Origin of the sequence: Pantoea sp. 22096, assembly GCF_052045955.1 — a bacterium.
In the GTDB taxonomy this organism is placed as follows: domain Bacteria; phylum Pseudomonadota; class Gammaproteobacteria; order Enterobacterales; family Enterobacteriaceae; genus Pantoea; species Pantoea alfalfae.
On the sequence record NZ_JBQEPW010000008.1, the window covers coordinates 1 to 57,671 of the forward strand.

Sequence of the window (57,671 nt, forward strand, 5' to 3'; positions counted from 1 at the left end):
GTCTTTTCAGACAGGTTTCTTAAATATGGTCGGCGAGAGAGGATGACTCTGCTCTGCGAGCAGCGCCCTTCGGGCCGTTGCTGAAGCAACGTTGTCTCGCTACGCTCGGCTCAAACCTCCTCTGTCGGTTCTCATCCTCTTTTCTTCAGATGAAAAAAACCTGTCTTTTCAGACAGGTTTCTTAAATATGGTCGGCGAGAGAGGATGACTCTGCTCTGCGAGCAGCGCCCTTCGGGCCGTTGCTGAAGCAACGTTGTCTCGCTACGCTCGGCTCAAACCTCCTTCGGAGGTTCTCATCCTCTTTTCTTCAGACGAAAAAAAACCTGTCTTTTCAGACAGGTTTCTTAAATATGGTCGGCGAGAGAGGATTCGAACCTCCGACCCACTGGTCCCAAACCAGTTGCGCTACCAAGCTGCGCTACTCGCCGATGGGGGCGCATGTTACTGCTACCCCCGATCAGCGTCAACCGCTTTTTATGCTTTTGACGTCAATCGCCTGGAAAGCACGCGGTTGCCGGAAATCAATCGCCGGCATGTCCCTTTCAGGCCACTATTACAGCGCTTTAGCCTGACTTTTAGCCGGTGCCTGACACCAGTTGTTAGCCGGGTTAATGCCGCCATCTGGCGAGGTATAACCCAGACAGCCCAGAATGGTATCGAACAACTCAACGTGACGATGGGTCCGGCCCACACGTTGCTGCGCCTGCAGGCGTTCGAAGTTACTGCGGTTCTGACTGTCTTCCAGATACTTATCTGACGCCCAGACCATCATCGGTACGCGGAACTGCTCCGGCGGGGCCATCTCACGCGGCGTGCCATGCAGATGCATATTCTCGCTGATCGACTCACCGTGGTCGGCAGCATAGAAAACGATCGCCTTCTTATCACGCAGTTGATCCAGCACGCTATCCAGCATGCTATCGACATAGAGCACTGAGTTGTCATAAGCGTTGATCAGCTGCGCTTTACTGCAGGTCTCGTCGACGCCCATACACTCTGGCTGATACTTCGCGAAGCTGCGCGGATAACGCTGTGAATAAAGATAGTGTGAACCTTTGGTGTGCAACACCACCAGATGCTTACCTTTCGGGAAACGATCCAGTGACGCTTTCATCTCCGGCACCAGCAGCATGTCGTCTACCGATTTACCCTGATTACGCTTTTCTGAACCAATCTGCTCACGGAAGGCAAAGTTGTTGGCATTGATGTTGTCGTAGAACCAGACTTCGCTCTGCATCGCAAACAGCTCAGAGGTGAAGCCCAGCTCTTTCATCACCGCAAACACATTCTGCTCTTTCAGCGTGCGGCCAGGGTTATCCATGGTGCCGCCTTCGCGCACGAACATGCAGCGCAGCGACAGCTTAGTCGCGGTATCACAGGACTCGCCGCGGAACGCGACCAGATTCTTCTCTTTCGACAGCTTAGGCGTCGTGTCGCGCTCATAACCCAGCATCCCCATGTGATCCCAGCGGGTGGTTTCGCCAATCACAAACACCACATAGGTGTCATCCAGGCCGGCAGGCGCAACGTAGGTAAACTTCTTCGCCGGATCCAGCAGTTCCTCGCTTTGCAGCGACTCATCCACGCGAGTCCAGGCAAACAGACCTACAGCCGCCAGCCAGTTAGAAGGCAGATACGAGTGGGCGACCACACCGCCGTAGCTCGGCAGATCGATGTTAGTAATCTCTTCATTATGCTTCTGCAGCTTGTCGAAATAACGGATCGGCAGCCAGACCAGAGCTACACAGAGCAGCATAATCAGGGTCGGTTTCAGGCGCTGTCCTGGCGTACGCAGCTGCTCGTTCAGCGTCATGCTCAGCCTGTTGCGCCAGATCATCAGCAGCGGCAGCGCGCTGACCAGCACCATCCACAGGATGAAATGGTAGCCAACCACTTCTTTAGAAAGATCGGTATCGGTCGTCATCACCGACGCCACAATACCGTAGCCAATCACGACGTTAAAAAACGCCATGTAATAGGCGGCGGCAACAGATATCAGAACAATCAGCGTGGCCAGCACGCGATAAAACCACTTTCCGCCTAGCGACAGCAGACGCATCAGGAAGAACGTCAGTAGCACAATAGCAACCACCTCGGTAACGGCAGTGAGCCAGTTCGTTACCGTGGATTGCCTGAGAAAACCGTCAAAACGACGATAGAAAATCGGTAAGTTCAGCAAAATACCGAGGTAGAGCGCCAGCAATAGCGATAACTTCTGCTGGGTCAGGGTTTTAATATAATTCATGAAAAAAGGGGTTTCTCCGGTGTGAAGCGCTTGACCAAATCTTTTATGTGACTGCCAAAACCCGGCAGAGTTCGCTGAATAAGCGGACCGGACAAGATGAAGGAAAATTCTGAACGGATTTACTGGCTATAACGCAAGGTGGCTCAGTAAAACATGGCCGCGTTTGATAGACCAGAAAATAATCTTTGTCGACCTGATTAGCACATTTTTTGTACACGGCTGACAGTAGCTGTTGGCTGACTGACGCAGAAAACAGCAGGAGAGAGGATGTAAAAAAATGCGGGCCTGATGGTGTCAGGCCCGCAGTACGCTTAGCGAATGATGTTCAGCGTGACGTCGATATTGTTGCGGGTAGCGTTTGAATAAGGACAAACGATATGCGCCGCATCAACCAGCTTCTGTGCTTCTGCTTCATCCATCTCTGGCAGATGGATGTTCAGCGTGGCTTCGATACCAAAGCCGTCAGGGATCGGACCGATACCGACTTCACCTTCAATCCACGCATCTTTTGGCATTGCGATTTTGTCGCGGCCTGCAACAAACTTCATCGCGCCCAGGAAGCAGGCAGAGTAGCCTGCAGCAAATAGCTGCTCAGGGTTAGTCACTTCGCCGCCTGCACCGCCCATCTCTTTTGGCACGCCCAGTTTAACGTCCAGTACACCGTCAGAAGAGGTTGCGCGACCATCACGACCACCGGTTGCTTTGGCTTTGGCGCGGTAAACCACTTGTTCTAAAGACATGACATTTCTCCGTTACGCTATTTAATCGCCTGCTACTTATTTAACTGTAAGCAGGCGGTGAGGTTCAACGGATGCAGCGCATCCGTCGGCAATACTTATCGTGATCGATTCAGGTTATCTCGCAACCCATCCAGCTGTAATTTCAGCGCCAGCAGAGCGTCATCATCACAGGCTGTGGCACACTTAACCGCTTCAGGAATGGCTTCAGCCCTGGCCCGTAACGCCTGTCCAGCGTCGGTCAGCGTCACCGCAACCTGGCGTTCATCCTGACGGGTTCGCTGCCGGTTAATCAGGCCTGCACTTTCCAGCCGCTTCAGAAGTGGCGTTAATGTTGCAGAGTCTAAAAAAAGCTGCTCGCCAATCTCTGACACCGTGACATCATCTTTCTGCCACAACACCAGCATGACCAGATATTGAGGATAGGTGATGTCGAGCTGGCTCAGCAACTGACGATAGACTTTATTCATCGCCAGGTTGGCAGAATAAAGCGCAAAGCAGAGGTGCTGATCGACCAACAGTGGCATCGTTTTCACTTTTTTGTCATCTTGATCACAGTTCATGGTTAATAATATAGATAGCGCGCTAGATAATTGCAAGCAAACTTTTTGTCAGGGGGAAAGGCATGCAGGATTCACTGGAAGAACAGGCGCGTCGCTTCGCCACCGAGGCACATGCCAGTGCCGGACAGCGCCGCAAATATACCGATGAGCCTTATATTGTTCATCCGGCAGCGGTGGTGGAACTGGTGCGCAGCGTCAGCCATGACGATGCGTTGTTAGCGGCGGCCTGGCTGCACGATACCGTGGAAGATACCGCAACCACACAGAGCGATATCGAAACCCACTTTGGTACGCGCGTGGCAAGCCTGGTAGAAATGCTGACCAACAGCGCACCCGCTGGGGCAAAAAATCGGACGGCCCGTAAACTGGCGCACTTCCGCCATACAGCCAGCGCCAGTCCTGAGGCACAAACCATCAAACTGGCTGACATCATCGATAACACCCGCGCGATTGTGCGGTTTGATCCCGACTTTGCGCGGGTCTACCTGGTTGAAAAGCAAATACAGATTGCGTTGCTGAAGCAGGGAGATGCGCAGTTATGGCAGCAGGCTTCAATGATTATTGAAAGCGGACTCGCACAGTTGCGGGAGCCGCCCTATAGCGTGCCGGAGAGCTGGTTTGCCAGACAGGCGGCTAAATACAGCGAATTACGCTAATAAAAAACCCGCCAGCGGCGGGTTCTTTTCGTGATATCAGTTTATTCAAGCAACTGCCGTCCCAGATAGGGATTGGCATGTAATAACTTCATCAATTTCTGCGCCGTCGCGGAAGGACGGGTACGCCGGGCTTCCCAGCTTTTCACGGAAGAAACGCTCACGCCCATTACTTTTGCAAACTCATCAACCTGCATGCCGGTCATTTCACGCAGACGCTGCGGCTCTGGCTGGGCGGGTTGCTGACGCTGAATAAGTAACTCGGCGGCGCGATCATCACGTGTCAAAACAATCTGCTCAAGGCTGCTGAGCAATTCAAACATCGGGTCTTTTAATTCCATAGAGAACTCCTTAAAAACTCGCTATGAAGCACGTGAAAGTAGAGAGGTACGAGCCTGAAGTCAGGACTCTGAAACCGGGCCTGTTTCAGGCTGGATCCCGCAAGGGTTTATTTTTGTTATGAGAGAAACCATTACGGGACACAGCCTGCGGTGCACTGCTTTAAAGATGTCAGATCAATGCAACAAATGCCGGGAGACTAAGTATGGATAGAGACCTGACTATTTGCCGCGCAATTTATAATTATTTTTTTCACTATGGTTTGCCGGAAAAGTTCCAGCACCTCTAACCCGCTGAGGCAGTTGAATTTTGTGCCTTCGGTGTGGGCAAAAAAATCAAATGGTGTTTGCTATTTATGTGGATGCCATCAAGCTTTTTGCTGGCATATTCTCATTTCTGTGAGGCAATACACCTCTTCAGGTAGTGAGTGCAAAATATACGCCAATGGTTTACTTCCTGAACACATATATTCACTGTTCTTATTAAATTAAGAATAGTCCTGGTTGAGGCCTGAATCCTGGCGCGCGGCGGCTCACAGTGCGGTGCAGGGAAATCTTTTATTCTGAACGTCCCGATATCGTCAGATAAATCAGCAGTCACCCTAACGAAACGGCTGACGCCTCATAACGGTGCAGCTGGCGGCTAAAAGCGAGCCCTTTGCGCGCTAAACGTGCAGCTGTTAATTAATCGCGTACTGACGACGGAAAAATTCACTCGTGAACTCTTTAAGGAAAAGCGATGCGTGAAACAGATTTTAACGTCGGATACCCTTCTCATCGTGTACCGATGATGGGTCGTAATGCCGTTGCAACCTCGCAACCGCTGGCGGCACAGGCGGGTTTACGTATGCTGCAACAGGGTGGTAACGCTGTGGATGCGGCTATCGCCACTGCCATCGCCTTAACCGTGCTGGAGCCAACCGGAAACGGCATCGGCAGCGATGCGTTTGCCATTGTCTGGGACGGCAGCGCGCTGCATGGCTTAAACGCCTCAGGCCGATCGCCAGCCGCGTGGCATCCCGAACGCTTTGCCAGTTTTAGTGCGATGCCTGAAACCGGCTGGGAATCCGTCACTGTGCCAGGGGCCGTCTCGGCGTGGGTGACGCTGGCGCAGCGCTTCGGCACCTTACCGCTGACCACCCTGGCGCAACCGGCAATTGACTATGCGCGCGACGGCTTTCCGGTTTCACCGCTGATTGGTCAGCTGTGGCAGCGCGGCTATGACAAGCTGCGGGATCAACCTGGCTTCAGCGACTGCTTTGCGCCGCAGGGTCGTCCGCCTCGTGCTGGCGAGCTATTCCGCAACCCGGCGCAGGCCCGCACCCTGCAGGAAATCGCTGAGACCAGGGGCGAAAGCTTTTACCGCGGCGCACTGGCGCAAAAGATGACAGCCTTCGCCCGTGAACATAACGCGGCGCTGACGCTGGAGGATTTGAAAAACCATCGCGCCGACTGGGTGACCCTGCTCTCGCGTCCGTTTGCCGGGGGATCGGTGCAGGAGCTGCCGCCGAATGGTCAGGGGATTGCGACCTTAATTGCGCTCGGCATTCTGGAAGCGTGGGAGATCAATCGTTATGAACCTGATTCACCGCAGTGGCTGCATCTTTCTATTGAGGCGATGAAACTGGCACTGGTTGATCTGGACCGTTATGTCACCGACGAGGATCACCTCGAATTTCCGGCTGAGTTACTGCTGAGCAAAGAGTACATCCGCCAGCGGGCAGCATTAATCGACCCTGATAAAGCAGGAGATTTCCGCTTTGGATCACCGCAGCAAAGCGGCACGGTGTATGTCGCGGCAGCGGATGCCAGCGGCATGATGGTCTCTTTCATCCAGTCCAATTACATGGGCTTTGGATCCGGCGTGGTCGTACCCGATACCGGCATCAGCCTGCAGAATCGTGGCGCGGGCTTTTCACTCGACCCGGAGCATCCCAACGTTGTGGCGGGCGGTAAGCGGCCGTTTCATACCATCATTCCAGCCTTTGCGCGGGATCAGCAGGGCCAGCCGATGATGGCGTTTGGCGTGATGGGCGGCCCGATGCAGGCGCAGGGACACGTTCAGCTGGCGCTGCGGATTATGCTGCATCGGCAGAATCCACAGGCCGCAATTGATGCGCCGCGCTGGCGCGTGGTACAGGGACGCGAGGTAGTGTTCGAATCCACTCTCGATCGCAATACCCTGAGCACCCTGCGCCGTATGGGGCACAATGTGGTGCTGGAAGATCCCCTGAGCAATTACAATTTTGGTGGCGCGCAGGCAATCGTACGCGATCCGCAGGGCTTCTATATCGCCGCCAGCGAGAGTCGCAAAGATGGTCAGGCGGTGGTGTTTTAAGGCCACGCCAGGCCGCTACATGCCTCTTTAATCGTCACGCCTAAGCCAGCGATGGCAGGGATCATAGTGCGTTCTGACGTGCAGATAATCCCGTTCTTTAACCGGTGTTTCAGAAAGCATCTGTTTCACAGGTTGTTTCACATTGTGCCGTGACGCGGGTTTGTTCTATTCTTTAGGCCATTCTTACCTGGACATCCGACAGTATCACCGACAGGAGTTGAACCCATGGTTTCAGGACTTACACGCCTTATGGCACGCGGCGGCATGATGCTCGCTGGCGCGCTGATTGTGCTGCAACTCACCGCGTGCGGTGATAAAGAAGGCGAGCAGCGCAAAGCATTTATCGATTTCCTCCAGAACACCGTCATGCGCAGCGGCGAACATCTGCCCAGCCTCAGCGAGAACCAGAAGCAGAGCTTTGGCAACTTCGCCAGCGATTACGCCATCATGTATGGCTTCTCGCAGCAGGCGAACAAAGCCGTTGAGCAGGGTATGCGTCCGGTGGTGGATGAACTTTCGGCCATTCGCGTTCCGCAGGATTATCTGAGCCGTCGTGATTCCCTGCGTCAGGCGAACAGCGCACTGGTGATCGTTACCCAGCAGATTGAAAGTGCAAAAATGCAGGCGGACAGCAGCAAAGCGGCCCTGAAGCAGCCGGATGACCTGAAAAAAGTCTATGACACCGCCTACAACAAAGTGGTGACGGTGCCCGCCAATCAGCTGATTCCGCTGCTGCCAAAACTCCAGGCGCTGAGCCAGGGTGCCGTACAGACTGGCGATTTCCTGCAAACGCAGGGAAACCGTGTCAGCTTCAATGATGGCGGCGTGCAGTTCCCGACGCAGGATCAGGCTTCACAATATAACGCGCTGATGAGCACCTTATCAGCCAATGCACAGGCGCTTCCTCAGGCCCAGGCCGCCGTCCAGGGTGGTCTGCAGTAAAATCCTTTAACGGGCAGGCGTCATTCGTCTGCCCGCCTCATTCCCCTTTTCATCACCCTTACTGTTAACTGGATAATGAAGTGTGATCTGGCGCATTTTCGACCAAAAATAGTTTGTGATCTAAGTCACATTTATATAACAAACACCCTGCAGCTAAGTGTGATTCATCTCACAGATAACCTGCCCGCCCGACCAAAATCCAGGCAAAACAGGCCTTAACTCCGATAAAATTGTGATCACAGTCACGCAAATCACCCCTGTCACCACCCTTAATCCGTGATGTAGATCACACTTGCTCCATGCGCTACGCAGCGTCAAATTCGCGTGATAGAGTCCGCGTGCATACAGTAATACCACCGGCTGTGAGTCGGGGTGGCTAAACAAAAACAAGCGCGCTCTCCTATTGCAGCGCGTCTCAATAAGGGGTGGGTTTATGTCCTCATCAGTGAAGGTCAAAGTACAGAGCTTTGGTCGCTTTCTGAGTAATATGGTGATGCCGAACATCGGGGCGTTTATCGCCTGGGGTATCATCACTGCACTGTTTATTCCAACTGGCTGGATCCCTAACGAAACGCTGGCCAAACTGGTTGGCCCGATGATCACCTACCTGCTGCCTCTGCTGATCGGTTTTACCGGTGGGCGTCTGGTAGGCGGCGATCGCGGTGGCGTGGTCGGCGCGATTACGACCATGGGTGTGATTGTCGGTGCGGATATGCCGATGTTCCTCGGTGCGATGATTGCCGGTCCGCTGGGCGGCTGGGCTATTAAGTCGTTTGACCGGGCGATTGACGGCAAAATCAAAAGCGGCTTCGAGATGCTGGTTAACAACTTCTCGGCCGGTATTATCGGGATGATTCTGGCACTGCTGGCGTTCCTGGCGATTGGTCCGCTGGTTGAAGGTCTGTCACACATTCTCGCCGCGGGCGTGAATCTGATGGTGCAGAACAACCTGCTGCCACTGACGTCCATCTTCGTGGAACCGGCAAAAATCCTGTTCCTGAACAACGCCATTAACCACGGTATCTTCTCACCGCTGGGCATCCAGCAGGCGAGCGAAGCGGGCAAGTCGATCTTCTTCCTGATCGAAGCCAACCCGGGTCCGGGTATGGGCGTGCTGATGGCCTACATGTTCTTTGGCCGTGGCAGTGCTAAACAGTCTGCGGGCGGTGCAGCAATTATCCACTTCCTCGGCGGCATCCATGAAATCTACTTCCCGTATGTGCTGATGGCCCCTCGCCTGCTGCTGGCGGTTATCCTGGGCGGTATGACCGGCGTCTTCACGCTGACCGTGCTGAACGGTGGCCTGGTCTCTCCTGCCTCACCGGGTTCTATCCTGGCCGTGCTGGCAATGACACCAAAAGGTGCTTACTTCGCGAACATCGCGGCTATTGCTGCAGCCTTCGCCGTTTCCTTCGTGGTGTCCGCTATCCTGCTGAAAACCAGCAAAGTCAAAGAAGATGACGATATTGAAGCCGCGACCCAGCGCATGCATGAGATGAAAGCGCAGTCTAAAGGCCAGAGCACAGCGGGCGGCGCCGTCGCCAGCGATGCCATGAGCGTCGAGCTGCATCACGTGCGCAAAATCATCGTTGCCTGTGACGCCGGTATGGGTTCCAGCGCCATGGGTGCGGGCGTGCTGCGCAAGAAAGTGCAGGATGCCGGTCTGAGCAATGTGTCGGTAACCAACACCGCGATCAACGCCCTGCCGGGTGATGTCGATCTCGTGATTACGCATCGTGACCTGACTGAACGCGCGATTCGCCAGGCGCCACATGCGCAGCATATCTCGCTGAATAACTTCCTCGACAGCGCGCTCTACAGCACCCTGACCGAACGTCTGTTGGCGGCTAACCGCAGCGATGTGCATCGTGAAACGGTGAACACCGCGCTCTCAGACAGCTACGATGAGGGCAATGCGCACCTGTTTAAACTGGGCGCAGATAATGTCTTCCTCGGTCTGACCGCCAGCAACAAAGAGCAGGCGATTCGCTTTGCCGGCGAACAGCTGGTGAAGGGCGGTTACGTTGAACCTGAATATATTGATGCGATGCTGGCGCGTGAAAAACTGACGCCGACCTATCTGGGTGAGTCAATCGCAGTGCCACACGGCACGGTTGAAGCGAAAGATCGCGTGCTGAAAACCGGCGTGGTGTTCTGTCAGTATCCGGCAGGTGTCCTGTTCGGCGAAGAGCCGGACGATGTGGCGCGACTGGTGATTGGTATTGCCGCTCGTAACAACGAGCACATCCAGGTGATTACCAGCCTGACCAACGCGCTGGATGATGACAGTGTGATTGAGAAGCTGGCTAACACCACCAGCGTGCAGGAAGTGCTGGATCTGCTGTCAGGCAAGCCTGTAATCGCGTAATTTATAGCAATTATTTTCCCTGGGGCGGTCATGCCCGTCCCGATTTCCTGGGGCGGGTTTGCCCGCCCCATCGTCATTTGATATGGGTCAAAAATTATGAAAGCGTTACATTTCGGAGCAGGAAACATTGGTCGCGGCTTTATCGGCAAATTACTGGCTGATGCAGGTATCGAACTGGTTTTTGCTGATGTGAATCAGACGGTGCTGGATGCACTGAACGCGCGTCATGAGTATCCCGTTCATGTAGTTGGCGAGCAGGCCAAAGTGGAAACCGTTAAAGGCGTCAGTGCGGTAAACAGCACCAGCGATGAGATCATCACCCTGGTTTCAGAGGTCGATCTGGTCACCACCGCGGTGGGTCCGCAGATTCTGGAGCGTATTGCCGGCAGTGTGGCTAAAGGGCTGGCAAAACGCAGCGACAACGGCAACACCCATCCGTTAAATATTATCGCCTGCGAAAATATGGTACGCGGCACCAGCCAGCTGAAACAGCACGTACTGAAAGCATTGCCAGAGCAGTATCACGCCTGGCTGGAGCAGCATGTCGGCTTTGTGGATTCCGCTGTCGATCGCATCGTGCCCCCGTCTGAAGCAGGCAGCACCGATCCGCTGGAAGTGACCGTTGAGACCTTCAGCGAATGGATCGTCGATAAAACTCAGTTTAAAGGCGACCTGCCGACCATTCCGGGCATGGAGCTGACTGATAATCTGATGGCCTTTGTTGAGCGTAAACTCTTTACCCTGAACACCGGTCACGCCATTACCGCCTACCTCGGCCAGCTGGCCGGTCATCAGACCATTCGTGACGCCATCCTCGACGAAAAAATCCGGGCCGTGGTGAAAGGCGCAATGGAAGAGAGCGGCGCGGTGCTGATTAAGCGTTACGGTTTCGATGCGGAGAAACATGCGGCCTACATCCGGAAGATTCTGGGTCGATTTGAAAATCCGTATCTGAAAGATGATGTGGAGCGCGTGGGCCGTCAGCCGCTGCGTAAACTCAGCGCAGGCGATCGCCTGATCAAGCCGACGCTGGGCACGCTGGAATATGGTTTACCGCACACCAGCCTGGTGCAGGGCATTGCCGCCGCGATGCACTATCGCAGCGATCAGGACCCACAGGCGCAGGAACTGGCCACACTGCTGGCCGAAAAAGGCCCACAGACGACGCTGGCTGAGATTTCAGGGCTGGATGCCGATAGCGAAGTGGTGGCTTCTGTGGTGAGCGCCTGGCACGCTATGGCATAATGCGCGCGTGTTAGTGATGCAAGCCGGGCGCAGTTCGCCTGCTCCCGACGGCGGTATTAAACCCATGCAGGCAATAATGGAAGAGAAGCAGGCTTTTGAGAACCGGGTGCTTGAGCGCCTGAACGCCGGTCGTTCGGTGAGAAGCTTTCTGATCGCCGCCGTTGAGCTATTGGCTGAAGCCGTCAATCTGCTGGTGCTGCAGGTATTTCGTAAAGATGACTATGCAGTGAAATATGCGGTAGAACCGCTGCTGCTGGGCGATGGTCCTTTGGGCGAACTCTCGGTTCGCCTGAAGCTGATTTACGGACTTGGCGTGATCAGCCGACACGAATATGAAGATGGTGAACTGCTGCTGGCACTACGCGAAGAGCTGAATCACGACAGCGGCGATTATCGTTTCACCGACGATGAGATCCTCGGCCCGTTTGGTGAACTGCACTGTGTGACCGCCTGGCCACCTGCGCCGGTGTTTCACACCGACGATGCTGAGCTGCGCAGCATGCAGCAGCAGCGCTATCTGCAGATGGTGCGTTCCACCATGGTCCTGTCGCTCACCGAGCTGATCGCCCGCATCAGTATGAAGCAGGCGTTTAAAAAGTCCGGTAGCTAATCCTGTCAGGCGTCATCACGACGCCTTTTTCGTCTTAACCTGGCCGGGAATATACGTCAGATTTGGTGTATCCTTGGCCTGTTTTCCTCAACGAGTTGTTGTCATGAAAGAGCAAGAAAAGAACGAAATCAAACTTCTCAGCGATAAGCTGGACGCACTGAACCGCAAAGAGCCGCAGTTACTGGAATCAGGTGATGTCGAGAAACTGGGCGCGTTGCTGAAAGAGAAAGAAGCGCTGGTCATTGAGATTGAGCGTCTGCGCGGTCAGCGGGTTGAAAAACTGAGTGCCGAAGCGCAGAAGCTGCAGAAAATGGGCTTCAGCCGCGAAATTACCAAAAAAGAGCAGGCAAATCTGGGTGCGCTGAAGAAAAGCGTGCGCGGCCTGGTGGTGGTGCATCCAATGACCGCGCTGGGACGTGAGATGGGTCTGAAAGCGATGACGGGCTTCGCTAAAACCGCATTCTGACGGGTCGATCAGGCAGCTGCCTGATCGACATCGGCTTTGCGTTCGCCGGCGGCGGCATAAACCTGCTCCGCCAGCGCATCCAGCAGTTCATAACGGCGGCGATACTCTGCCCGCTTCTTACTGGCAATTTCCTCCAGCGTTTTACGCGGCAGACTCAGCGGCAGCGTAAACATCCCATCCCTGCGCGCTTCACCACTCAGCGACAGCCAGAATTCACTGTAGCTGGCAAAGAACTTATCCCCTTTGCTGTGGCGATAACGCAGGCTGCGGAATACATGCGTCTCATCGCCTACCGCCTGAATACTTTCCACGCCGCACTGTTTCGCCACAATAAATACCGCTTCCATTAACAGGCGTTTCGGGAAGAGACCGTGAGCCGCTTTGGTCGCCTCGCGGATCATCTCATTATTAATATGTTTTCGCGGCCCCTGTAATCCGCCAATTAATAAGGTGCGTTGGTTATTCTCGTTGATAATCGAAAAAGAAAGTGAAGCAATAATCTCGTCGTTATAACGTAATACCATCGTCACTTCCCCTTCACGATCAAAATAACCGGAACTGCAGGAGAGTAAAAAGGCCTCACCATTTTTTCCGGTCAGCGCGGCCAGCGGATTATCTGAAGCGCTCTGCAGCAGCTGACGCAGCATAGGATTTTCGAGATTGTTCATGAGCGTGTAGTGGTCGAGAATCGCCTGCGCACGCGCAGCAATGCTCATACCTGAACGCAGATAGGGCCGGTGCAGCTTGGCTGGCAGCAATCCCTGGGTACTCATCAGCAAAGGAAGTTGCGGCAGATGCGACAGCGCATCCAGATAATGCAGCGTGGTCAGCGGCGATATCAAGGTTCTTAACACAAATTTCAGACGGAAACGTTTACTGTTCCAGAGTTTATCCGGAATGTATTTGCCACTGATTAACTGGAAAAAAAGTGAAGCAGAGGATTCGGTCGTATTTTCGTGAGTAGTTATAATTGACATAGTCAGCGACACACAGTGAGTTAAGCAGGAATGTCACCGAACATAACATAGCCAATATCAACGAAAAGTTAATGTGGAATAACATTAAAACCGATAACTGACGATTTTCATTTCCTTTTGGCAATGCACAAAATAAGGACAAAAAAAACCGGCGAAATAGATTTCACCGGTTTATCTTCATTACGTTTACGTTTGGTTAACTTATTTAGCAGACGCGAAGCGGGCTGCCGCTTCGTCCCAGTTAACCACGTTCCAGAACGCTTTGATGTAGTCAGGGCGCTTGTTCTGATATTTCAGATAGTAAGCGTGCTCCCATACATCCAGACCGATGATCGGGAAGCCAGAAACGCCGGCAACCGCTTCGCCCATCAGTGGGTTGTCCTGGTTTGCGGTTGAAACCACAGCCAGTTTGTCGCCTTTCTTAACCAGCCATGCCCAGCCAGAACCGAAACGGGTGGCGGCAGCTTTCTCGAACTCTTCCTGGAATTTTTCCACGCTACCAAAATCTTTCTCGATAGCCGCTTTCAGGTCGCCCTGCAGCGTGGTGCCGGTTTTCAGGCCTTTCCAGAACAGGCTGTGGTTAGCGTGGCCGCCTGCGTTGTTACGCAGTGGGCCTTTTTTGTCTGCTGGCAGCTGATCCAGTTTGGTGATCAGCTCTTCTACCGGCAGATTAGCAAATTCAGTACCTTCCAGCGCCGCGTTCGCGTTGTTCACGTAGGTCTGGTGGTGTTTAGTGTGATGGATCTCCATCGTCTGCTTGTCGAAATGCGGTTCCAGTGCGTCGTATGCGTAAGGCAGGGATGGCAGTGAATAACTCATGTTCTTCCTCTCCATTTAGTGTGAGCAGCACGACGAATTCGGGGCGTGCCGCGTAAGCAGTCGAATCATTATAGTTAAATTCATGTAGCGTAAAAGGGTAATCAATGCCCTATTAACCATAAGGATTTGAGAAATCCGGCAAAAGCAACCCGTTGTTTTTACAGCATGCTGCTGCTGGCTCTCCCTTTTTTGCCCCATCTGACAGGGCGCGCGGCAGGCCTGAGCCAGACTGCAAGCGGGCATGCATTCCACCCGGACGCCGCATCTGCCCTGCCCTGCGCGTTACTGACCCAGCTCGCGCAGGGAGTTGTCGAGTGCACCAGCCAGCCAGTCGATGTCGCTTTCCTGGAAAGCCAATGGCGGACGCAGTTTCAGTACATTCCCATACGGGCCAGCGACCGAGGTCAGCACACGATGTTCACGCAGCTTCTCGATCAGGTTCAGCGCCAGGGTTTTGTCCGGCGTTTTGCTGTGACGATCGGTGACCAGTTCGAAGCCGATAAACAGCCCGGCACCGCGCACATCGCCCACGCACTCATAGCGATCCATCAGGGTCCGCAACTCCGCCAGCAGCTTCGCGCCGACCACGCGGCTGTGTTCCTGTAATCCCTCTTCGGTGATCACGTTCAGAACAGCCTGCGCCGCCGCCATCGCAACCGGATTGCCACCAAAGGTATTGAAATAGGGAATCGAGTCACTGAAGGCGGCCAGCACCTCGCTTTTTGCCAGCAGCCCGGACACCGGAATGCCATTGCCCATCGGCTTGCCGGTAGTAATCACATCAGGCACCACATCATGGCGGCCAAAGCCCCAGAAGGCGTCGCCGGTACGGCCAAAGCCAGGCTGCACTTCATCGGCAATAAAGATGCCGCCATTGGCATGCACCACCCCGACCGCTTTTTTCAGGAAGCCACGCGGATTGGGCAGAACTCCGTCGGAGGAGAAGATCGAGTCCGCCAGGAAACCGGCAAATTTAATGCCGTGCGCCGTCATATCATCAATCTGCTGCTGAATCTGATCAGCGAACCAGTCGCCCAGGTCCGGCGCATCCACACGATACGCATCCGGTGGCATCACCAGCCGCGTGGTAGGCGACAGCGGCTGTCCACTGCCCAGCGCCGGAGAAGCGCCGGAGGTCAGCTCGCTGGTACCGTGATAGGCCTCTTTACTGACGATAATTCCGGTACCGCCGCTGAAAGCACGCGCCACGCGGATAGCAAGGTCATTGGCTTCAGAGCCGGTGCACATATACATCGCGCGATCGATCGCCGCAGGCGTGGTCGCCAGCAGCGCTTCGCTGTAGTCGAGAATATTTTCATGCAGGTAACGGGTGTGGGTGTTCAGCATTTTCATCTGCTGCGTCACCGCTTCAATCACGGCCGGATGGCAATGGCCGATGCTCGCCACATTGTTGTAGACGTCGAGATATTTATCGCCCGCCGCATCCCACAGATATTGCCCTTCACCCCGCACCAGATGAACCGGTTTGCGATAGAACAGGCGATAGGATTCGCCAAGCACTTTGCTGCGTTTATCGGTCAGTTTGCGCGTCTCGCTGTCGAGCGCATCGGCATGTTCGGCGCGGAAACTGTTGGTATCCATAATGGTGGAACGCGTGGCCATAATGACTCCCGTGACAAGGATGAAGGAGGAAGAGCTGACCCCTGTATCATGCCTGCCTGAATCTAAAATGCAACCAAATACACAAACGCAATAAAATACACATGACGCAGGCCGATCCCCGCGCTAAGCTTGCTCCTGATTCAGACGGCATCTTTCGCGTCATTGGCGTATCATCCGTCCCCTTCGCGCTTTATAAGGAAACCTCTATGCTGCAGGAAACGCGCCTTCATCGCATCCGCGCCTTACTGACCCGGCTTAATCAGGTCAGTACCGAGCGCATTATCAGGGAGCTGGGGGTGTCTCGCGAAACCGCGCGCCGCGATATTATTGAGCTGGAAGCGCAGGGTCTGGCGCGCCGTGTTCACGGTGGCCTGGTGGCGATTGAAACGGCGGCTGAACCGCCGCTGACACAACGCCGCAGCACGCAGACCCGCGAGAAGCACGCCATCGCCCGCGCCGCTGCGCAGTTGCTGCAGCCGGGACAGACACTGTTTCTGGATGCGGGCACCACCACCACCCTGCTGGCAGAGGAACTCCACGCCCTTTCCGGCCTGACGATCGTCACCAATAGCCTGCAGGCTGCGCTGGCGCTGAGCGCCGGAGAAGAAGATCAGCCGCTGAATAATCAGATTATTTTGCTGGGCGGGATGATGACAGCGGGTGCGCACCAGACGCGCGGCGAAATCACCGTGGGTGAGATCATCCGCTATCGCGCCGACGTCGCGCTGCTGTCACCGGTCGGCATTGAGGCGAATCGCGGTGCCAGCAGTTTTCATCCGCACGAAGCGGCTATTGCCAGAGCGATGGTGCAGCAATCTGCAGCCTGCTATCTGCTGGCCGATCACACCAAACTGGGCGTGGTCAGCCGCACGGTTTACGCGCCGCCGCAGACGATCACCATGCTGATTACCGATAGCGGCGGCGATAACGGTGCCGCCCTTGAGGCACTGCAGCAGACGTTGCCAGAGGTGATGGTCGTTTAACGCAGTCGCTGAGGATGGCTGTAGACCGTGGCGCGGCCAGGTTTACTGAACCCGACCAGCGTCAGATTGCAGCGCTCAGCCACCTCAACCGCCAGACGGGTAGCGGCTGAAACCGCGAACAGGATCTCGACGCCGCACATGGCGGACTTCTGCACCATTTCATAGCTGGCGCGGCTGGAGACCAGCACCGCGCCCGGCCCCCACTCTGCCTGACTGCGATAGCCCAGCAGCTTATCCAGCGCCACATGGCGACCCACATCTTCACAGCCACCGGCCAGCTGACCGTCGGGCTGGATCCACGCGGCCGCATGGGTGCAGCCGGTTTTCTGTCCGACAGGCTGATAATCTTTCAGCTGACCCAGCGCCCGATCCAGCTGGTCCAGCGCGAAGGTCTGGGTAAATGGCAACGGAGAGAGCGGCTTGCCAATCTGGTCCAGCTGTTCAACGCCACACACACCGCAGCCGGTCCGGCCCGCCAGCGCGCGACGCTGCGCTTTCAGCGCCATAAAGCGACGGCTGGACAGCTCGATCTGAACCTCAATGCCGTCACAGCCCGGCACGATGTCCATGCCGAAAATGTCGCCCGGCGCGTCGATAATGCCCTCTGACAGCGAAAAACCCAGCGCAAACGCCTCCAGATCTTTGGGCGTGGTCATCATCACCACGTGTGAGATGCCGTTATAGACCAGCGCCACCGGCACTTCGTCCGCCAGCCAGTCATCCTGTGCATCGGTCAGGTCTTTACGCTGCCACACCTGCGTCCTGCTGACGCCGGCCTGAATTGTTAAATCTTCGCCTGAGTCAGGCTGGATAGCTTTCAAAAAGTATGACCTGTTGTTAATAAATTATGTAATTCAGTGCCCGGGTCGGCAGAGCACTGACGCGCTCTGATTCTGCCTTTTAGCCCCTGACAGCGCAAATAAACAGCGGGGCAATTCATGCGGTTTTATCCCCCGAAAGGCGTAGCCACGCCTGCTGGCGGGCATAATGCGAATAGTTCTCTTTTACGCGTTAACATCGGTAAGCATAAAACAACAGTAATTATCTGCGCCGTCTGAAAATCTGCTTGCAGCACAAATACACCACCGAGGATTTTTAACAAAATTTAGAAAAAGAATTACTAATGACTAACGTGTTGACCCTGGTCAACTTACAGTCAACCAGGACTGCTATTTTGCAAGGCTTCGCAATGGAGCCAATAAAGAAGAACGATAACATGCAGATTAACAGACGGAGTTTTTTCAAAATCTGTGCTGGCGGGCTGGCAGGCACCAGCGCGGCATTACTCGGTTTTGCCCCCACCACAGCCTTAGCCAGCATCAGAGAGTTCAAACTCATTCGCGCCAGAGAGACACGTAATAACTGCACCTACTGTTCAGTCGGCTGCGGCATGCTGATTTACAGCCTGGGTGATGGCGCAAAAAATGCCCGTGCCTCGATTTACCATATCGAAGGCGACCCTGACCATCCGGTCAGTCGTGGATCGCTCTGTCCGAAAGGCGCAGGCGTGCTCGACTTTATTCACAGCGAACAGCGCCTGAAATACCCGGAGTACCGCGCACCGGGTTCCGATAAATGGCAGCGCATCAGCTGGGATGAAGCGTTTGACCGCATTGCCCGCCTGATGAAGCAGGATCGCGATGCTCATTTCCAGACGACCAACGCCGCTGGCGTGACGGTAAATCGCTGGCCGACCATGTCGATGCTCTGCTCCTCCGCCGCCAGTAATGAAACCGGCCTGCTCGATCAGAAGTTTGCCCGCGCGCTGGGTATTCTGGCGCTGGAAAACCAGGCGCGCCTGTGCCACGGCCCGACCGTGGCGGCTCTGGCCCCGAGCTTTGGTCGTGGTGCAATGACCAATAACTGGAACGACATCAAAAACGCCAATGTGGTGATGATCATGGGCGGCAACCCCGCCGAGGCGCATCCGGTTGGCTTTAAATGGGTGATTGAAGCCAAAACCCATAACAATGCGCAGGTCATCGTGGTCGATCCGCGCTTTAACCGCTCTGCGGCGGTCGCTGACTTCTATGCCCCCCTGCGTGCAGGCAGCGACGTGGTGTTCCTGATGGGGGTGATCAACTATCTGCTGCAGCACAATCAGATTCAACAGGAGTATGTTCGCGCCTTCACCAATGCCGCCCTGATTGTCAGCGAAGGCTTCAGCTTTAGCGACGGATTATTCAGCGGCTACGATGCGGAAACCCGTCAGTACGATCGCCAGAGCTGGCACTATGAGCTGGATGAAAACGGCCATGCGCGACGCGATGAGAGCTTCAGCCATCCACGCTGTGTACTGAACCTGCTGAAAACCCACGCCAGCCGTTACACCCCGGAAATGGTGACGCGGATGTGCGGCACTTCGCAGGACGCCTTTATTACGGTGTGCAGGCAGCTCGCCTCCACCTGCGTGCCTAATCGCACCGCAACCATCCTCTATGCGCTGGGCTGGACCCACCACACCAACGGTTCGCAGATTATCCGCACGGCGGCGATGATCCAGTTGCTGTTGGGCAACATTGGTATGCCGGGTGGCGGTATTAACGCGCTGCGCGGTCACTCCAACGTTCAGGGCTACACCGATCTCGGCCTGCTGGCGCAGAGTCTGCCGGGCTATCTGCCACTGCCCTCCGAGAAGATGACCACGCTGGCGACTTACCTGCAACAGGCTACGCCGGTGGCGACGTTGCCGGACCAGGTCAACTACTGGCAGAACACCGACAAGTTTTTCGTCAGCCTGATGAAGAGTTTCTACGGCGATAATGCCACGGCGGAAAATCAGTGGGGCTACAACTGGTTGCCGAAGTGGGACAAGGCCTATGACTGCATGGCGCAGGCGGAGATGATGGAACAGGGCGCGCTGAACGGCTGTCTGATTCAGGGCTTCAACCTGCTGGCCGCCTTCCCGGACAAAAATAAAGCGGTCCGGGCACTGTCCCGCCTCAAATATATGGTGGTGATCGATCCGCTTCGCACGGAAACCGCCAGTTTCTGGCAGCATCACGACGCGTTCAACGATGTCGATCCGTCGGCCATCCAGACCGAAGTGTTCCGCCTGCCCTCCTCCTGCTTCGCGGAAGAGTCGGGTTCGGTGGCGAACTCGTCGCGCTGGCTGCAGTGGCACTGGGCAGCAGCCGAGCCGCCAGCGGAAGCGCTGCACGACGGCAAAATCCTCGGCAACCTGTTTATGCGTCTGCGCGCGCTCTACCGCCTGGAAGGTGGAGTAGCCCCTGAGCCGCTGATGGCGATGCGCTGGGACTACCGCGACCCATTCAATCCTGAGCCGGAAGAGGTGGCGCAGGAGAACAACGGTCAGGCACTGGCCGACATTTATGACGCCAGCGGCAAGCTGCTGCTGAAAAAAGGCCAGCAGCTAAACGGCTTCTCTGAGCTGCGTAACGACGGCACCACCGCCAGCGCCTGCTGGATCTACAGCGGCAGCTGGACGCCGGAGGGTAACCAGATGGCCCGACGCGACAACGCCGATCCGTCGGGACTGGGGGCGGTCTCAGGCTGGGCCTGGGCCTGGCCCGCTAACCGCCGCATTCTCTATAACCGCGCCTCCGCTGATGCGCAGGGAAAAGCCTGGGATCCGCAGCGCCGTCTGATTGAGTGGGATGGCGCACGCTGGCACGGCATCGACGTACCCGATTACCCGGTAACGCTGTCGCCGCAGAAGCAGGCCGGTCCGTTTATCATGCAGCCCGATGGTCTCGGCCACCTGTTTGCACTCGATAAAATGGCCGATGGCCCGTTCCCGGAACACTACGAACCGATGGAAAGCCCGCTCGCCGACAATCCCCTGCATCCGCAGCAGCGACACAGTCCGGTGGTTCGTCTGTTCAGCAGCGACGCCACGCAGCTGGGCGAGGCCGCCGACTATCCCTGCGTCGCCACCACCTACTCCATCACCGAGCTGTTCCGCCACTGGACCAAACATGCCCTGCTGAATGCGATTGCGCAGCCGGAGCAGTTTGTCGAGATCGGCACCGAGCTGGCTGAGGAGAAAGGCATTCAGGCCGGAGACACCGTTAAGGTCACATCACGTCGCGGCTATATCAAAGCTAAAGCGGTGGTGACGCGTCGTCTGCAGCGTCTGATGATTGACGGCAAGCCGGTTGATACCGTGGGCATTCCCTGCCACTGGGGCTTTGAAGGCACCACGCGTAAAGGCTTCCTCGCCAATACGCTGACGCCTTCGGTTGGCGATGCCAACTCGCAGACCCCGGAGTACAAGGGATTTTTAGTGAAAGTGGAAAAAGCGTAACGGCAGATGACTATGGCTTATCAATCACAAGATATTATCCGTCGCTCTGCGACCAATGGTTTTACCCCGCCGCCGCAGGCGCGCGATCACAAGATCGAAGTGGCGAAACTTATCGACGTCACCACCTGTATCGGCTGCAAAGGCTGTCAGGTCGCCTGTTCCGAGTGGAATGACATCCGCGATGAAGTCGGCCACAACATCGGGGTTTATGACAATCCTGTCGATCTGACCGCCAAATCGTGGACGGTGATGCGCTTTTCGGAAGTCGAAGAGAACGGCAGGCTGGCCTGGCTGATTCGCAAAGATGGCTGCATGCACTGCGCCGATCCCGGCTGCCTCAAAGCCTGTCCGTCGGCAGGCGCCATCATTCAGTATGCCAACGGCATCGTCGATTTTCAGTCGGAGCAGTGCATTGGCTGCGGCTACTGCATCGCAGGCTGTCCGTTCAACGTGCCACGACTCAATAAAGAAGATAACCGCGCCTATAAATGCACGCTGTGTGTGGATCGCGTCAGTGTCGGCCAGGAACCTGCCTGTGTGAAGACCTGTCCGACCGGTGCCATTCATTTCGGCAGTAAAAGCGACATGCTGACGCTGGCGGAGGAACGCGTGGCGGAGCTGAAGTCACGCGGGTTTGCGCAGGCGGGCCTCTACAACCCGGAAGGCGTGGGTGGCACCCACGTGATGTATGTGCTGCATCATGCTGATAAGCCTCAGCTCTATCATGGGCTGCCTGCTAATCCGGGCATCAGCCCGACTGTGACCTTCTGGAAGGGGATCTGGAAACCGCTGGCAGCGGTCGGTTTTGCCGCCACGTTTGCCGCCTCAATCTTCCACTATGTTGGCGTTGGCCCGAATCGCGTCACTGAAGAGCATGACGACAATGACGATCAGCCTGAGGAGCATCAATAATGAAAAAGCCCGATCATCTGGTGCGCTATCGCGCACCTGAACGCATCAATCACTGGATCGTCGCGATTTGCTTTGTCATGGCTGCGTTAAGCGGATTAGGGTTTTTCTTTCCGTCGTTTAACTGGCTGATGCAGATCTTTGGCACGCCACAACTGGCGCGTATTCTGCATCCTTTTGTTGGCGTGGTGATGTTTGCCGCTTTTATGCTGATGTTTTTACGTTACTGGAAACACAATCTGATCAATCGCGATGACCTCTACTGGGCCAGAAATATTCACCGGATTGCGCTGAACGAAGAGGTCGGCGATACCGGTAAATATAACTTTGGTCAGAAGTGTGTGTTCTGGGCTGCTATCATCAGCTTAGTATTGCTGCTTGCCAGTGGCATTGTGATCTGGCGACCCTACTTTGCTGATGCCTTTGCCATTCCGCTGATCCGTCTGGCGCTGGTTGTGCATTCGGTGTCAGCGGTTGCGCTGATCATCGTCATTATGGTGCATATTTATGCTGCATTGTGGGTCAAAGGCACACTGACCGCGATGGTGGAAGGCTGGGTCAGCTCGGAATGGGCCAGACAGCATCATCCTCGCTGGTATCGTGAGCAGCGTAATCCGCCAATAAAACAGGAAAAACGCCCCTGATGAGTATTCGCATAATCCCGCAGGACCAGCTGGAGAAAAGCGAAAAGACAACGGCGGAGATGATTCCGCCGTTACTTTTTCCACGGCTGAAAAATTTATACAGCCGTCGTGCCGCGCGACTGCGCGACCTGGCGGCGAAAAACCCACTTGGCGATTATCTGCGCTTTGCGGCGATGATCGCTGAAGCGCAGGAGATTGTGCTGTATGACCATCCGCTGCACATCGACCTGCATACCCGACTGACGCAGGGTGCCAGCGAGGGCAAGCCGCCACTGAACATTCACACTCTGCCGCGCGATGCGCACTGGCAACGGCTGCTGCACTCGCTGATTGCCGAGCTGAAGCCGGAGATGAGTGGTCAGGCGCTGGCGGTGCTGGAGAATCTGGAAAAGGCGTCCGCCACCGAGCTGGAGACGCTGGCCAGCGCGCTGTTTACCGGCGACTATGCGCTGGTCAGCAGCGATAAAGCGCCCTTTATCTGGGCGGCGCTTTCGCTCTACTGGGCGCAGATGGCGGCCCTGATCCCAGGCAAAGCACGCGCTGAGATGGGCGATCAGCGTCAGTTCTGTCCGGTCTGTGCCAGTATGCCGGTCGCCAGCGTGGTGCATATGGGCAGTCATGAAGGCGCGCGCTATCTGCACTGCAATCTGTGCGAAAGTGAGTGGCATGTGGTACGCAGCAAATGTACTCAGTGCGAACAGTCCCGTGATCTGCACTACTGGTCGCTCGACAGCGAGCATGCGGCGGTAAAGGCGGAGAGTTGTGGCGACTGCGGCACCTACCTGAAGATGCTTTATCAGGAGAGAGATCCGGCGATTGAACCGGTGGCCGATGACCTGGCATCGCTGATACTGGATGCCAGAATGGAGCAGGAAGGCTTCGCGCGCAGTAGTCTCAATCCCTTTATGTTTCCTGGCGAATAGTCACTGAATCCGGAGAACCCGATGAAACTGATTGGCAGCTACACCAGCCCGTTTGTGCGTAAGATTTCGATTATCATGCTGGAAAAAGGCATTACGTTTGAATTCGTTAACGCATCGCCTTACAGCGATGACAGCCACGTGCCGCACTACAATCCGCTGGGCAAAGTCCCGGCGCTGGTTGCTGACGATAAGCAAATCTGGTTCGACTCCAGCATCATCGCCGAATTTCTGGAACTGCGCGGCGTGGAGCCTGCTCTGCTACCTGCCGATCCGCTTGAATCGCTTAACATCCGTCAGCTGGAGAAGCTGGCGGATGGCGTCAGCGATGCCGCGCTGGTGATCGTGCGCGAGCAAATGCGTCCGGGGGATTTGCAGTCGGAAGAGGTGCTATTGCGCAATCGTGAAAAAATTCAGCGCAGCCTCGATATGCTGGAAGCAAAGGCCGCGGAGGGCAAATGGCTTAACAACGGCCAGCTTAATCTGGCGGATATCGCCACTGGCTGCATGATCGGCTACCTCAATTTCCGCCGCGTAGTGCCGAACTGGTGTGTCGAACGACCGGCGCTGGTGAAGCTGGCGGAAACGCTGTTTGAGCGCGAGAGCTTTGCAAGGACGACGCCGCCTGCGGCGTGATGGGTGCGGCGGCTTGCAGGTGATGGGGTTAACGAGATTCGGTTTTGGGGCTAATTGTCTAATCCAGCTCTGAAGCGTGCCGTTCTGTCTGACGACGTCCTTATGCCTGACAATCTGATGCTGGATGAACAGGCTAACTATCTTTGATAGCGGCCTGATATTTTCCGGGATGTATGAAGTACCCGCAGGATGCGAACGCCATCTGTTTCGGCAACATAGATGATGATGAACGGAAAGCGTGGCACCAGCAGTTTATATTGTTTTTCTGTACCGACTTTTTTCCGGCCCGTGGGTTTTCGCTAAGCAGACTGGCCATACGGGTAAACTTATCGTCTGTTGCACTGCCTACCAGCAGGCCAGCCTCACGATACAGATAACGAAATATCGTCTCCCTGTCTGCCTGCGCCTTTTTTTCCCATTGAACGGCTGATATCACAACGTTCCCCGCGCAGCCTGCGCTTTCAGTTCTTCCATGCGGGCATTCATTTCATCGTTACTGATGAACTCACTTTCACCGGCATCATAACGACTGAATGCCGCCGTGATTTGCTCTTCCAGCCATGCATCATGTTGGCCATCCTGATATTGCCGCTCTTCGGCAGCCAGCTCTTCCGCTCGCTGACGCATAACCTCTGTCAGCGTCATCTTCTTGCGCTCTGCTGCCCGCATCGCCAGTCGTTTAACGTCGTCATCAATCCTGAAGTGGATAGTGCTCATAGCCTGACTCTCGCGTGGTGTCGTTTGTGGTGTCATCGTGCCTGTCATCCCTTTCTCTGTCATCTCCATTTCACTCTTATGCGATGCCGGAAATCGCCACACCCATATGAACAAAGGGCCGGCTGCAGATGCTGAAGAGGGTATTGGGAAGAGGATGTAAACGAAATAGTAAACGAAAAAAACAATCCGTTTTTCAGAGACGACTCGCAGTTTATTACTTAGCTTTCAGCGAGTTTACAAAGCGGGCGGTGTATATTTGAACAGGAGAAAACAGAAAGGAAGAACGTAACGAGAGATTTTTAGCGCGAGCTGAAGGTGGTGGAACACCAACAGCCCGCTGACCACAACTAACTGAACAGGAGTTAATTATGGCTAGAGCTGATTCTACGTCAGAACCCGCTGTACCCCAAGCACGCAAAAGCATCGTCGGATATCGCCCCAACGGCGGCAGACCGAATCCATTACCCCAACTCACCATCAAGGGACGCTGGCTGAAACAGTTAGGATTTATTAAAGGCCAGCCGGTCAGCATCATCGCCGAACAGGGCCAGCTGATTATCCGCATAATGCACCTCACGGAGGAGAACACATGAACATCACTTTTATTCCTGAGCCAGTCCCGGAACTGGCCATCCCGGGTGGCGAGCTGGCTGCGTTCGGACTTACTACCGATCCGATTAACGCTGCGTGATAATACGCTGTCGGTAACAACCGTGACTGAAGAAGCGGAGCGGAGTGGACAGCACTGTGCGAAGCCAATCTCCAGGGGCAGGATTCAGGGGCGGACTGGGTGCGGGAGAATGGCGAGGTGATTATCGGCGGTGACTGGCTGACCGGGTTTGGTATCACGGATGCGGAACAGGTCGAAATTGTCGCAGCAGCAGATGTGTTGCGGCTGCAGCGGCGGTAAGAGGAGATTCAGGGCTTAAAGCAAAAATCCCGGCCAGTTGGCCGGGATTCATAGTCAGTTAAGATATTTTTAGTTCTTCCGTCGCTTCGGCTATTATTTGTAAAAAACTACTTAAGCTAAACTTCATTTTATCCTGTTCAGCCAATACCCTAGCATCCGAAAAAAACTCAATCTCAATATTATCAGGCCCTTTATCTTTGTTTAATTGGCAAAGTATTTGATCCTTATAAGAGATCTCGGCTGTAATTTCTTCATATTTAGAATCACTGAAGAAGGTTATTTCAAAGTCATTATTCATATTTTCATCTCGGATTTTTAGGATCTAAGAAACCAGAAAATGAACCATCTGAGTTATAGCGCACCCCTCTTCCATCAGGAAGCCTGTACTCTACACCTCCTCTGGAAAGATCTGTTTTTATAGTATTAGTACTATTCAAAACTTCGTTTACAAACTTATTTGCAGCTTCGCTTTTTTGAGCTGGGTTACCTTTTAATGGTTCAAAAACACCGCCAGGCCTGCCAGCATGTTTCTCCCATGCTCTGGCCGCTGCGGATAGACCCTGTTCGTTAATTGGCTTGTTGGCTGAAGAAACAAGATCATCTTTCTTGAAACGATCAAAATTATTGTTCTGGCTACTTTCATTGTTCCGCGCATTCTCCTCATCCTGCGGTTCCCATCCACCCGGCGCTCCCGATCCTGCACCGCCCAGCTCAGCTTTCTCCGCATCCGTCAGATCCTTCGCCACATTCGGATCGCGGGAGTTTGCAGCTTCGTCACGCGCTTCAACGATTGAAGGGCCATCAGTGATCGGCAGCGTATCCGCTTCAGTTCCTGACCCTTTCAGAGCCTTATCCAGTTCTGATGCAATGTTGTTATTCGCATCCTGAACAACTTTATCTCCCGGACTCGTCGGCAGTCCCGGAACAGGCACTGGCATGTACCTTGGCAGTAAAAGGTTGTTATTTTCCAGCGACGTTTTCCCCGCCTGAGCCCCCGCCACAACATCCGTCGTGCTGTCACCCACAACGCCGCCAGCCAGACCCGCCGCTAACGTTCCCAGCGCACTTATCGTCTGTCGCTGCTCCTCAGACAGGTCTTCACGTTTAACGCCCGGATACATCTGCTGCGCGATGTACTCGCCCATCACCGCGCCCGATGCGCCCGCCAGCGCCGCGTTGCCCGCCGCGTACGAGGTTACCGCACCCAGCACCGCGTGCGCCATCAGGTTCGCCTGGACATTAACCTTACCGTTCGCGTCCGTCGTCAGTTCATGTATCTTTTCCGCCAGGTACGGTGCCGACGCGCCGCTTATCGCCTGCGCCACGTTCCCGCCCGACAGGCCCTGCACCGCCGCCGTCACTGCGCTGATGCCCTGCTGCAGCGACGAACCCGTGCCGAACGGCTTCATCGCGTTGTCATACGCCCGCTGCGATATATCGGCTTCCGTATAAGGGTTACCGCTTGCCGCCAGCTGCTCACGCGCCGCCTGAAGAGCAGCCGGATCCTGCTGCGCCTTCAGGCCCGCTATCTGGCCCTGCGTCCGGGCGATATCCCCCGCCTGAGCCCCGATTTCCCCGATAAGCTGCGCCGCCTTCAGCCGGTTCTGCTCCTTCTCCTTGTCGAAGATGACGTCCAGCCCCGGATTCGCGTTCGCTACGTCGCGGCTGAGGTCCGCCACGTTCTGCTTCTGCTTCGACGGGTCGCGGATGACGATAGTGCCTTCGCTCACCGCCGCCTTCGTGGTGGAGTCCGCGCTGCCGCTGTCGTTCAGCCCCGCCAGCATGCCGGTGTCGAGCTTATTCAGGCTGGCATCTGCCGTACTCGCGATGACCGCGCCGTTCAGCTGCGTATGCTCACCCACCGTCACGTCAAAGCCGCCCTTAACGTATTACATCCGCTGTCCCAGCATCAATCTCAGGGGCTACTGGCTGGAAGAGACGGGGTTTGAGACCGTGCAGCCGGTTAAGGTTATGGTTGAGCGCGAACAGTTGATCATCCGGCTGGCTGAGGTGTGATTGGTGGGTAAAAGGATCCCGGCTTTGTGGCCGGGATTTATGATTAACGCTTGGCTAGTTTGTTGCTAATAAAAACACCAAAGCTGAGCATTATTCCAAGTATTGAGCCAGTTGTCGCTGACCCCTTAACATCTTCTAATGAGAAGAGTAGATTACCACCGACAAATAAATAAGCACTCAGGCGGAGAATGAATGTCGCCGAGATGCAAAATAAAATCATAACAACAACACTGATTAATAAACTTATCAGTAGTTTCATTAGTTGGCGTCTCCATTCGATTTTATTTGATCCTGTAGGATATTCCCTGACTTCTCAGAAACGTAAGAAGCCCCAACGTTACCTGCTGCACTTGGATATTTGCTCGGCAGCATTTCCTTCGATATCCCCAGTTGTCCTTTGACTTCGGTATATTTCAGTAGGTCAGGATTGAACTTTGGATCCCAGCCACCAGTGATCCATTTACCAGCGGCATTTGTCCCTGAAGAGATCAATTTACCGGCTCCATAACCTAATGCCGATCCTGCACCATTAGTTATCGCACCAGTTAGCGGATCATCGCCATTGATTTGATTCGTTAAGGCTCCTCCGACAGCGTTCCAGATCACTGTACCGGTCAGGCCATTTCCAATGGTGATAACGTTTGTCCAGCCAGCGACAACAGAGTTAATCGGGTTCACCGTGCCATCTTCAGCGTACTGAGCGCCTGCATTAACCCCTGCACCCAGTGCCCACATTGCCTGCGCTGGAGCTGTTAAAGATGCCACGCCGCCAGTTGCCAGCGCTCCCGCAATCGCTTTATTCACCGCCTCGCCGCGCTGGCAGCTAACTGAAGAAGGATCGGCTGCACAGGACATCACGTCTTTACCCTGCTTCTGCACGAACTTTTTCTGTCCCGCTTCGGTTCCACCAAATAAGTTGTTATTAACGGCGTTCTGTCCCGCCTGCGCGCCCGCCACCGCGTCCGCAGTGCTGTCTCCGGTCACACCTCCAGCCAGACCCGCCGCCAGCGTTCCCAGCACACTAATGGTCTGCTTCTCCGTTTCCGACAGGTCACTAACCGTTTTGCCCGGATACAACTGCTTCATAACAAGCTGCGCCATCAGTTCGCCGCTGACCGCTCCGGCTGCACCCGCCAGCGCATTGTGCCCGGATGCGTAAGACGCTACCGCCCCGACAACCGCGTGGGCCATCGCCTGCGCTTCCGGGTTGCCTTCCGTCAGCTTATGTATCTGCTCAGCAAGATACGGACTTGCCGCGCCGCTCAACGCCTGAGCCACATTCCCGCCCGACAGACCCTGCACCGCCGCTGTCACCGCGCTGATGGCCTGCTGCACCTTACCGCCGGTGCCGAACCCGCTCTCCGCGAACGCCTGATTATAGTAATTGCTGTAAACCTGTTTATTGACGTCGCTTGCGCTGTACTGCTTCGTCGGATCCTTTACTTTCAGCTCAGCCAGCGCTCTGTCGCGGTCGGTCTGCGTGGCGCCGGACATTTTTTCATTCGCCTCCAGGGTCGCGATGATCTGGCCCTGCGTCCGGGCGATATCTCCCGCCTGAGCCCCGATTTCCCCGATAAGCTGCGCCGCCTTCAGCCGGTTCTGCTCCTTCTCCTTGTCGAAGATGACCTCCAGCCCCGGATTTGCGTTCGCCACGTCGCGGCTGAGGTCCGCCACGTCCTGCGTCTGCTGTTCCTTATCGCGGATAACGATGGTGGCCTCACTCACCGCCGCCTTCGTGGTGGAGTCCGCGCTGCCGCTGTCGTTCAGTCCCGCCAGCATGCCGTTCGCCATGTTCCCGGCGAACTGACCGCCGATGCCGCCGCCCGTGCTCATGCCCGCACTCTGATGCTCCACCTCATATTCCGCATGGTTCTCAATGTCGCTGAAGCCCAGCGTGCCGGTGTCGAGCCGGTTTTTATCCGCCGCCGCCGTCGAGCTGATGACCGCCCCGTTCAGCTGCGTGTGCTCACCCACGGTCACGTCAAAGCCGCCCTTCCCGGCAAAGATGCCGGTCTGCTCCGCCACGCTCTGCCAGTTGCTGTGCATCTTATCCCGGCTCACGTTCACGTTCGCCGACCCGGGTGACGCGCCACGATAACTCGCTGACAGTAACTATCGTCACCGATGAGGCGGAGTGGAGAGAACTCTGCGAAGCCTGTAGCTTGCAAATACAGGATTCATGCGCAGATTGGGTGCGCGAGAATGGCGAGGTGATTCTCGGCGGCGACTGGCTGACCGGCTTCGGTATCACCGAGGCGGGACAGCTGGAGGTTACCACTGCGCCCGGTGTGCTAAGGTTGCAGCGGCGGTAAGCGGGAAGATTCAGGGCTTAAATGCAAAAATCCCGGCTCACTTCACACTGGCCGGGATCTTCCGCTAAAAAATAGAGGTCTATTTTTTACTGACCTCACCAATATACCAGTGCTCTGAATGATAAAGCTCACCCTCATCATTTTCACAGACCCTTAGTATTCCTAACTCCGAAAAACCTTTCGGTAATTTTAAACCCCATTCTCTGATCAAACTTCTATCACGCAGTAAACTTAATTCCCCAAAAACATTAACCCCCGGCGATGTATGCATATCGAAATACTCTTCAGAAGTAAATAAACATAATTCACTTGAAAACATATCAGGCAAAACAATACTGCACGTAACTCTTATATCATTTTTATTAACAGGCTTGGCTTGATGAATTTCATATGCTGCATTTATCAATACCTGTGCACAATATGACTGAATATCATGACTAGTTTGCTTCCCTTGAACCAGTGAAAAATGCACCGGAATTTTTACATTCCAGTAGCCATTAGAGTAGCCTTCAGAATTAATCTCTGGAAATTTAGACGCGTACGACTCCGACCATCTCTTTAATGATCTTAATCTGCGAGGTATTCCTCGCAATTTCTTGTTACTCATTGCTAGTTGCCGCATTATATTTTCCTTCCCTTAGCTGCCTCAGTCTTAATCTTATTAATAGTCCCATCAAGATTTAATACTGCCTTGAATTTACCTTTGCTGTCGAATACTTCAAGATGATTTTTATGCTGCCCATCCAGATAGAATTGATCGCCTTTTTTTATCACATCGCCAATGTCACTACTTGCTTTATAAATGCTCTGACCTTGATATATTTGACTACTTTTTTGAGCACTATTTTTTATTTGAGCACCAAGCCCCTGTTGGGTAAGAAATTCTTTCATATTTCCCACGGCTCCAGCATTTGGCACATGTGGAACTTTTTTACCCGGTAATATAATCCCGGCCAGCATGCCGCCCGTAGCTTCCAGCGCCACCTGGTTTCCTTCGGATGCCTGTTTGATCGTATCTGCAACCACAGACCAGGTATCGCTGCTCATCAGCGCCTTAACGCTGTCCGCTACCGCCTGATTCTTACCGGACAGGTCATTAAGCGCCGTACCGCAGTAACTGTCCCCGGTAGCACATGACGCCAGCGCCATTGCTGCGTCAGCAGCGTAATCAGCTCCACCTAATGCCGCATCGCCGGTATCGGCAAGGGCATTGATAATGGCGATGGAAGAGGTTGTACCCTCACCCAGCTTTTCCCTGACCTGATCCTTCAGGGATTCAGCGGCCTGTTTCGCCGTTGCCCGCGCCTGGTCACCGCTAAGCGAGTTGAATTCGAGCGACGTTTTCCCGGCCTGCGCGCCCGCCACCGCATCCGCCGTGCTGTCACCCACAACGCCGCCCGCAAGACCCGCCGCCAGCGTACCCAGCGCGCTTATCGTCTGCCGCTGCTCCTCAGACAGGTCACTGCGCTTAACCCCCGGATACAGCTGCTGCGCGATGTACTCGCCCATCACCGCGCCCGAGGCTCCGGCCAGCGCTGTATTGCCCGCCGCGTACGAGGTTACCGCACCCAGCACCGCGTGCGCCATCAGGTTCGCCTGGACATTAACCTTACCGTTCGCGTCCGTCGTCAGCTCGTGTATCTTTTCCGCCAGGAATGGAGCCGCCGCGCCGCTTATCGCCTGCGCCACGTTCCCGCCCGACAGGCCCTGCACCGCCGCCGTCACCGCGCTGATGGCACGCTGCACCTTACCGCCGGTCCCGAACGGTTTCTGCGCCGTGTCGTAAGCCTGCTTCGCTATTTCATCTGCCGTCGGGTTCAGCTTCCCTTTTTTGACCAGCTCTTCCCTCGCAGCCGCCAGTGCTTCCGGATCTTTCTGCACCTTCAGGCCCGCCATCCGCGAACTGTGGGGCTGCGTCGAGGGCTTAAGCGTGGTGCCCATCAACCGGAAGAAGGTGGCGCAGTGGCTGACGGAGTTCCCTGGTGCGATGCACAGCACCAGTGACGCGCCGAAGTTTAAGCGTGATGACGGGCATTTTGCGTAGGGGCTGATAAAACAAACCGGCTATTAATGAAGTGAACCCCTACTTGTTGGATGTCCAACTTTATGGAGTCAGCCCATTATAGCCGGGCTTTTTATCAATAAAAGTCTTCTCGACTGAAGGTAATACCAGTGGGGGAAACATCATCTTTATCGAAGTACACTGTGTTTTCTTTCCCATGAATTACTACAGAGTAACCAAAGACAGTATTCTCCTCCTCGCTTATTCCAAGAACGACTCCCTTGCAATTTGCGTACTTACTATTTTTAGCATCCGCTTTAATTTCTACTTCTTGATAAAAATCTATTTTCATAGTTTTCACTTATGCGTAACTTTTCCATCAAGGGAGATATTAAGGTGAGAACCATCTCGCGTTGCCCAACCTAACTGAGCTTTACCTGTTCGTGATAACTGGACATCCCACTCAAATGCCTGGCCCGCTGTACGAGATGGGCCTTTAACCCATTCATTCCCAAACTTGTCAATGTAACCTTTATTTGGGCCTCTTGGCAGAGGTTGAGATGCAGAGTACCCCTCTGGCGGTATATAACGAATTTTACCTTCATTCGGTAGCTGAACATAGTTGATACGACCTTTAGTCGACCACGGTTGCGCAGCTCCGCCTGTGCCTGAGGGATTGAAAGGTGGCTCTTCTATATAAGCAGGATTCTTACCTGTCTGCGCCGAACTACTTCCCTTCATCCCATAAACCGCGCCACCAATCGCCGCCGTGGTATGAACGCCAGCCATCGCGGTATAGAGGCCGTCTGCTGTCTCCTTACTCACACCCCAGTTTTCAGCGATACGGTTAACGTTGGCTTCGCGCTCCGCTTGCGCATCCGCCGAGGCATACTGCCACATCAGCGCGTCAACCTGACCTTTTCCTTCTTTATAAACGCTGCCCATCGTGCCGATATACTGGCCGTCGAGCTGCTGGTCATAACTCTTCGACATCGCTGCCAGTTCCTGCCGCATTCCCTGGCAGGCTGCTGAAGAAAGCCCTTTACAGGCTGAGTCTAACGCTGCATCGAATGCCTTATCTTTCGCATTCAGGTCACTGATTAACTTCTCAGCCTGCTGTTTCTTTTCGGCTTCCAGATACGGCAGCGACCACTTCGCATCCTGACGCTGCTTCTCGCCTTCGGCGTGCAGCACATTATTCTCAACCGCGTTCTTACCCGCCTGCGCCCCCGCCACCGCATCAGCCGTGCTGTCACCCACTACGCCGCCCGCCAGGCCCGCCGCCAGCGTCCCCAGCGCGCTTATCGTCTGCCGCTGCTCCTCAGACAGGTCTTCACGTTTAACGCCCGGATACATCTGCTGCGCGATGTACTCGCCCATCACCGCGCCCGAGGCTCCGGCCAGCGCTGTATTGCCCGCCGCGTACGAGGTTACCGCACCCAGCACCGCGTGCGCCATCAGGTTCGCCTGGACATTAACCTTACCGTTCGCGTCCGTCGTCAGTTCATGTATCTTTTCCGCCAGGAATGGAGCCGCCGCGCCGCTTATCGCCTGCGCCACGTTCCCGCCCGACAGGCCCTGCACCTCCGCCGTCACCGCGCTGATGCCCTGCTGCAGTGACGAGCCGGTGCCGAACGGCTTCATCGCCGTGTCGTAAGCCTGCTTCGCTATTTCATCTGACGTCGGGTTCAGCTTCCCTTTTCCGGCCAGCTCCTCTTTCGCCGCCTGAAGAGCAGCCGGATCCTGCTGCGCCTTCAGGCCCGCTATCTGGCCCTGCGTCCGTGCGATATCCCCCGCCTGCGCCCCGATTTCGCCTATCAGTTGCGCCGCCTTCAGCCGGTTCTGCTCCTTCTCCTTGTCGAAGATGACCTCCAGCCCCGGATTTGCGTTCGCCACGTCGCGGCTGAGGTCCGCCACGTCCTGCGTCTGCTGTTCCTTATCGCGGATAACGATGGTGGCCTCACTCACCGCCGCCTTCGTGGTGGAGTCCGCGCTGCCGCTGTCGTTCAGTCCCGCCAGCATGCCGTTCGCCATGTTCCCGGCGAACTGACCGCCCACGCTGCCGCCCGTGCTCATGCCCGCGCTCTGATGCTCCACGTCATATTCCGCGTGGTTCTCTATGTCACCAAAGCCCAGCGTGCCGGTGTCGAGCTTATTCAGGCTGGCATCTGCCGTACTCGCAATAACCGCACCGTTCAGCTGCGTGTGCTCACCCACCGTGACGTTAAAGCCGCCCTTCCCGGCAAAGATGCCGGTCTGCTCCGCCACGCTCTGCCAGGTGCTGTGCATCTTATCCCGGCTCACGTTCACGTTCGCCGACCCGGTCATTGAGCCGAAGGTAAAGCTGCCGCCCGCGCTGGCGCTCTGCTGTTTGCTGTCGTAGCGGTCGCTGTCCTGCTCTGAGGTCAGCGTCAGGTTGCGGCCCGCGTCCACCTTCACGCTGTTGCCGCTTGCCTGCGCGCCCGTGAGCGTCGTGTCGCGCCCGCTGGTCAGGCTGAGCTGACTGCCCGCGTCCAGCGTGGTTTCGCTGTGCGTCAGCCCGTTGCCCTTTTCGCTGCCCTTCGCCGCATTGACGCTGGCCGACACGCTGATGCCGTAGCCGCCCGACCCTGCGCCGATGCCCACCCCGGCGCTGCCGCCTTTGCTGCTGTTCTGACTGTCGGTGCGCTGGGTGTTCTGCGCCGACTGCAGCAGGATGTCACGCGACGCAGCCAGGCTCAGGTCGCCGCCCGCCTTCAGCTGGCTGCCGGTGATGCTGATGTCGCCGCTCTGCGCCGTACCGTTTTTGCCGGTTGCCGTGACGTTAAGATTCCGGCCCGCCGTCAGCGTGCTGCCCTGCGACTGACTGCTCTCAGTACGCGTCTCGCTTTTCGACGACTGGCTGCCATACGAGGCGCTGACGCCGATGGTGTTGGTCGATCCCGCCTGATAGCCGTCCTGCCCGGGCTTCAGGTCGCCAGCGGCATTGTGCGCGTCCGCGGCGGCAGTGTTCAGCCCGTCCATCTGAGCCGCCTGCGCCGCCTGCACACCGTTCAGCGCCGCCTGGGTGTTCTGCAGCGCGCTGACCCGCCCGTCGCCCGACTTCCTGGCCTGCTGCGCGCTGCTCACCGCCGTGTTGAGCGCGCTGCCTGCCGTGCCTGACAGGGCGATGCTCAGACCGCTCTGCTTCGTCTCGGTTTTCTCGGTGCGCGTTCGCTGGTCATAGCCCGGATCGATGCTTACGCTGTCGCCCGTCAGGTTCATGTCTTTACCCGCTACCAGGTCCGCGCCGCCGACGTGCAGCCGGTTGCCCGCCGTGACGTTCACGCTGCCCTGGCTGCTGCCGACGGTGCTGACGCTCTGGCTCTGGGTGGTGCCCTTCTCATCAATCTCATGACGGGTCGACTGCTTGCCGACCGTGAAGCCGATGCCGCCGCTGCTCAGCAGGCCGCTCTTTTTGTTCTCCTGCAGCTGATAATGGCTGTCGGTCTCGGTCGCCGCACCAATCTCCACGTCGCGCCCGGCACGCAGGTTCACGTCCCGGTCGGCGGCAACCGCAGAGCCGGTTACCGTCAGGTCACGTCCGGCGATGACCGTGACGCTGTCGCCGCTCAGCAGGCTGCCGTTTTCTCGGGTGGTGACGTCCCGCATCACGCTGTGACCGCTGCTTTTGTTCAGCAGACCTTTATTCTCTGAGCGTTCTTCACTGTAGAGCGACTCACGTTCGGTGGCTGTATTCAGCACCACGTCCTGCTTCGCCTGCAGTCCGACCGCGCCCTGTTCGCTGTGCAGCGTACTGCCGATAACGGTGACGTCGCCCTCGTGCCCGATCACCGTCACGCCCTGCTGCCCGCTGAAGGTGCTGCCGGTGCTGCTCTCGCGCACGCTTTCTTCTTCACGGTGGGTGCGGGTCTTGCCCTCGCGCTTGTTTTCGCTGTCCTGAGCTACCAGGCTGGCGCGTGCGTCTTTAATGGTAACGTTCTGCGCGCTGACGCCAATGCGGCCCTCGGTACTGTCAACCTGCGCACCTTCGGCCAGCAGGTTATTACCCGCCACCAGCGTCACACCCTGAGCGCCGCTCAGGGTGCTGAGCAACAGACGATCTTCCTGGCGACTATTGCTGACCGACGAGGTCCGGCTGTCGGCCTCAAGATGGGTGGTATTGGTGGTGGTTTTAGCACCGATGCGAATGTCTCCGCCAGCCTGAACCCGGGCGGAGCCGGAGGCGCTGGCCTGGCTGCCGGTCAGCGTCAGATCACGACCGGCCGAGAGCAGAAGGTTGCCACCGGCGTTAAGCTCGCTGCCCTTTGCCTGCTGCCACTCACCGCTGACCTGCGCCATGCGCCTGCCCGCTTCTTCCATGCCGCTGCTGGTGCGGTTGCCCATCGCCCCGGAGATAACCTCCAGGCTGCCGCTATGGCTGCTTTTTGCGGTACCGATCTCAAGGTTATTGCGTGCGCTCAGGCTGAGATTATCGGTGGCGTCCAGCTTCGCGCCCTGCAGCCGGATATCGGTACCGCTGAGGCTGATATCCCCAGCACTCATCGTCGCCTGACGCAGGGCATTCTGCAGATCGGTGCTGATCGTGAGGCTTTCCGCCTGCACATCGATGCTGCCCGCCTTAATATCGCCGCTCAGGTGCTGAAACTGCCCGCTGTCGATGGCGAGTGCCTTATCCGCAAACAGATTACCGGCATTGGTCACGCTGTCCGCCGAGAGCTGCAGGTTACCGCCGCCAATCACCGCGCCCGCGCCGGTCAGGCGCAGCGTGTTCTGGGCCAGATAAACTTTCGGCACCCACACCGTCTGAGGTCCGTCTGCCGTATCAACCGTTTCGCTGACCAGCCAGACGATATCCTGCTGCAGCGCCGCAATCTGTTGCGGCGTCAGCGCCACACCCGGCACCAGATGGAAATCCTGCGCCACTTTTGAGCCGTTATTCATTAGCGCCTGATACTGCTCCATTGCATCCCAGCCGTTAACGGAAGGCCTGCCGGTCAGTTTCAGGACCTGCTCGCGCACCAGGCGCTGCTCATAAAAACCGTCGCCCAGCCGTTTATGCACCTGTGACGGGTCATAGCCCACGCGTTCGAGCAGATAGTCGCTGCTGATAAATTTGCTCTGGCTGGTGAAGCGCTCGTCAGTCACCACCAGATACGGGCTGCCCGCCGCAGTGTGCTGGCTGAACAGGCCGTTATCGGGGAGGGTTGTGGCGACTTTCTCCAGCTGTTGCAGCGCCGTCAGTGCCAGCTCAGCCGGTAACAGCGGGCGACCCGAGGAATTACCCGCCGCAAGCTCTGTGTCGCCGTCATGGTGAGCGACGCCGTCTACGGCAAAAGCCAGCGGGTTACGTTCATACTCTGCGCGTTCGGCATCCACCGCCTGCAGCGCCGCCTCAAGCTGGCTGATCTGCGCCTGATTAACGGTGGTGTTACTGATGCTCGCTCCGCTGATACTGACATTACCGTTGCCGGTAATGATGCCATCAATGGTAGCCAGGGCCGTGGTCTCATCAGAATTGAAGGTCGGGTACCAGTGATGGGTATTCTGGTCATAATGGTCGACAATCACTTCCTGGCGTCGCTCATTGACCGAGTAGCCCCGGTTATCAATGCTGCCACCGCCGTCCACGGTCAGATTGCCGTTAGCCGTGATCACGCTGGCGTCATTGAGTAATGCGCCGATGATGCGTAGCACCATGTCGCCACCCGCAAGAATGCGCGCGCCGATACCTTCACTGACCAGCCGATCACGCGTCACCGTGCCGGTTACGCTACGCTCACGGAAATTGTTGTAATCAGTGACGAAAAGCGCATTGTCGATGTCGATATGCTTTTCGGGATCCCACTGCTCAAGACGTCCACTGTTGGCTTCGCGCCATACCGTGTTCTGATAAGGGGTTGGCACATTTTTTTGCCGCAACCCACGGGTTTCATAGAACGTCATGGCATAGGTGCCGTCGGCATTGGGGTTCAGCGCCAGATAGTTAACCCACAGATCGGTCAGCACGCCCTGATTGTTCATGACGCGAACCTGGGCGCGTTTGCCTGCAGCGTCAATCGCCAGCAGCGTGCCGTAAGGATTATTCTGTGCCGCTGCTTCATCCTGGAAGGTCAATTGCTGAGTGGTCGACGCCATAGTGCTGAGATCCGTATTGGTCTCTCCGCCATAAGAGCGCCAGTAATAGTTATAACGATGCCAGCTGTAGTCGCTGCTCTCGGCCTCGCGCTCTATCACCAGTCCTTCGCGCAGGTTGTCGAGCCGCCGCGCCTCCAGCGTCATATCACCATCTGCTTCGATAAAACTCGCCCGGTTCTCGATCAGGTCATCGCTGTGCAATGACAGGCGATCGCCGCTGTAGAGCAATGCACCCTCTTTGTTGCTCAGCCGCTCGCTGGCCTGCAGCGTCAGGCTTTGCGTTGCGGCAATGACCGCAGTCTGTCCGTGATTATCGATAACCCGACCACGCACGGTGACCTCATCGCCTATCACGGTGGCGAGGTTATCCAGCGAGTCGACATTCAGCGTCAGGTTGTCGGCTTCAAGCCGCCCGCTGTTCAGAAGCGCACCCGTCGTGAGCTGAACGGTTTTACCCACCAGCATCGCCGGATTGGTTATGCCTGCCGCATTCAGCACAAGATTACCTGGCAGCAGCCAGTCCACCAGGTTAGTAAACGCCCCGCTCAGCGAGAAAGTCACCGTGCCGTTACTGCTGATGGTTTCACCCGCATGGCGGGTGTAGTCCTGTTGTGCAGTCAGCGTCAGAGCTTGCAGGCCTAGCAGCGTGCCGCCCTGATTATCGAAAGAGTGTGCATGGATGTTTAATGCGCCAGCACTCTCCAGCCGTCCGCTCTGATTGAGCAGCACCAGCGGTGAATCAGTCGGTGAGAGATCACCGTTGAGGGTGAGATCGCCATTCGCCAGCACCCTTCCCTGCCGGTTGTCCAGCTGTGCAACACCGCGCAGCATGAGCGTTCCGGCGCTCTGCAGCCGTCCGCTGCTGTTATCGATGTCACGGGCAGCGATGTCGGTAAAGGTCGTACCGAGTAACAGGCCGCCGTCGCGGTTACTCAGACGATCGGCCTGCAGTGAGAGTCCCGCCTGGCTGCTGAGCACACCCTGTGTGCTGTTATCGATCGCCGTGGCCTTCAGCACGAGATCCTGAGTGGCGACCAGCTGGCCGCCCTGATTGTTCAGTTGCGCAGCGTCAAGGGAGAGCGCCGCGCCGCTGTGGACTTTGCCCTGCTGGTTGTTGAGCACATTGAGGTGATAATTTCCCGCGCCCTGACTGATCAGCGTGCCGCTGGCATTCTCCAGTTGCCCTGTTGTCAGATTAATCGCCTCACGACTGCTGAAGATGCCCTGACGGTTAGTGACCGTCGCGGCATTAACCTGCTGTTCACCGTTGCTGCGCACCGCACCGTCGCTGTTATCCATCTGTCCTGACAGCTGCAGGCTGAGCTGTTGCTGGCTGTCGATGTGGCCGCCCGCGTTGTTCAGCGTCTGCGCATCAAGCTGGAGCGCGCCGCCACTCTGCACGTTGCCCGCCCGGTTATCCAGATCCCCGGCCAGGTTCAGCCTTAACTGCCGCTGACTGTAGAGCAGACCGCCCTGGGTATTATCAATACGCGCAGCGGTAATAGTCAGCCCCTCACCAGCCAGCCACTGACCACCCGCATTGTTAATGCTACCGGTGCGGTTGCCTTCGGTCTGACCCTGAACGGTAAGCTGCTGCTGAGCAGAGACTTTACCGGCCAGGTTGTTGATATCTTGCGCAATGCGTAACGCCATGCCAGCAGCCGATTGCAACACGCCGCTGGCGTTACTTAGCCAGTTCGCCGAAAGTTCAGCCTGCTGCTGACTTTGTACGATGCCCGCCGTGTTATCGAAACCGGCAGTCGTAGCAGTCCAGCTCTCCTGGCTGCCCATCCAGCCCTGCGCATTGCCAATTTCCTGCGCCTGGAGCGTCTGGCTTAGCCGACTGAAGATGCGGCCATTACTGTTATCCAGACGGCCCGTGAACTGCATATCCAGCGCGTCCAGCGCATTGATCGCCCCCCCGGCATTCAACAGATTTGCGGCGCTGGCCTGGGTGCTGCCGTTGCTGGTCAGTGTGCCGCTTTGGTTGTCCCAGTCACCCGCCAGGTTAAGCGTCAGTGCCTGCTGGCTAAGAACCTGCCCTGACTGGCGATTGTTTAGCGCGCCACCCTGCAGGAGCAGATCGCCGCCGCTTTGCAGCGACCCGCCATCGTTATCAAACAGTGTCGCGGAGGTGCCATGGATCGCGAGGGCGTTTTTCGCCGTGAGTTTGCCGCCCTGGTTGAGGATATCGCCACGGCTGGTCAGGTCCAGATCACCGCCAGACTGCAACCGGCCGCTGACGTTATTGAGTTGATTGGCCGTCGCCGTAACCTGCTCGCCACCCTGCACCGTCCCACCGCTGTTCTCCCAGAATCCGCCGCTGTTGAGCGAAAGATGATGACCCGCTTCGATCCAGCCATCGCTGTTGTCCAGGCCCTGTGCCGTCATCAGGCTCAGATCCTGCAACGCAATCACTTTGCCCTCTGAATTATCCAGCCCGTTTGCCGTCAGGCTCAGATCACGCTGGCTGGTAATCTCGCCCTGCGCATTGTTCAGATGCTGCGCGGTCAGCGACAGCTGGCCGCCGTTCAGGGTGCCCGCGTGATTATCCAGATCGCCGCCCGCGCTAAGCGTCAGCGCATTACCGGCCAGAAGATTACCCTGACTGTTGTTAACCGCGTCGCGGGCAGTGATAGCCAACGACGCCTGGGTTTTGATGGTGCCGCCCTGGTTATTCAGGCTGCCGGTCTCAAGCGTCAGATCGCCGTTGCTGCCCAGCTCGCCCGACGTGTTGTCAAACAGCCCATCAATCCGCCAGTGCTGCGCTGCGTTATCAAGCGCAACCATACGGCCACGCTGATTGTTCAGCGAGGCGGCCTGGAAACTGAGCTGCTGACTCTCAATCGAACCCTCGCTGTTGTCCAGCCCGCCAGACAACGTAAAGCGGCTTTCGCCACTGCCGGTCTGCGACCATCCCGCCTGCTGGCTGAACAGGCTGCGCCCGTCGATCTGCCAGCGTCCGGCGCTAATCTGTGCCTGCTGCGCCTCAATATCTCCAGAGGTGTTTATCACCAGCTCCGTGCCATTAATCACCGCCTGACGCACGGCAACACCCGCTTCCTGAGCAGTCAGGGTGGCGCGGCTGGCAGCGACCTGAGCGCCACTAAGATCGACGCGGCGTCCATGTGCGCTGATCTCTTTTTTGCTCAACAGGCTGCCACTGGCGCGAATGGTCTCCTGGCTCTCCAGTTGCAGACTGGCTTCCTGCACAATCTGGCTGCTGGCGTCGCTGCCTGCCAGCAGGTGTCCACTGCTCTGAATGCTGCGGGCTGCCGTCAGCCGTACGGCACCAGCCGCCGCCAGGGTGCCGGACTGGGTAATCCCGCCTTCACGGCTCTGAACCGTCAGCTGACCGCCACTGTGGAGCTTGCCCTGATAATCAACGCTATCTCTGGCCGTCAGGCTGATGTCGCCTGCGGCCTGCGTGACGCCATCCTGTGCCGTCGATTGCCAGACAAGTTTACCTTCGCTGCTCACTACCAGCGTTTTACCCGCCTGCACCTGAGCGTTCTGATTCCGCACCCCGACGCCTGCTTCGGTGCCAATCATGCGGATCTGGCCGCTGTACATGCCGCCCATCTGACCCATGTCGATCGCCAGTTCAGGTCTGGCGCTGCCGTCGTCAGCCAGCGGTATGACCGTCTGTGTGTCGGCACTGATGCGGTTACGCCCAGCCACCACCGTCAGCTCTTTTTTGGCCCAGACACCCGCATTGATCTCCACCGCGCGGGCCAGGACGTCTACGTATTCAGTATCATGACGTGCATCGCCGTTGAGTCCGCCGCCTTCAATCCGCACCACGCCGCGTTCGACCTGATAACCCGCCAGACTGCCGTCAGCGTTGAGCTGTGGTTTGCCGGTGGTCAGCGTCATCCGTCCGGCGTTGATAGTGCCGCATCCGTTACAGACAATCCCGGCCGGGTTGGCAACGATCACCTGCGCCCGTCCGCCCGCCACTTCCATATAACCGCGCAGCTGGCTGGGATTATTGCTGTTTACTTCGTTGATGATCACCCGCGCCGGTGCAGCACCGGGCTTGAGGTTCGGGTTGCCCTGAATCATTCCGGCCAGTTGTGTTGAGGTCATCACTGCGGAGTTATTCAGGACAGCGCCGTTCTGCGCGACGCCGAATTGCTGATACTGGTTATGCGAGATACCCGCCTGATTGGGGGCGGTGATATTAACCTGTGGTAACCCGTTCTGGGTGGCGATGACGTCCGGCCGCTGTCCTGGCGTAGCATTGCTATCGGCCACAATGCCGTTCGCCAGTGCTGGCCCGGCAAACAGCGCCAGTCCCAGCAGCCACGCCGTGCGGCGTAAAGTAACCCAGAGCCGGGGCGCGCCGTTGCCTCGGCTCTGGCCGGGTTCCGTGCTGCAACTGCGGGCAAGTTCTGACACCACCCGGAGTTCCCCATGGGTGCGGCTGAAGATAATGCGATAGCAATGTTTATTCATGGGTTACATCCGTGTGAAAGTCACTGTTTCAGATAGCGGTGATCACCCGCTTTGTTGGTCAGATTTCCAGGTTAACGCTGAAACCCGCCGTCGCGCCTGAGGTATGAAAACCCTCGGGTTTACAGAGCGGCACGCCCGCAAACAGGTCATAGCTGAAGCGACCCCAGAGTGAGCCGCGTACGCCGATGGCACTGCCTGCCAGCTGATGCCCGACCAGGTCCCGCGTCGCGGGTCCGCTTACCCGGCCATAATCGGCAGCCAGATAGAGCTCATGCCCGCGTGAGAAAAGGTTCCAGCCGATTTCGTTGCGCCACAGCAGACCTTTTTCCCCCGACAACATCTGTTCACCGTCAAAGCCGCGTACCGTGTAACGCCCGGCAATCGCCATGCGCTCCTGCGGCGTCAGCGCATTCGGACTCCATTGTCCGCGCACGCTGCTATAGACCCGCCAGGGTTGCTCGCCCAGGGCGAAAGGATGGTTGATGCCGAGGTCGCCCAGCAGTATGCCGGTACGCGCACTGCCCTGATGACGCGACTCTTCTGGTGCAGGAAGCGCATTAAACGCCCCGGTACCGCGCCGCCAGGCGATACTGGCGTCCAGCGTGCTGCTACTCAAATAGCTATGCTGATTCAGGCCCAGTTCCCAGCCCGCAGTGCGCCGCTTTTGCTGCTCAATGTCGATATCGTTGACGGCGTTGGTGGAGTGTTTGCGGTAGCCACGCAGATTAAGCGTGGTTTTGTTCGACTGATCGCGGTAGAGCAATCGGGAGACCGTGAGCTGGAAATTATCGCTCTTGCCGCTGTAGCGCAGCACCTCATTGGCATTGGGGATGTTCTGGTGATAGGTGTAGTCGTTGTAGTTGGCGGAAACGGCCCAGTAGCCTATCGGGAAAAAGTAATTCAGGGTGTGCGAGCGGTTACCGAACGGCCCATGCTCAAACAGATTTTTGCCAATATTGGCGTAAAACAGATCGTTCTGCGCAAAGGGCGCATCCACTGCGAGGGTGGCGGAACCGAGATAGCGCCCGGTACTTTTAGATCCGCTGTCATCCAGTCCCAGACTGAGCCGTACCGGTCTGCCTTCGTGCCAGTTGACCTGCAGATCGCTGGTGGCTTCCTGCTCGCCCGGCACGATTTTAATGTCAGCTCTGGCGCTGGGCACCCGCTTAAAGTTCTCCAGGCCCTGCTCAATATCCCGCAGATTCAAAATATCGCCCGATGACGCCGGAACGGCATTCCACAGCCGTCCACGCCAGGAAACAGGTTCTTCGAAGCGGATCTGGCTGATACGGCCAGGCTGCAGCGTCAGCGTTAATACGCCTTTAGTCAGATCCTGCTCCTGTGCCATGACGCGGGTGGTGACATAGCCTTTGGCGAGAATTGCATTCTGCACTTTGTTAATGACCAGCACGATGCCCTGTCCGCCCAGACAACGGCCGGTGGCGTCTGAAGCAGCATCAAGCGCCCACTGAAAACGGCTGGCTTCGTCGCCAGTCAGGGCGATCTGATTGATGGTAAAGCAGGGCTGCTCACTGGCAGGATAACCGGGCAGACGACTATCAGGACGGGGAAGATGTTCATTCGCCTGCGGCGCATTCTGCTGTTGCAGCACGCGCTCGCGCGTCTGCTGACGCAGTTGCTCGCGGGCATCAATCACCTGGCCTTCTTCGCGGGGATTATTGGCTGGCGGCGCTGCCATCAGCGGTAAAGAGAAGCAGAACAGCGCGCCCGCGACTATGGCGAGCAGAGGCTTTGGCGGATGCCAGAGCGATAAACAAATCCTTTTCATGAAAATTCCATTTCACTAACTGTAACCGGGTGTAAATTTTGGCGAATTATCCATCAGAAAGGGACAAAAACAAGGGGGAGGGCTATTTTTGAGGCGGTTTCTTAACCTCCGGATTGATGAAAAACCTTAGAGTATTACAGGAGAAAAATTAACAATTAACCTTCTGATATATAATAATATTTATCACCTGTAGCATCACGGCAGCCGATTTCTGATGACCGGCAATGGCAGTTTGAGCACTTTAGCGTATTCATTTGCATCCTAAAAAATGGCCGCTATAGCGGTCACACTCAGATATGAGTTGAAGACATCAGGCCTGAAAAATCCCATAAAAAAAGGGACGATTGCTCGTCCCTTTTTCGTACTACGCTAAGAGAATTACTGCAGAAGCGAGATATCCGCGACCTGCAGGAACAGCTCACGCAGTTTTGACAGCAGCGTCAGGCGATTGACCCGCACTGCCTGATCGTCGGCGTTCACCATCACTTTGTCGAAGAAGTTGTCTACCGCGGTACGCAGCTGGGCCAGTTCGACCAGCGCATCCTGATAGCGGCCTTCAGCGAAGTAAGGCTGCAGCTTGCTGCTCAGCGCAGTAACAAAGGTCGCCAGCTGGATCTCTTCGTTCTCTTTCAGCAGCGACGCCTGCACGCTCTCATTCAGCGTTTCGGTCGATTTTGCCAGAATGTTAGAGACGCGCTTGTTCGCCGCCGCCAGTGCTGCGGCGGCCTCCAGCGTACGGAAGTGCGACACCGCTTTCATGCGTGCATCAAAGTCAGCCGGACGGGTCGGACGACGCGCCAGAACTGCCTGCAGCGTATCAATGCTGTGACCCTCTTCCTGATACCAGGTGCGGAAGCGACCCAGCATAAAGTCAATCACATCATCCACCACGCGGGCGTTGCTCAGCTTGCTGCCGTACAGACGTACTGCTTCTTCAGTCAGCGTCTGCAGGTCGAGTGGCAGGTTTTTCTCAACGATGATACGCAGCACGCCCAGCGCCGCACGACGCAGTGCGAACGGATCTTTGTCGCCTTTTGGATGCTGACCAATGCCGAAAATACCGGCCAGCGTATCCATTTTATCGGCAATCGCCAGCGCACAGGCGACCGGGCTGGATGGCAGATCGTCACCGGCAAAGCGCGGCTGATACTGCTCGTTCAGCGCAACCGCCACATCTTCGGCTTCGCCGTCGTGACGCGCGTAATGCATGCCCATCACGCCCTGGGTGTCGGTGAACTCGAAGACCATGTTGGTCATCAGGTCACACTTCGACAGCAGGCCCGCGCGGGTAGCGTGATTCACATCGGCGCCGATTTTACCGGCAATCCAGCCCGCCAGGGCCTGAATGCGATCGGTTTTATCGCGCAGCGTGCCCAGCTCTTTCTGGAACAGGACGGTCTCCAGACGCGGCAGATTGTCTTCCAGACGCTTTTTGCGGTCGGTATTAAAGAAGAACTCCGCATCGGCCAGGCGTGGACGCACCACTTTTTCGTTGCCCGCGATAATCTGGCGCGGATCGCTGGATTCGATGTTAGTGACGAAAATGAAGTTCGGCATCAGGTTGCCGTCATTGTCATACACCGGGAAATATTTCTGATCGCCTTTCATGGTGTAGACCAGCGCTTCCGCAGGCACCTTGAGGAATTTCTCTTCAAAGGTTGCGGTCAGAACCACCGGCCACTCCACCAGCGACGTTACCTCTTCCAGCAGGCTGTCGCTGATATCGGCGTTGCCGCCTAAGCGGCGTGCGGCCGCTTCTGCATCGGCTTTGATCATCGCTTTGCGGACCTGATAGTCAGCAATGACCTGGCCGCGTTTTTCCAGCACATCAGGATAGTGATCGGCACTTTCGAGCGTGATTTCGCTTTCACCCATAAAGCGGTGACCACGGATAATCCGGTCTGAGGCGATGCCCAGGATGGTGCCAGGGATCAGCTCATCGCCCAGCAGCATCGTCACGGTGTGCACCGGACGAACGAACTGTACATCGCTGTCGCCCCAGCGCATCAGTTTTGGCACCGGCAGCTTGCTGAGTGCAGTCGCAATCATCGCGGGCAGCAGCGCCTGGGCCGCTTCGCCTTTCACCTGGGCGCGATAGACCAGCCATTCGCCTTTATCGGTGGCGAGGCGTTCCGCCTGATCAACAGTAATGCCGTTACCCCGCGCCCAGCCTTCGGCGGCTTTGGTGGCGTTGCCGTCAGCATCAAATGCCGCAGCGACCGCAGGACCGCGCTTCTCCACTTCCCGATCGGGTTGTGCGGCGCTCAGGTTCGCGACTTTCAGCGCCAGACGACGCGGTGCAGCAAACCAGCTGACCTCGCCATGGCTCAGGTTAGCGGCATCCAGTTCAGCGGTGACCTGCGCGGCAAAGGCTTCTGCCAGGCTGCGCAGGGCTTTTGGTGGCAGCTCTTCGGTGCCGATCTCCACCAGGAAGGTTTGTTCAGTCATGGCTGCCTCTTACTTATTTTCTAGTTTTGGCGCTTTACGAGCACACATCGGGAAGCCCATTGCCTCGCGAGAGGCGTAGTAAGCTTCAGCCACGGCTTTGGTCAGGGTGCGAATGCGCAGGATATAGCGCTGACGCTCCGTTACCGAGATCGCTTTGCGCGCATCCAGCAGGTTAAAGCTGTGCGCCGCTTTCAGAATGCGTTCGTAGGCGGGCAGTGGCAGCGGTTTTTCCAGCGCCAGCAGATGCTGCGCCTCTTTCTCGTACTGCTCAAAGCAGGTAAAGAGGAAGTCGACGTCGGCGTATTCGAAGTTATAGGTGGATTGCTCCACTTCGTTCTGATGGAACACGTCGCCGTAGGTGGTTTTGCCCAGCGGACCGTCGCTCCAGACCAGATCGTAAACGCTGTCGACGCCCTGGATGTACATCGCCAGACGCTCCAGGCCGTAGGTGATCTCACCGGTCACTGGCTTACACTCCAGGCCGCCAACCTGCTGGAAGTAGGTGAACTGCGTCACTTCCATGCCGTTGAGCCACACTTCCCAGCCGAGTCCCCAGGCACCCAGCGTCGGGTTTTCCCAGTTATCTTCCACAAAGCGAATGTCATGCACCGTCGGATCCATTCCCAGCTCTTTTAACGAACCAAGATACAGCTCCTGAATGTTGTCGGGTGACGGTTTGATGATGACCTGGAACTGGTAATAGTGCTGAAGACGGTTCGGGTTTTCACCGTAGCGGCCATCGGTAGGACGACGGGATGGCTGCACGTAGGCGGCGGCGATCGGCTCCGGGCCGAGTGCACGCAGGCAGGTCATCGGGTGTGAAGTGCCAGCGCCCACTTCCATGTCCAGCGGTTGGACAATGGTGCAGCCCTGACGCGCCCAGTAATCCTGCAAGGTCAGGATCAGCCCCTGAAAGGTTTTGGTATCAAACTTTTGCATGTTGAGTGTGCACGCGCTTCGGTTAGATTAAAAAAAGAGGCCGACAGTATACCCTTTGACCGCGCGATGTGCAGCCGTAAATCCTAGGCACTACCGGCGCGTTTTCGCGGTAATTACGGGCGCTGGCATACAGATGGCTCCGAATCCTGCTGGCGGCAGTTGTTGCTCTGGTCGCATTTGACTACCCTTTTGCGCACGGAGCTATGCGCAAGAGGACGCCATGTCGCAGAAGATTTACTGGATCGATAATTTACGCGCGGTTGCCTGCCTGATGGTGATCGTGATTCACACCACCACCTGGTATATCACCGGGCCGATGGCGGTAACCGGCACGACCTGGGATGTGGCGAATCTGCTGAACTCGGCATCACGCGTCTGTGTTCCACTGTTCTTTATGATCTCCGGCTATCTGTTTTTCGGCGAACGTAGCGCCCAGCCGCGTCATATGCTCCGGCTGGTGCTCTGTCTGCTGTTCTACAGCGCGGTCTCGCTGGCCTATATCACCTGGCTGACGCCGATCAGCGAAGGACGTTCGATCCTGAAGATGCTGCAGAAGCCCGTGTTCTATCACCTGTGGTTCTTCTTTGCGCTGATTGGCATCTATCTGATGTCGCCGCTGATCCAGGTGAAAACCGTGCAGGCACGCTATGTAGCGCTGCTGGTGCTGGTGCTGGCGGTACTCGCCAACCCGAATACGGTCAGCCAGTCGCTGGGCCCGTTCCATTTTCTGCCGGTTAACCTCTATGTCAGCGGTGACAGCATTTACTACCTGCTCTATGCGCTGCTGGGACGGGCGATCGGCACCATGGACACGACCCGGCGCGGCCTGACCCCGCTGGCCGCCGGGCTGTTTATCGCCTGTGTGATTGGCATTACGTTAGGGACGAAAAAGGCGCTGATCGTCAACGGGGCGTTTAACGATACCTGGTATCTCTACTGCGGACCGCTGGTATTTATCGCGGCGATCAGCCTGCTCATCGTGTTTAAAAACAGCCTGAATCAGCGCACGCTGCCCGGTTTTACCGTGATTGCGCGCTATTCACTGCCGATCTACGGCTTTCATGCGCTGTTCATTCACTATCTGCGCACGCATCACTACGATGATATGTCGCGTCCGTGGCTCGATCTGCCCTGGGTGTTCGGACTGACGCTGGGTGGCAGTCTGCTGCTGGGGATGGCGCTGAAACGGGTCGATACCCGTCACTTTGTCAGCTGATCGGTTTCCCGCTGGCGGGCGCGTCGCAGCTGGCGCGCCGATGAAAATCCCGCCGCCAGCGCCGCTTTCTCAGCGGATTCACCCTGCTGCTGACGCTGGCGCGCCACGCCAACCCGCAGCTGCTCATGGTATTCCCGCACGCTGATCCCCAGATGCTGACGAAACAGCCGCGCCAGATGACGGCTGCTGACGTGGGCGCGCCCGGCCAGCTCGGTCAGCGTCCAGCCATGCTCAGGATGCGCAATCATCAGGTCCTGCGCCCGATGAATGGCCGGATGCAGGTGATTGCGGTAACGCAGCCAGGGTGAAAGCTGCGGGTCGTCACCGGCGCGGCGGAACCAGACCACCATTTCCCGCGCCACGGCCAGCGCTGTTGGCGTATCGCAGAGCTGATTCACCAGATGCAGCGCCAGGTCGATCCCCGCCGTGATGCCCGCGCTGGTCCAGATATTCTCATGCCCGACAAATACCCGGTTCTCCTGCACCTGAGCGCGCGGGGCGACCGCTTTCAGACGGGCAATGACATCATGATGGGTGGTGCAGGGCACGTCATCGAGCATGCCCGCTTGCGCTGCCAGCAACGCACCTGAGCAGACGCAGACCAGCATAAAGGTCTGCGCGCGCAGCGCGGCGTGCTGCCGCATCAGCCAGTCGCGTGCTTCTGTGGCCTGGGGTGTGGAATAACAGATCTGCGAGTCATAGACGCCCGGCACCACCAGCAGGCTCCCGGCGGGCAACTGTTCTGGCAAGGGTTCGATGCCGCCAATGGTCATACCGGTGGAACAGACCACCTCCGGCTGCGGGCCAATGTAGCGCAGCGAAAAGCGATCCCCCGCCAGCTTCAGCGTTTCGGCCGGGCCGGTCAGATCCAGTACCATGACGCCAGGCAGGGTTAAAAACCAGACGGTATGTGTCATGCTGGCCTGCGCTACACCAGATCCCAGCCACGGGCGCGCCACAACGCAGGCAGCTGCGCCATGTCGTCGAAGCGCGTCACCAGCGGATGATCCAGTTCAGGATTGTGCGGATCAGCACAGTAGTAGTAGACCGGGATCCCGGCGGCAATACCGGCGCGGGCGCCCGCTTCGGAGTCATCCACCAGAATGCAGCGCTCAATCGGCACCTGCATCTGTTCCGCCGCGTGATACATCAGCTCCGGATCGGGCTTCCAGTGCAGAATGTCATAACCGCTATAGAGGTGTTCGGCAAACAGCGGCAGCATGCCGGTTAAGCCCAGCGAGTGCTGCATCTTTTTTACCGTCCCGTTTGAGACCACGCACATCGGCACTTTGATCTGCTCCACCAGCGCTTTCGCACCCGGAATTGGCTGCAGTTGCTGATCGAACAGTCGCGCGACTTCCGCGCGATAAGCTGTCTCCACCTCTTCCATCGGCAGCGACACCTGATGCGCGTCGCCCACGTCACGAATGATGTCGTAGAGTTTGACGCCCTTATACTTTTCAAACATCTGCTGCAGCGACAGCGCCAGACCGTAACGGGCAAACGTGTTGACGTAGGCCTGGGTGCAGAGCAACTCACTGTCCACCAGCGTGCCATCGCAATCAAAAAAGACGCATTCAACTGACATCAGACTCTATCCTTCGATTCAGGGGTGTGCTCCACACTCTACCGCACTCAGCGCAGATTGCGAGACTGGCAATCGGTTGCGAAAAATCATTGTATTGCCCCGGTAAAATCGCCAGGATACGCGCCGATGATTTTTTCTTCTGGATGGATGGCATGAGCAAGCAAGGCGTTTTGCAGCGCATCTTCAGGCTGCAGGAACATGGCACCACGGTGCGCACCGAAGTGATCGCAGGTATCACCACCTTTCTGACGATGGTCTATATCGTCTTCGTCAACCCGCAGATCCTCGGCGTCGCCGGTATGGATACCCAGGCGGTGTTTGTGACCACCTGTCTGATTGCCGCGCTTGGCAGCATTCTGATGGGACTGTTTGCCAATCTGCCGGTGGCGCTGGCCCCCGCAATGGGGCTGAATGCCTTCTTCGCTTTTGTGGTGGTCGGGGCGATGGGCTATTCGTGGCAGGTCGGTATGGGCGCGATTTTCTGGGGTGCGGTCGGCCTGCTGATACTGACCCTGCTGCGGGTTCGCTACTGGATGATTGCCAATATCCCACTGAGCCTGCGCGTTGGCATCACTGCCGGTATCGGCCTGTTTATCGCCATGATGGGGCTGAAGAATGCCGGTATTATCGTGCCGAATCCCGATACGCTCGTGGCCGTGGGTAATCTGACTTCGCACAGCGTGCTGCTGGGCGCACTCGGCTTCTTTATTATCGCCATTCTGGCATCACGCAATATCCACGCGGCGGTGCTGATCTCAATGGTGATCACCACCGCTATTGGCTGGATGCTGGGCGACGTGAAGTTTGTCGGCCTGTTTTCTGCGCCGCCTTCGATTACTTCGGTGGTGGGTCAGGTCGATATCAAAGGTGCGTTTAACATTGGCATGGCGGGCGTCATCTTCTCCTTTATGCTGGTCAATCTGTTCGACTCCTCCGGCACGCTGATTGGCGTTACCGACAAAGCGGGACTGACCGATGAAACCGGCACCTTTCCGCGGATGCAGCAGGCGCTTTATGTCGACAGCATCAGTTCGGTGAGTGGCGCGCTGGCGGGCACGTCTTCCGTGACCGCCTATATCGAGAGCACCTCGGGCGTGGCGATTGGTGGCCGTACCGGTCTGATGGCCGTGGTAACCGGCCTGCTTTTCCTGCTGGTGACCTTCCTGTCACCGCTGGCCGCAATGGTGCCATCCTATGCCGCCGCAGGCGCGCTGATTTACGTTGGCGTGTTAATGACCGCCAGCCTGTCGCGCGTGCGCTGGGATGATCTGACCGAAGCCGTTCCGGCGTTTGTCACCGCCGCCATGATGCCCTTCAGCTTTTCCATCACCGAAGGCATTGCGCTGGGTTTTATCGCTTACTGCGTGATGAAACTGGGCACCGGCCGCTGGCGTGAAATCAGCCCCTGCGTGGTAATTGTTGCGCTGCTGTTTGTGCTGAAGATTGTCTTTATCGACGCGCACTAAGCACAGTCAGAGCCGCAACCCACCGGTTGCGGCTTTTTACATTTGAGGATGCAGATTGCGCTCGCCGGGCAGACTGGTCAGCCGCAGGGCATGAGGCCCGATGTTGGGTTTACCCATCTCGATTTCGCGTAATGCACGCCATTCAAAAGCGTTATCCATCTCCCACAGGTACAGCCGCTGGGTCGCAGACGACAGCGCGCACGACCAGACCAGCATGGGTTCCGCATCACATACCACCTGAATCTCGGGATAGAGTGACGATCGCAGCCGACCGGCACCCGGCAACAGGCGCAGCGAATCCAGTCCGCGATCGCCTTCTCCCGTCAGCTTGAGAATGCTCTGGCGTAACGTCCAGATTTGCGTCACCGCTTCCATGGCATCCTGCTGGGCATTAATCCAGGCGATTTCGCCCGACGTTAATCCCTGAATCAGCTGCTCCTGAGTCTGACGGCTCCGCGCATGCACAATCTCCATATCCAGACCCGCACGTCCACCCTCTTCAGCCAGCAGCACCCCCACCGTATTGCCCGCATAGGCGATGCTGAAATCGGGCAGATCGCTGTCAGCAAAAACGGGGCGTCCGTTACCCTGGATAAGCAGGCGCGGCAGCTCACTAATGCCATAAACCCGCAGCATCAGTTGTGCCAGCAGGGTACGGGCGGCAAGAAATCTTCCACGGCGTTTGTCAGCAAACTGCTGTGCCGTGTCGGTGATAACCTGGGGAATGCGTAAATCATTAGCCGGGAAGCCGGGATCGCCCGTCCAGCGTACAAAATGACCAGCCATCTGTCGCTCCGTGAAAATGGTCAGATAATCATCAGACGCATTGTAGGAATTTTCTTACCTTAATGCACCTGACAACGCACAGATTGGGGTAAATTCGGAATAGGATGAGCATACAGCGCAGATTAGCGGGAATGGATCAGCGTTACGCGTCGCGATTCGAATCGCGACGCGGGCAGCATCAGGCGAAACGGCTCGCCTGCTCAAAGCTTAGTCGCGGCAGGCACGGATGCAATTTTGACGCGTCACCATAGCCGAGGTTAATCAGCAGATTAACCTGATACTGACCGTCGGGGAAAAAGGCGTCGTTGACTTTGGCCGGATCAAACCCGGACATCGGACCGGCATCCAGACCCAGCGAACGAGCCGCCAGAATCAGGTAGCCCGCCTGCAGGCTGCTGTTACGGAAAGCGGTCTCTTTTGCCACTTCCGGGCTGCCGGTAAACCAGCTGCGCGCATCAGCATGCGGGAACAGCGCGGGCAGCTGCTCATAGAACTCGCGGTCCCAGGCCACAATCACCGTGACCGGCGCGCTCATGGTTTTTTCCAGATTGCCGGAAGAGAGTGCCGGTTTCAGCTTCTCTTTGCCTTCCGCCGAGGTCACGAAAACAAATCGCGCAGGCGAACAGTTCGCCGAGGTCGGACCCAGCGCCGTTAAGGTATAAAGCTGTTCCAGCAGGGCATTATCGACCGGCTTATCCTGCCAGTAACTGTGGGTGCGGGCGTCATTAAACAGGGTATCCAGTGCAGCAGTGTCGAGCGGTGTACTCATGCAACTCTCCTTTTTCAGGCGAAAAAACTCGCCCAACGGTGTTCACGTAGTGGGGTTGCGTCCGGTCCGGCGCGGCGGGATGAGGCGGGGTTCACTCACCGCGATCATAGCCGCACGTCAGATCGGCGCGTCTACCGTTATACGACAACGTGTTGCCGCCGCAAAATAACATATCAGCAAGAATCAACGCAGCGGCAGGAATAACAGGGGAGGTAGCGAGGCGGGAAATCAGGCCTGACAGCGCTGCCGCCAGGCCAGGAAAGCTATTTACCGATACAGAAGCTGGAGAAGATACGGCCCAGCAGATCGTCAGAGGTGAATTCACCGGTAATCTCACTTAACGCCTGCTGAGCAACACGCAGCTCCTCCGCCAGTAACTCACCGGCCCGGGCACCGAGCAGTTGCGCTTTTCCCTGCTGTAAGTGCGTTGCCGCCTGCTCCAGCGCCTGCAGATGACGACGACGCGCCAGGAAGCCGCCTTCCATATTGCCGGAGAAGCCCATGCTCTGCTTCAGGTGATCCCGCAGTGCATCGACGCCCTCGCTGGTGCGTGCCGACAGGCGAATCAGTGAGTGACCGTTTACTTCTGTCAGGCCTAAAGGCTCACCGGTGACATCCGCCTTGTTGCGGACCACGGTAATCGGCAGTTCCGGCGGCAGGCGGGAGACAAAATCGGGCCAGATAGCCGCCGCTTCGGTGGCATCGGTGGTGGTGCCGTCCACCATAAACAGCACGCGGTCAGCCTGTTCAATCTCCTGCCAGGCACGCTCAATCCCGATACGTTCGACTTCGTCACTGGCCTCACGCAGTCCAGCGGTGTCGATGATATGCAGCGGCATGCCATCTATATGAATATGTTCACGCAGTACGTCACGGGTGGTGCCCGCAATGTCCGTAACGATAGCGGCGTCACGGCCTGCCAGCGCATTCAGCAGGCTCGATTTGCCCGCATTGGGGCGGCCCGCAATCACTACTTTCATTCCTTCACGCAGCAGGCTGCCCTGACGCGCTTCGGCACGGACCGCATCCAGATCACCGATCACCGTATTCAGCTGCGCTTCAATTCGGCCATCAGAGAGGAAATCGATCTCTTCATCCGGGAAGTCGATAGCCGCTTCGACATAGATGCGCAGGTGAGTCAGTGCTTCCACAAGATGATTGACCCGGGTGGAGAAGGCGCCCTGCAGCGAGTTCACGGCCGAACGCGCCGCCTGCTCAGAGCTGGCATCAATCAGGTCGGCAATCGCTTCGGCCTGCGCCAGATCGAGCTTGTCGTTCAGAAACGCCCGCTCAGAGAACTCACCCGGCTGAGCGATACGCACGCCCGGCAGCGCCACAATGCGCTTCAGCAGCAGATCGAGGATCACCGGGCCGCCGTGACCCTGCAGCTCCAGCACATCTTCGCCGGTAAAGGAGTTAGGACCGGGAAACCACAGCGCAATGCCCTGATCCAGCACGCTGCCGTCGCTATCAGTAAACGGCAGGTAATCGGCGTATCTGGGCTTAGGCAGTTTACCCAGCAACTGGCGGGCAACCTCTGCCGCCTGCGCGCCAGAGACGCGCAGAATGCCGACGCCGCCGCGTCCGGGTGGCGTCGCCTGGGCAACAATGGTATCGCTGTGGCTCATAAATTTTCTCTCGCTACAAAAAACACAGGCGGTCGCTTTGACCGCCTGAGAATAGACTATTTTAGGGCGGGATGGCTCCCGCGCTGGATCGCTTACGCTTTCTTCTTGTCGCGGCTATGCAGACCACGTTTTTCCAGGCCGCGATAAATCAGCTGCTGCTGGAGAATGGTCACCAGGTTGCTGACGATGTAGTACAGCACCAGACCTGACGGGAACCACAGGAAGAACACGGTGAAGATCACCGGCATGTAAGTCATGATCTTCTGCTGCATCGGATCGGTCACGGTGGTCGGTGACATCTTCTGAATGAAGAACATGGTGATGCCCATCAGAATCGGCAGAATGTAGTACGGGTCCTGCGCTGACAGGTCATGGATCCACAGAATGAATGGCGCATGACGCAGTTCAACCGAGCCTGACAGCATATAGTAGAGCGCCAGGAAGATTGGCATCTGAATCACCAGCGGCAGACAGCCACCCAGCGGATTCACTTTCTCTGCTTTATACAGCGCCATCATCTCCTGGCTCTGCTTCTGCTTGTCATCACCCAGACGCTCACGCATTGCCTGAATCTTCGGTTGCAGCATACGCATCTTAGCCATCGAGGTGTACTGCGCTTTAGTCAGCGGGTACATGATGCCGCGCACGATGAAGGTGATCACGATAATGGAGAAGCCCCAGTTACCGATGAAGCTGTGAATAAATTTCAGCAGCTTGAACAGCGGCTGAGAGATAAACCACAACCAGCCGTAATCCACGGTCAGATCAAGGTGCGGCGCAATCGCGGCCATCTTGTCCTGAATTTCCGGGCCGACCCACAGCGTTGCACCCAGATTCTGCTGTGCGCCCGCGGCGATGGTGACCGGTGCAGATTTATAGCCAATCGCTGCCACGCCGTTACCCAGGTTGCTGGTGTAAAGGGTGTTGGTGCCTTCAGTACGCGGAACCCATGCAGTGGCAAAGTACTGCTGCAGCATCGCAACCCAGCCATTACTGGTCGTCGCGTTCAGGTTCTCGTTATCCGCGATGGTGTCGAATTTATACTTCTCATATTTCGACTCGCTGGTGGAGTAGGCCGCGCCACGGAAGGTGTGCAGAGCAAAGTTGTTGCTGCCGGTATCACGATGCTTAGGCAGATCAATTGTCTGCTTCAGCTGGCCAAACAGCGATACTTCCAGCGGCTGCTGGGTAGTGTTGTTGACATGATAATCGACATTAACGGCATATTCGCCACGCTTGAAGATGAAGGTTTTGGTGTAAACCACGCCATTTTCAGCGGTATAGGTCATCGGCACACGCAGTTCGGACTGGCCATCAGCCATCTCGAAGTGATCCTGCGCGGTGGTGAACAGCGGACGCGCGCCGTTGTTCGGGTTATCCGGGCCATTACGACCGGTTAAACCACTCTGAGCCTGATAAAGGAACGCTGGCGTTGTTTCAAGCAGCTGGAACGGCTGGTCTGAACCCAGTTTGTCCGGGAAAGTCAGCAGCTGTGCCTGTTCAACATCACCGCCTCGGGTGTTGATATTCAATGACAGGACATCAGTCTTAACGGTGATCGTCTGGCCCTGACCGCTGGCCGGTACACCCTGACTGGCGGTATCACCCGCTACGCTGTTGGTGCCCTGTGTGGTCTGCGTCTGCTGTGGCTGCGGAGCGTGGTCCGTCTGCCAGGCTTGCCAGATCATAAAGGTCACGAACAGAAAAGCGATGAGAAAGAGATTGCGTTGCGAATCCATCGTTAATGTTCTCTGGTATCAAAGGTTTTTGGCGGCACAGGATCGTCACCACCCGGGTTCAAAGGGTGGCATTTTAATACGCGTTTTAATGTCAACCAACTGCCTTTTATCAGGCCAAACCTGCGTAACGCCTCAATTCCGTAATGAGAGCAGGTCGGGTGAAACCGACAGTGTGGTCCCAGTAATGGACTGATACCGCGTTGATAGACGCGTATCAGGACGATCAGGAGCCGCGCGCCAGGCGACAGTGACGACGCCATAATTTCTCCAACGCTTCCGCCAGCATACGGTTATCCAGATCGGCAACCCCCTTCTTCGCAACCACCACGAAGTCCATCGACGGCAGTTCATGTTGACGCAGACGAAAGCTTTCGCGGGTCAATCGCTTGATCCGGTTGCGTTCATGAGCGCGTTTCACATGTTTTTTAGCGACGGTGAGACCGATGCGGGGATGCCCCAGCGCGTTAAGGCGGCCGAGAATAGTGATT

Annotated in this window: 44 protein-coding genes, 1 tRNA gene, 2 other RNA genes and 3 pseudogenes (1 of these 50 running past the window's edge); 18 read left to right on the top strand and 32 right to left on the bottom strand. The window is 56.7% G+C overall.

The window, feature by feature from the left end; translation table 11 throughout:
- Window positions 1–26 precede the first annotated feature (26 nt).
- The 6 genes from ACTJKZ_RS19095 to ACTJKZ_RS19120 all read right to left on the bottom strand — a co-directional run bounded on the left by ACTJKZ_RS19095 (window position 27) and on the right by ACTJKZ_RS19120 (window position 3,545).
- Window positions 27–156: non-coding RNA, RtT sRNA (locus tag ACTJKZ_RS19095), on the bottom strand.
- Window positions 157–188: 32 nt separating this feature from the next.
- Window positions 189–318: non-coding RNA, RtT sRNA (locus ACTJKZ_RS19100), on the bottom strand.
- A gap of 33 nt (window positions 319–351) precedes the next feature.
- Window positions 352–428, bottom strand: a tRNA-Pro gene (locus tag ACTJKZ_RS19105).
- Between the two features lie 125 nt (window positions 429–553).
- Window positions 554–2,245, bottom strand: a complete 1,692-nt coding sequence (gene eptB / locus ACTJKZ_RS19110; RefSeq protein WP_285086819.1) for a kdo(2)-lipid A phosphoethanolamine 7''-transferase — start codon at window positions 2,243–2,245, stop codon at window positions 554–556.
- A 311-nt stretch (window positions 2,246–2,556) separates the two neighbouring features.
- Window positions 2,557–2,985, bottom strand: coding sequence for an organic hydroperoxide resistance protein (locus tag ACTJKZ_RS19115; protein ID WP_013359635.1), 429 nt, complete (start codon window positions 2,983–2,985; stop codon window positions 2,557–2,559).
- Between the two features lie 95 nt (window positions 2,986–3,080).
- Complete coding sequence (locus ACTJKZ_RS19120) at window positions 3,081–3,545, bottom strand: MarR family winged helix-turn-helix transcriptional regulator (RefSeq protein ID WP_161734186.1); 465 nt, start codon at window positions 3,543–3,545, stop codon at window positions 3,081–3,083.
- A 62-nt stretch (window positions 3,546–3,607) separates the two neighbouring features.
- On the opposite strand from ACTJKZ_RS19120, the gene ACTJKZ_RS19125 reads away from it, so the two are divergent.
- Window positions 3,608–4,201 carry an HD domain-containing protein gene (locus ACTJKZ_RS19125; protein ID WP_161734184.1) on the top strand — a complete coding sequence of 198 codons (594 nt, stop codon included), beginning with the start codon at window positions 3,608–3,610 and terminating at the stop codon, window positions 4,199–4,201.
- A gap of 41 nt (window positions 4,202–4,242) precedes the next feature.
- Here ACTJKZ_RS19125 and ACTJKZ_RS19130 read toward each other — a convergent pair whose 3' ends face one another.
- Window positions 4,243–4,539, bottom strand: a complete 297-nt coding sequence (locus ACTJKZ_RS19130) for an HTH-type transcriptional regulator (RefSeq protein WP_010257438.1) — start codon at window positions 4,537–4,539, stop codon at window positions 4,243–4,245.
- Window positions 4,540–5,275: 736 nt separating this feature from the next.
- Between ACTJKZ_RS19130 and ACTJKZ_RS19135 the strand changes: the two genes are divergently transcribed.
- The 6 genes from ACTJKZ_RS19135 (at window position 5,276) to ACTJKZ_RS19160 (ending at window position 12,505) form a co-directional block, all read left to right on the top strand.
- Window positions 5,276–6,874, top strand: coding sequence for a gamma-glutamyltransferase family protein (locus ACTJKZ_RS19135; protein ID WP_440829945.1), 1,599 nt, complete (start codon window positions 5,276–5,278; stop codon window positions 6,872–6,874).
- Between the two features lie 225 nt (window positions 6,875–7,099).
- Entirely contained in the window at window positions 7,100–7,816 is a 717-nt protein-coding gene (locus tag ACTJKZ_RS19140; protein ID WP_161734180.1) for a DUF3053 domain-containing protein, read from the top strand.
- 433 nt (window positions 7,817–8,249) lie between these two features.
- Window positions 8,250–10,184, top strand: coding sequence for a PTS mannitol transporter subunit IICBA (locus ACTJKZ_RS19145; RefSeq protein ID WP_285086826.1), 1,935 nt, complete (start codon window positions 8,250–8,252; stop codon window positions 10,182–10,184).
- Window positions 10,185–10,280: 96 nt separating this feature from the next.
- Window positions 10,281–11,429 carry a mannitol-1-phosphate 5-dehydrogenase gene (gene mtlD, locus ACTJKZ_RS19150; RefSeq protein WP_253420635.1) on the top strand — a complete coding sequence of 383 codons (1,149 nt, stop codon included), beginning with the start codon at window positions 10,281–10,283 and terminating at the stop codon, window positions 11,427–11,429.
- A 16-nt stretch (window positions 11,430–11,445) separates the two neighbouring features.
- Window positions 11,446–12,039, top strand: a complete 594-nt coding sequence (gene mtlR, locus ACTJKZ_RS19155; protein WP_202604956.1) for a mannitol operon repressor MtlR — start codon at window positions 11,446–11,448, stop codon at window positions 12,037–12,039.
- 103 nt (window positions 12,040–12,142) lie between these two features.
- Window positions 12,143–12,505 carry a YibL family ribosome-associated protein gene (locus ACTJKZ_RS19160; protein WP_013359626.1) on the top strand — a complete coding sequence of 121 codons (363 nt, stop codon included), beginning with the start codon at window positions 12,143–12,145 and terminating at the stop codon, window positions 12,503–12,505.
- 8 nt (window positions 12,506–12,513) lie between these two features.
- Here the strand turns inward: ACTJKZ_RS19160 and ACTJKZ_RS19165 are convergent, their stop codons facing one another.
- The 3 genes from ACTJKZ_RS19165 to ACTJKZ_RS19175 all read right to left on the bottom strand — a co-directional run bounded on the left by ACTJKZ_RS19165 (window position 12,514) and on the right by ACTJKZ_RS19175 (window position 15,924).
- Complete coding sequence (locus tag ACTJKZ_RS19165; protein ID WP_440829946.1) at window positions 12,514–13,482, bottom strand: VirK/YbjX family protein; 969 nt, start codon at window positions 13,480–13,482, stop codon at window positions 12,514–12,516.
- Between the two features lie 201 nt (window positions 13,483–13,683).
- Window positions 13,684–14,301, bottom strand: a complete 618-nt coding sequence (sodA, locus tag ACTJKZ_RS19170; RefSeq protein WP_135910493.1) for a superoxide dismutase [Mn] — start codon at window positions 14,299–14,301, stop codon at window positions 13,684–13,686.
- 282 nt (window positions 14,302–14,583) lie between these two features.
- Complete coding sequence (locus tag ACTJKZ_RS19175) at window positions 14,584–15,924, bottom strand: aspartate aminotransferase family protein (protein ID WP_161734173.1); 1,341 nt, start codon at window positions 15,922–15,924, stop codon at window positions 14,584–14,586.
- Between the two features lie 206 nt (window positions 15,925–16,130).
- Between ACTJKZ_RS19175 and ACTJKZ_RS19180 the strand changes: the two genes are divergently transcribed.
- Window positions 16,131–16,907 carry a DeoR/GlpR family DNA-binding transcription regulator gene (locus tag ACTJKZ_RS19180; protein ID WP_440829947.1) on the top strand — a complete coding sequence of 259 codons (777 nt, stop codon included), beginning with the start codon at window positions 16,131–16,133 and terminating at the stop codon, window positions 16,905–16,907.
- Here ACTJKZ_RS19180 and fdhD read toward each other — a convergent pair.
- Complete coding sequence (gene fdhD, locus ACTJKZ_RS19185) at window positions 16,904–17,728, bottom strand: formate dehydrogenase accessory sulfurtransferase FdhD (protein WP_161734169.1); 825 nt, start codon at window positions 17,726–17,728, stop codon at window positions 16,904–16,906. The genes ACTJKZ_RS19180 and fdhD overlap by 4 nt on opposite strands.
- 395 nt (window positions 17,729–18,123) lie before the next feature.
- On the opposite strand from fdhD, the gene fdnG reads away from it, so the two are divergent.
- From fdnG to ACTJKZ_RS19210, 5 genes are read left to right on the top strand one after another with little or no spacing between them, the layout of a single operon-like run.
- The gene (gene fdnG / locus ACTJKZ_RS19190) at window positions 18,124–21,174 is read left to right on the top strand and encodes a formate dehydrogenase-N subunit alpha (RefSeq protein ID WP_161734167.1); all 3,051 of its coding nucleotides are present in this window, start codon (window positions 18,124–18,126) and stop codon (window positions 21,172–21,174) included.
- Between the two features lie 12 nt (window positions 21,175–21,186).
- Window positions 21,187–22,086 carry a formate dehydrogenase subunit beta gene (fdxH, locus tag ACTJKZ_RS19195; protein WP_161734165.1) on the top strand — a complete coding sequence of 300 codons (900 nt, stop codon included), beginning with the start codon at window positions 21,187–21,189 and terminating at the stop codon, window positions 22,084–22,086.
- The gene (fdoI, locus tag ACTJKZ_RS19200) at window positions 22,086–22,727 is read left to right on the top strand and encodes a formate dehydrogenase cytochrome b556 subunit (protein WP_150013375.1); all 642 of its coding nucleotides are present in this window, start codon (window positions 22,086–22,088) and stop codon (window positions 22,725–22,727) included. Before fdxH ends, fdoI begins: the two co-directional genes overlap by 1 nt.
- Window positions 22,727–23,650, top strand: a complete 924-nt coding sequence (fdhE, locus tag ACTJKZ_RS19205; protein ID WP_161734163.1) for a formate dehydrogenase accessory protein FdhE — start codon at window positions 22,727–22,729, stop codon at window positions 23,648–23,650. The genes fdoI and fdhE overlap by 1 nt, the downstream gene beginning before the upstream one ends.
- A gap of 21 nt (window positions 23,651–23,671) precedes the next feature.
- Window positions 23,672–24,283, top strand: coding sequence for a glutathione S-transferase (locus ACTJKZ_RS19210; protein ID WP_222924779.1), 612 nt, complete (start codon window positions 23,672–23,674; stop codon window positions 24,281–24,283).
- Window positions 24,284–24,420: 137 nt separating this feature from the next.
- Here the strand turns inward: ACTJKZ_RS19210 and ACTJKZ_RS19215 are convergent.
- Window positions 24,421–24,719: pseudogene (locus ACTJKZ_RS19215) on the bottom strand (type II toxin-antitoxin system RelE/ParE family toxin).
- Entirely contained in the window at window positions 24,716–25,000 is a 285-nt protein-coding gene (locus ACTJKZ_RS19220) for a damage-inducible protein J (RefSeq protein WP_222925509.1), read from the bottom strand. Before ACTJKZ_RS19220 ends, ACTJKZ_RS19215 begins: the two are co-directional and overlap by 4 nt.
- A gap of 368 nt (window positions 25,001–25,368) precedes the next feature.
- On the opposite strand from ACTJKZ_RS19220, the gene ACTJKZ_RS19225 reads away from it, so the two are divergent.
- On the top strand, window positions 25,369–25,593 hold the full coding sequence (locus ACTJKZ_RS19225; RefSeq protein WP_253420629.1) for a SymE family type I addiction module toxin: 225 nt from the start codon (window positions 25,369–25,371) through the stop codon (window positions 25,591–25,593).
- Between the two features lie 375 nt (window positions 25,594–25,968).
- Here ACTJKZ_RS19225 and ACTJKZ_RS19230 read toward each other — a convergent pair whose 3' ends face one another.
- Together ACTJKZ_RS19230 and ACTJKZ_RS19235 are read right to left on the bottom strand one after the other, a co-directional pair.
- Entirely contained in the window at window positions 25,969–26,208 is a 240-nt protein-coding gene (locus ACTJKZ_RS19230) for a hypothetical protein (protein WP_253420626.1), read from the bottom strand.
- 4 nt (window positions 26,209–26,212) lie between these two features.
- Window positions 26,213–27,793 (bottom strand): annotated as a pseudogene (locus ACTJKZ_RS19235) (VENN motif pre-toxin domain-containing protein); the annotation flags it as partial.
- On the opposite strand from ACTJKZ_RS19235, the gene ACTJKZ_RS19240 reads away from it, so the two are divergent.
- A complete protein-coding gene (locus tag ACTJKZ_RS19240) occupies window positions 27,738–27,926 on the top strand; it encodes a SymE family type I addiction module toxin (protein ID WP_285086848.1) in 189 nt (62 codons plus the stop codon). The pseudogene ACTJKZ_RS19235 and the gene ACTJKZ_RS19240 overlap by 56 nt on opposite strands.
- A 43-nt stretch (window positions 27,927–27,969) precedes the next feature.
- Here ACTJKZ_RS19240 and ACTJKZ_RS19245 read toward each other — a convergent pair whose 3' ends face one another.
- A complete protein-coding gene (locus ACTJKZ_RS19245; RefSeq protein ID WP_010671622.1) occupies window positions 27,970–28,185 on the bottom strand; it encodes a hypothetical protein in 216 nt (71 codons plus the stop codon).
- Window positions 28,185–30,017 (bottom strand): annotated as a pseudogene (locus ACTJKZ_RS19250) (VENN motif pre-toxin domain-containing protein); the annotation flags it as partial. The gene ACTJKZ_RS19245 and the pseudogene ACTJKZ_RS19250, both read right to left, overlap by 1 nt.
- A gap of 71 nt (window positions 30,018–30,088) precedes the next feature.
- Here ACTJKZ_RS19250 and ACTJKZ_RS19255 point away from each other — a divergent pair.
- Window positions 30,089–30,238, top strand: a complete 150-nt coding sequence (locus tag ACTJKZ_RS19255) for a hypothetical protein (protein WP_440829948.1) — start codon at window positions 30,089–30,091, stop codon at window positions 30,236–30,238.
- A gap of 79 nt (window positions 30,239–30,317) precedes the next feature.
- On the opposite strand, the gene ACTJKZ_RS19260 is transcribed toward ACTJKZ_RS19255, so the two are convergent.
- From ACTJKZ_RS19260 to glyQ, 7 genes are all read right to left on the bottom strand, one after another.
- Complete coding sequence (locus ACTJKZ_RS19260; RefSeq protein WP_253420620.1) at window positions 30,318–30,860, bottom strand: DUF3916 domain-containing protein; 543 nt, start codon at window positions 30,858–30,860, stop codon at window positions 30,318–30,320.
- On the bottom strand, window positions 30,860–32,236 hold the full coding sequence (locus tag ACTJKZ_RS19265) for a VENN motif pre-toxin domain-containing protein (protein WP_440829949.1): 1,377 nt from the start codon (window positions 32,234–32,236) through the stop codon (window positions 30,860–30,862). Before ACTJKZ_RS19265 ends, ACTJKZ_RS19260 begins: the two co-directional genes overlap by 1 nt.
- A 140-nt stretch (window positions 32,237–32,376) precedes the next feature.
- Window positions 32,377–32,592, bottom strand: a complete 216-nt coding sequence (locus tag ACTJKZ_RS19270) for a hypothetical protein (protein ID WP_440829950.1) — start codon at window positions 32,590–32,592, stop codon at window positions 32,377–32,379.
- A gap of 5 nt (window positions 32,593–32,597) precedes the next feature.
- Complete coding sequence (locus tag ACTJKZ_RS19275; protein WP_440829951.1) at window positions 32,598–42,815, bottom strand: hemagglutinin repeat-containing protein; 10,218 nt, start codon at window positions 42,813–42,815, stop codon at window positions 32,598–32,600.
- Between the two features lie 58 nt (window positions 42,816–42,873).
- Window positions 42,874–44,604, bottom strand: a complete 1,731-nt coding sequence (locus ACTJKZ_RS19280) for a ShlB/FhaC/HecB family hemolysin secretion/activation protein (RefSeq protein WP_440829952.1) — start codon at window positions 44,602–44,604, stop codon at window positions 42,874–42,876.
- A 378-nt stretch (window positions 44,605–44,982) separates the two neighbouring features.
- Complete coding sequence (gene glyS, locus ACTJKZ_RS19285) at window positions 44,983–47,052, bottom strand: glycine--tRNA ligase subunit beta (RefSeq protein ID WP_440829953.1); 2,070 nt, start codon at window positions 47,050–47,052, stop codon at window positions 44,983–44,985.
- Between the two features lie 9 nt (window positions 47,053–47,061).
- Window positions 47,062–47,991: a glycine--tRNA ligase subunit alpha gene (glyQ, locus tag ACTJKZ_RS19290; protein ID WP_167429501.1), complete on the bottom strand. Its 930-nt coding sequence runs from the start codon at window positions 47,989–47,991 to the stop codon at window positions 47,062–47,064.
- 220 nt (window positions 47,992–48,211) lie between these two features.
- Between glyQ and ACTJKZ_RS19295 the strand changes: the two genes are divergently transcribed.
- Window positions 48,212–49,207, top strand: a complete 996-nt coding sequence (locus tag ACTJKZ_RS19295) for an acyltransferase (RefSeq protein WP_161733202.1) — start codon at window positions 48,212–48,214, stop codon at window positions 49,205–49,207.
- On the opposite strand, the gene ACTJKZ_RS19300 is transcribed toward ACTJKZ_RS19295, so the two are convergent.
- Together ACTJKZ_RS19300 and yieH are read right to left on the bottom strand one after the other, a co-directional pair.
- Window positions 49,192–50,124 carry a GlxA family transcriptional regulator gene (locus ACTJKZ_RS19300; protein ID WP_161733204.1) on the bottom strand — a complete coding sequence of 311 codons (933 nt, stop codon included), beginning with the start codon at window positions 50,122–50,124 and terminating at the stop codon, window positions 49,192–49,194. The genes ACTJKZ_RS19295 and ACTJKZ_RS19300 overlap by 16 nt on opposite strands.
- An 11-nt stretch (window positions 50,125–50,135) precedes the next feature.
- Window positions 50,136–50,795 carry a 6-phosphogluconate phosphatase gene (yieH, locus tag ACTJKZ_RS19305; protein ID WP_161733206.1) on the bottom strand — a complete coding sequence of 220 codons (660 nt, stop codon included), beginning with the start codon at window positions 50,793–50,795 and terminating at the stop codon, window positions 50,136–50,138.
- Between the two features lie 152 nt (window positions 50,796–50,947).
- Here yieH and ACTJKZ_RS19310 point away from each other — a divergent pair, with 152 nt between their 5' ends.
- Window positions 50,948–52,261 carry an NCS2 family permease gene (locus tag ACTJKZ_RS19310; protein WP_260059612.1) on the top strand — a complete coding sequence of 438 codons (1,314 nt, stop codon included), beginning with the start codon at window positions 50,948–50,950 and terminating at the stop codon, window positions 52,259–52,261.
- Window positions 52,262–52,297: 36 nt separating this feature from the next.
- Here the strand turns inward: ACTJKZ_RS19310 and ACTJKZ_RS19315 are convergent, their stop codons facing one another.
- The 6 genes from ACTJKZ_RS19315 to rnpA form a co-directional block, all read right to left on the bottom strand.
- Entirely contained in the window at window positions 52,298–53,047 is a 750-nt protein-coding gene (locus ACTJKZ_RS19315; RefSeq protein ID WP_161733210.1) for a 4'-phosphopantetheinyl transferase family protein, read from the bottom strand.
- Between the two features lie 178 nt (window positions 53,048–53,225).
- Entirely contained in the window at window positions 53,226–53,816 is a 591-nt protein-coding gene (locus ACTJKZ_RS19320; protein WP_440829954.1) for a malonic semialdehyde reductase, read from the bottom strand.
- A 263-nt stretch (window positions 53,817–54,079) separates the two neighbouring features.
- Entirely contained in the window at window positions 54,080–55,444 is a 1,365-nt protein-coding gene (gene mnmE / locus ACTJKZ_RS19325) for a tRNA uridine-5-carboxymethylaminomethyl(34) synthesis GTPase MnmE (RefSeq protein ID WP_161733218.1), read from the bottom strand.
- Window positions 55,445–55,536: 92 nt separating this feature from the next.
- Window positions 55,537–57,183, bottom strand: a complete 1,647-nt coding sequence (yidC, locus tag ACTJKZ_RS19330) for a membrane protein insertase YidC (RefSeq protein WP_013359606.1) — start codon at window positions 57,181–57,183, stop codon at window positions 55,537–55,539.
- 2 nt (window positions 57,184–57,185) lie between these two features.
- The gene (gene yidD, locus ACTJKZ_RS19335) at window positions 57,186–57,443 is read right to left on the bottom strand and encodes a membrane protein insertion efficiency factor YidD (RefSeq protein WP_008926397.1); all 258 of its coding nucleotides are present in this window, start codon (window positions 57,441–57,443) and stop codon (window positions 57,186–57,188) included.
- Window positions 57,407–57,671: the 3' portion of a ribonuclease P protein component gene (rnpA, locus tag ACTJKZ_RS19340; protein ID WP_008926396.1), read on the bottom strand. Its footprint extends 95 nt past the window's final position; the window shows 265 of its 360 coding nt (coding positions 96–360); the start codon falls outside the window, past its right edge; it ends in the stop codon at window positions 57,407–57,409. The genes yidD and rnpA overlap by 37 nt, the downstream gene beginning before the upstream one ends.

Bases quoted from the DNA above. Each gene is read 5' to 3' on its own strand.
- ACTJKZ_RS19140 (WP_161734180.1), top strand. From the start codon at position 7,100: ATGGTTTCAGGACTTACACGCCTTATGGCACGCGGCGGCATGATGCTC.
- fdxH (WP_161734165.1), top strand. From the start codon at position 21,187: ATGGCTTATCAATCACAAGATATTATCCGTCGCTCTGCGACCAATGGT.
- ACTJKZ_RS19125 (WP_161734184.1), top strand. From the start codon at position 3,608: ATGCAGGATTCACTGGAAGAACAGGCGCGTCGCTTCGCCACCGAGGCA.
- ACTJKZ_RS19240 (WP_285086848.1), top strand. From the start codon at position 27,738: ATGACCGCGCCGTTCAGCTGCGTATGCTCACCCACCGTCACGTCAAAG.
- mnmE (WP_161733218.1), bottom strand. From the start codon at position 55,444: ATGAGCCACAGCGATACCATTGTTGCCCAGGCGACGCCACCCGGACGC.
- ACTJKZ_RS19260 (WP_253420620.1), bottom strand. From the start codon at position 30,860: ATGCGGCAACTAGCAATGAGTAACAAGAAATTGCGAGGAATACCTCGC.
- eptB (WP_285086819.1), bottom strand. From the start codon at position 2,245: ATGAATTATATTAAAACCCTGACCCAGCAGAAGTTATCGCTATTGCTG.
- ACTJKZ_RS19310 (WP_260059612.1), top strand. From the start codon at position 50,948: ATGAGCAAGCAAGGCGTTTTGCAGCGCATCTTCAGGCTGCAGGAACAT.
- ACTJKZ_RS19160 (WP_013359626.1), top strand. From the start codon at position 12,143: ATGAAAGAGCAAGAAAAGAACGAAATCAAACTTCTCAGCGATAAGCTG.
- ACTJKZ_RS19210 (WP_222924779.1), top strand. From the start codon at position 23,672: ATGAAACTGATTGGCAGCTACACCAGCCCGTTTGTGCGTAAGATTTCG.
- mtlR (WP_202604956.1), top strand. From the start codon at position 11,446: ATGCAAGCCGGGCGCAGTTCGCCTGCTCCCGACGGCGGTATTAAACCC.
- ACTJKZ_RS19225 (WP_253420629.1), top strand. From the start codon at position 25,369: ATGGCTAGAGCTGATTCTACGTCAGAACCCGCTGTACCCCAAGCACGC.
- ACTJKZ_RS19270 (WP_440829950.1), bottom strand. From the start codon at position 32,592: ATGAAAATAGATTTTTATCAAGAAGTAGAAATTAAAGCGGATGCTAAA.
- ACTJKZ_RS19120 (WP_161734186.1), bottom strand. From the start codon at position 3,545: ATGAACTGTGATCAAGATGACAAAAAAGTGAAAACGATGCCACTGTTG.
- ACTJKZ_RS19135 (WP_440829945.1), top strand. From the start codon at position 5,276: ATGCGTGAAACAGATTTTAACGTCGGATACCCTTCTCATCGTGTACCG.
- mtlD (WP_253420635.1), top strand. From the start codon at position 10,281: ATGAAAGCGTTACATTTCGGAGCAGGAAACATTGGTCGCGGCTTTATC.
- ACTJKZ_RS19275 (WP_440829951.1), bottom strand. From the start codon at position 42,815: ATGAATAAACATTGCTATCGCATTATCTTCAGCCGCACCCATGGGGAA.
- yidD (WP_008926397.1), bottom strand. From the start codon at position 57,443: ATGGCGTCGTCACTGTCGCCTGGCGCGCGGCTCCTGATCGTCCTGATA.
- ACTJKZ_RS19315 (WP_161733210.1), bottom strand. From the start codon at position 53,047: ATGGCTGGTCATTTTGTACGCTGGACGGGCGATCCCGGCTTCCCGGCT.
- ACTJKZ_RS19230 (WP_253420626.1), bottom strand. From the start codon at position 26,208: ATGAATAATGACTTTGAAATAACCTTCTTCAGTGATTCTAAATATGAA.
- ACTJKZ_RS19220 (WP_222925509.1), bottom strand. From the start codon at position 25,000: ATGAGCACTATCCACTTCAGGATTGATGACGACGTTAAACGACTGGCG.
- ACTJKZ_RS19175 (WP_161734173.1), bottom strand. From the start codon at position 15,924: ATGGCCACGCGTTCCACCATTATGGATACCAACAGTTTCCGCGCCGAA.
- ACTJKZ_RS19130 (WP_010257438.1), bottom strand. From the start codon at position 4,539: ATGGAATTAAAAGACCCGATGTTTGAATTGCTCAGCAGCCTTGAGCAG.
- ACTJKZ_RS19295 (WP_161733202.1), top strand. From the start codon at position 48,212: ATGTCGCAGAAGATTTACTGGATCGATAATTTACGCGCGGTTGCCTGC.
- fdoI (WP_150013375.1), top strand. From the start codon at position 22,086: ATGAAAAAGCCCGATCATCTGGTGCGCTATCGCGCACCTGAACGCATC.
- ACTJKZ_RS19165 (WP_440829946.1), bottom strand. From the start codon at position 13,482: ATGTCAATTATAACTACTCACGAAAATACGACCGAATCCTCTGCTTCA.
- ACTJKZ_RS19115 (WP_013359635.1), bottom strand. From the start codon at position 2,985: ATGTCTTTAGAACAAGTGGTTTACCGCGCCAAAGCCAAAGCAACCGGT.
- fdnG (WP_161734167.1), top strand. From the start codon at position 18,124: ATGCAGATTAACAGACGGAGTTTTTTCAAAATCTGTGCTGGCGGGCTG.
- ACTJKZ_RS19145 (WP_285086826.1), top strand. From the start codon at position 8,250: ATGTCCTCATCAGTGAAGGTCAAAGTACAGAGCTTTGGTCGCTTTCTG.
- ACTJKZ_RS19245 (WP_010671622.1), bottom strand. From the start codon at position 28,185: ATGAAACTACTGATAAGTTTATTAATCAGTGTTGTTGTTATGATTTTA.
- ACTJKZ_RS19280 (WP_440829952.1), bottom strand. From the start codon at position 44,604: ATGAAAAGGATTTGTTTATCGCTCTGGCATCCGCCAAAGCCTCTGCTC.
- ACTJKZ_RS19320 (WP_440829954.1), bottom strand. From the start codon at position 53,816: ATGAGTACACCGCTCGACACTGCTGCACTGGATACCCTGTTTAATGAC.
- glyQ (WP_167429501.1), bottom strand. From the start codon at position 47,991: ATGCAAAAGTTTGATACCAAAACCTTTCAGGGGCTGATCCTGACCTTG.
- glyS (WP_440829953.1), bottom strand. From the start codon at position 47,052: ATGACTGAACAAACCTTCCTGGTGGAGATCGGCACCGAAGAGCTGCCA.
- sodA (WP_135910493.1), bottom strand. From the start codon at position 14,301: ATGAGTTATTCACTGCCATCCCTGCCTTACGCATACGACGCACTGGAA.
- fdhE (WP_161734163.1), top strand. From the start codon at position 22,727: ATGAGTATTCGCATAATCCCGCAGGACCAGCTGGAGAAAAGCGAAAAG.
- yidC (WP_013359606.1), bottom strand. From the start codon at position 57,183: ATGGATTCGCAACGCAATCTCTTTCTCATCGCTTTTCTGTTCGTGACC.
- ACTJKZ_RS19180 (WP_440829947.1), top strand. From the start codon at position 16,131: ATGCTGCAGGAAACGCGCCTTCATCGCATCCGCGCCTTACTGACCCGG.
- ACTJKZ_RS19300 (WP_161733204.1), bottom strand. From the start codon at position 50,124: ATGACACATACCGTCTGGTTTTTAACCCTGCCTGGCGTCATGGTACTG.
- yieH (WP_161733206.1), bottom strand. From the start codon at position 50,795: ATGTCAGTTGAATGCGTCTTTTTTGATTGCGATGGCACGCTGGTGGAC.